Source organism: Methylobacterium sp. SD274 (assembly GCF_017355285.1).
Lineage (GTDB): Bacteria > Pseudomonadota > Alphaproteobacteria > Rhizobiales > Beijerinckiaceae > Methylobacterium.
The window spans coordinates 1-52,510 of sequence record NZ_JADIJP010000033.1; the positions used below are offsets into that span (position 1 = coordinate 1).

The 52,510-nt window shown below is 68.6% G+C and carries 43 protein-coding genes and 1 pseudogene; 25 read left to right on the top strand and 19 right to left on the bottom strand.

The genetic code is table 11. From position 1 onward, the window contains the following. Positions 1-1,561, bottom strand: a pseudogene (locus IPV08_RS21055) (DNA translocase FtsK); the annotation flags it as partial. Positions 1,562-1,928: 367 nt separating this feature from the next. Between IPV08_RS21055 and IPV08_RS21060 the strand changes: the two are divergent. The 3 genes from IPV08_RS21060 (at position 1,929) to IPV08_RS21070 (ending at position 4,768) form a co-directional block, all read left to right on the top strand. Next, positions 1,929-3,986 (top strand): NAD(+) synthase, encoded by a 2,058-nt coding sequence (locus IPV08_RS21060; RefSeq protein ID WP_207413442.1) that lies wholly within the window; start codon positions 1,929-1,931, stop codon positions 3,984-3,986. Between the two features lie 66 nt (positions 3,987-4,052). Beyond that, complete coding sequence (locus IPV08_RS21065; protein ID WP_207413444.1) at positions 4,053-4,280, top strand: hypothetical protein; 228 nt, start codon at positions 4,053-4,055, stop codon at positions 4,278-4,280. 92 nt (positions 4,281-4,372) lie between these two features. Then, a complete protein-coding gene (locus IPV08_RS21070) occupies positions 4,373-4,768 on the top strand; it encodes a PilZ domain-containing protein (protein ID WP_207413446.1) in 396 nt (131 codons plus the stop codon). 4 nt (positions 4,769-4,772) lie between these two features. On the opposite strand, the gene IPV08_RS21075 is transcribed toward IPV08_RS21070, so the two are convergent. Beyond that, positions 4,773-5,219 carry an HIT family protein gene (locus tag IPV08_RS21075; protein WP_207413447.1) on the bottom strand — a complete coding sequence of 149 codons (447 nt, stop codon included), beginning with the start codon at positions 5,217-5,219 and terminating at the stop codon, positions 4,773-4,775. A gap of 113 nt (positions 5,220-5,332) precedes the next feature. Here IPV08_RS21075 and IPV08_RS21080 point away from each other — a divergent pair, with 113 nt between their 5' ends. After that, positions 5,333-6,277, top strand: a complete 945-nt coding sequence (locus tag IPV08_RS21080; protein ID WP_207413450.1) for a cation diffusion facilitator family transporter — start codon at positions 5,333-5,335, stop codon at positions 6,275-6,277. A 3-nt stretch (positions 6,278-6,280) separates the two neighbouring features. Here IPV08_RS21080 and IPV08_RS21085 read toward each other — a convergent pair whose 3' ends face one another. The 5 genes from IPV08_RS21085 to IPV08_RS21105 form a co-directional block, all read right to left on the bottom strand. Continuing rightward, on the bottom strand, positions 6,281-6,766 hold the full coding sequence (locus tag IPV08_RS21085; protein ID WP_207413452.1) for a glutathione peroxidase: 486 nt from the start codon (positions 6,764-6,766) through the stop codon (positions 6,281-6,283). After that, positions 6,763-7,923, bottom strand: coding sequence for a M20 aminoacylase family protein (locus IPV08_RS21090; RefSeq protein WP_207413454.1), 1,161 nt, complete (start codon positions 7,921-7,923; stop codon positions 6,763-6,765). The genes IPV08_RS21085 and IPV08_RS21090 overlap by 4 nt, the downstream gene beginning before the upstream one ends. Next, positions 7,920-9,179: a GNAT family N-acetyltransferase gene (locus IPV08_RS21095; RefSeq protein WP_207413456.1), complete on the bottom strand. Its 1,260-nt coding sequence runs from the start codon at positions 9,177-9,179 to the stop codon at positions 7,920-7,922. Before IPV08_RS21095 ends, IPV08_RS21090 begins: the two co-directional genes overlap by 4 nt. A 110-nt stretch (positions 9,180-9,289) precedes the next feature. Then, a complete protein-coding gene (locus tag IPV08_RS21100) occupies positions 9,290-10,048 on the bottom strand; it encodes a glycerophosphodiester phosphodiesterase family protein (protein ID WP_207413457.1) in 759 nt (252 codons plus the stop codon). Then, positions 10,045-10,518 carry a RidA family protein gene (locus IPV08_RS21105; protein WP_056427607.1) on the bottom strand — a complete coding sequence of 158 codons (474 nt, stop codon included), beginning with the start codon at positions 10,516-10,518 and terminating at the stop codon, positions 10,045-10,047. The genes IPV08_RS21100 and IPV08_RS21105 overlap by 4 nt, the downstream gene beginning before the upstream one ends. A 409-nt stretch (positions 10,519-10,927) precedes the next feature. Between IPV08_RS21105 and IPV08_RS21110 the strand changes: the two genes are divergently transcribed. From IPV08_RS21110 to IPV08_RS21125, 4 genes are all read left to right on the top strand, one after another. After that, positions 10,928-12,121: an acetylornithine transaminase gene (locus IPV08_RS21110; protein WP_207413459.1), complete on the top strand. Its 1,194-nt coding sequence runs from the start codon at positions 10,928-10,930 to the stop codon at positions 12,119-12,121. A gap of 58 nt (positions 12,122-12,179) precedes the next feature. Then, positions 12,180-13,124 (top strand): ornithine carbamoyltransferase, encoded by a 945-nt coding sequence (gene argF, locus IPV08_RS21115; protein ID WP_207413461.1) that lies wholly within the window; start codon positions 12,180-12,182, stop codon positions 13,122-13,124. A gap of 393 nt (positions 13,125-13,517) precedes the next feature. Then, positions 13,518-14,522, top strand: a complete 1,005-nt coding sequence (locus tag IPV08_RS21120) for an Hsp33 family molecular chaperone (protein WP_207413463.1) — start codon at positions 13,518-13,520, stop codon at positions 14,520-14,522. A gap of 277 nt (positions 14,523-14,799) precedes the next feature. Then, the gene (locus IPV08_RS21125; protein WP_207413465.1) at positions 14,800-15,924 is read left to right on the top strand and encodes a hypothetical protein; all 1,125 of its coding nucleotides are present in this window, start codon (positions 14,800-14,802) and stop codon (positions 15,922-15,924) included. A gap of 99 nt (positions 15,925-16,023) precedes the next feature. Here the strand turns inward: IPV08_RS21125 and IPV08_RS21130 are convergent, their stop codons facing one another. Next, positions 16,024-17,169: a 2'-deoxycytidine 5'-triphosphate deaminase gene (locus tag IPV08_RS21130; protein ID WP_210348634.1), complete on the bottom strand. Its 1,146-nt coding sequence runs from the start codon at positions 17,167-17,169 to the stop codon at positions 16,024-16,026. Positions 17,170-17,270: 101 nt separating this feature from the next. Next, positions 17,271-17,687 (bottom strand): hypothetical protein, encoded by a 417-nt coding sequence (locus tag IPV08_RS21135; protein ID WP_056427618.1) that lies wholly within the window; start codon positions 17,685-17,687, stop codon positions 17,271-17,273. A 131-nt stretch (positions 17,688-17,818) separates the two neighbouring features. Between IPV08_RS21135 and apaG the strand changes: the two genes are divergently transcribed. From apaG to speG, 3 genes are all read left to right on the top strand, one after another. Continuing rightward, complete coding sequence (gene apaG / locus IPV08_RS21140) at positions 17,819-18,211, top strand: Co2+/Mg2+ efflux protein ApaG (protein ID WP_018044100.1); 393 nt, start codon at positions 17,819-17,821, stop codon at positions 18,209-18,211. 107 nt (positions 18,212-18,318) lie between these two features. Next, positions 18,319-19,494: an acetylornithine deacetylase gene (gene argE, locus IPV08_RS21145; protein ID WP_207413467.1), complete on the top strand. Its 1,176-nt coding sequence runs from the start codon at positions 18,319-18,321 to the stop codon at positions 19,492-19,494. Further along, positions 19,491-20,075 (top strand): spermidine N1-acetyltransferase, encoded by a 585-nt coding sequence (speG, locus tag IPV08_RS21150; RefSeq protein WP_207413469.1) that lies wholly within the window; start codon positions 19,491-19,493, stop codon positions 20,073-20,075. Before argE ends, speG begins: the two co-directional genes overlap by 4 nt. Positions 20,076-20,135: 60 nt before the next feature. On the opposite strand, the gene IPV08_RS21155 is transcribed toward speG, so the two are convergent. From IPV08_RS21155 to IPV08_RS21190, 8 genes are all read right to left on the bottom strand, one after another. Then, positions 20,136-20,459, bottom strand: coding sequence for a type II toxin-antitoxin system PemK/MazF family toxin (locus IPV08_RS21155; RefSeq protein ID WP_207413471.1), 324 nt, complete (start codon positions 20,457-20,459; stop codon positions 20,136-20,138). Beyond that, positions 20,456-20,680 carry an antitoxin MazE family protein gene (locus IPV08_RS21160; RefSeq protein ID WP_056427629.1) on the bottom strand — a complete coding sequence of 75 codons (225 nt, stop codon included), beginning with the start codon at positions 20,678-20,680 and terminating at the stop codon, positions 20,456-20,458. The genes IPV08_RS21155 and IPV08_RS21160 overlap by 4 nt, the downstream gene beginning before the upstream one ends. A 94-nt stretch (positions 20,681-20,774) precedes the next feature. Next, the gene (gene pgl, locus IPV08_RS21165; protein ID WP_207413474.1) at positions 20,775-21,506 is read right to left on the bottom strand and encodes a 6-phosphogluconolactonase; all 732 of its coding nucleotides are present in this window, start codon (positions 21,504-21,506) and stop codon (positions 20,775-20,777) included. 48 nt (positions 21,507-21,554) lie between these two features. Further along, the gene (gene gnd, locus IPV08_RS21170; protein ID WP_207413476.1) at positions 21,555-22,529 is read right to left on the bottom strand and encodes a phosphogluconate dehydrogenase (NAD(+)-dependent, decarboxylating); all 975 of its coding nucleotides are present in this window, start codon (positions 22,527-22,529) and stop codon (positions 21,555-21,557) included. A 142-nt stretch (positions 22,530-22,671) separates the two neighbouring features. Then, positions 22,672-25,524 (bottom strand): bifunctional transaldolase/phosoglucose isomerase, encoded by a 2,853-nt coding sequence (locus IPV08_RS21175; protein WP_207413478.1) that lies wholly within the window; start codon positions 25,522-25,524, stop codon positions 22,672-22,674. Between the two features lie 228 nt (positions 25,525-25,752). Next, positions 25,753-27,828 (bottom strand): transketolase, encoded by a 2,076-nt coding sequence (gene tkt, locus IPV08_RS21180; RefSeq protein WP_207413480.1) that lies wholly within the window; start codon positions 27,826-27,828, stop codon positions 25,753-25,755. Positions 27,829-27,864: 36 nt separating this feature from the next. Next, a complete protein-coding gene (locus IPV08_RS21185) occupies positions 27,865-29,787 on the bottom strand; it encodes a glycoside hydrolase family 15 protein (RefSeq protein WP_246748112.1) in 1,923 nt (640 codons plus the stop codon). Positions 29,788-29,947: 160 nt separating this feature from the next. Further along, positions 29,948-30,607 (bottom strand): hypothetical protein, encoded by a 660-nt coding sequence (locus IPV08_RS21190; RefSeq protein WP_207413482.1) that lies wholly within the window; start codon positions 30,605-30,607, stop codon positions 29,948-29,950. A gap of 235 nt (positions 30,608-30,842) precedes the next feature. Here IPV08_RS21190 and IPV08_RS21195 point away from each other — a divergent pair, with 235 nt between their 5' ends. From IPV08_RS21195 to IPV08_RS21250, 12 genes are all read left to right on the top strand, one after another. Then, complete coding sequence (locus IPV08_RS21195) at positions 30,843-31,430, top strand: ANTAR domain-containing protein (RefSeq protein WP_018044090.1); 588 nt, start codon at positions 30,843-30,845, stop codon at positions 31,428-31,430. After that, entirely contained in the window at positions 31,427-32,443 is a 1,017-nt protein-coding gene (locus IPV08_RS21200) for a CmpA/NrtA family ABC transporter substrate-binding protein (protein ID WP_207413484.1), read from the top strand. The genes IPV08_RS21195 and IPV08_RS21200 overlap by 4 nt, the downstream gene beginning before the upstream one ends. A 321-nt stretch (positions 32,444-32,764) precedes the next feature. Continuing rightward, positions 32,765-34,054: a CmpA/NrtA family ABC transporter substrate-binding protein gene (locus tag IPV08_RS21205; protein ID WP_056427653.1), complete on the top strand. Its 1,290-nt coding sequence runs from the start codon at positions 32,765-32,767 to the stop codon at positions 34,052-34,054. Then, positions 34,054-34,920 (top strand): nitrate ABC transporter permease, encoded by an 867-nt coding sequence (gene ntrB / locus IPV08_RS21210; RefSeq protein ID WP_207413486.1) that lies wholly within the window; start codon positions 34,054-34,056, stop codon positions 34,918-34,920. Before IPV08_RS21205 ends, ntrB begins: the two co-directional genes overlap by 1 nt. 76 nt (positions 34,921-34,996) lie before the next feature. After that, positions 34,997-35,791 carry an ABC transporter ATP-binding protein gene (locus IPV08_RS21215; protein WP_207413488.1) on the top strand — a complete coding sequence of 265 codons (795 nt, stop codon included), beginning with the start codon at positions 34,997-34,999 and terminating at the stop codon, positions 35,789-35,791. A gap of 16 nt (positions 35,792-35,807) precedes the next feature. Further along, entirely contained in the window at positions 35,808-37,031 is a 1,224-nt protein-coding gene (locus IPV08_RS21220; RefSeq protein WP_207413490.1) for an FAD-dependent oxidoreductase, read from the top strand. Between the two features lie 11 nt (positions 37,032-37,042). Beyond that, a complete protein-coding gene (locus IPV08_RS21225) occupies positions 37,043-38,830 on the top strand; it encodes a NirA family protein (protein ID WP_207413492.1) in 1,788 nt (595 codons plus the stop codon). Then, positions 38,827-40,425 (top strand): sulfite reductase subunit alpha, encoded by a 1,599-nt coding sequence (locus IPV08_RS21230; protein ID WP_207413493.1) that lies wholly within the window; start codon positions 38,827-38,829, stop codon positions 40,423-40,425. Before IPV08_RS21225 ends, IPV08_RS21230 begins: the two co-directional genes overlap by 4 nt. A 268-nt stretch (positions 40,426-40,693) precedes the next feature. Then, entirely contained in the window at positions 40,694-43,369 is a 2,676-nt protein-coding gene (locus IPV08_RS21235; protein ID WP_207413496.1) for a nitrate reductase, read from the top strand. Positions 43,370-43,384: 15 nt separating this feature from the next. Continuing rightward, positions 43,385-44,878 carry a siroheme synthase CysG gene (cysG, locus tag IPV08_RS21240; RefSeq protein ID WP_207413498.1) on the top strand — a complete coding sequence of 498 codons (1,494 nt, stop codon included), beginning with the start codon at positions 43,385-43,387 and terminating at the stop codon, positions 44,876-44,878. Between the two features lie 281 nt (positions 44,879-45,159). After that, positions 45,160-46,275: a D-alanyl-D-alanine-carboxypeptidase/endopeptidase AmpH gene (gene ampH / locus IPV08_RS21245; RefSeq protein ID WP_207413500.1), complete on the top strand. Its 1,116-nt coding sequence runs from the start codon at positions 45,160-45,162 to the stop codon at positions 46,273-46,275. Between the two features lie 116 nt (positions 46,276-46,391). Further along, positions 46,392-46,970 carry an SCO family protein gene (locus tag IPV08_RS21250; RefSeq protein WP_056429330.1) on the top strand — a complete coding sequence of 193 codons (579 nt, stop codon included), beginning with the start codon at positions 46,392-46,394 and terminating at the stop codon, positions 46,968-46,970. Positions 46,971-46,992: 22 nt separating this feature from the next. Here the strand turns inward: IPV08_RS21250 and IPV08_RS21255 are convergent, their stop codons facing one another. After that, positions 46,993-48,768: a glycosyltransferase family 2 protein gene (locus IPV08_RS21255; protein WP_207413508.1), complete on the bottom strand. Its 1,776-nt coding sequence runs from the start codon at positions 48,766-48,768 to the stop codon at positions 46,993-46,995. 228 nt (positions 48,769-48,996) lie between these two features. Here IPV08_RS21255 and IPV08_RS21260 point away from each other — a divergent pair, with 228 nt between their 5' ends. Continuing rightward, positions 48,997-49,818: a transporter substrate-binding domain-containing protein gene (locus IPV08_RS21260; RefSeq protein ID WP_311275491.1), complete on the top strand. Its 822-nt coding sequence runs from the start codon at positions 48,997-48,999 to the stop codon at positions 49,816-49,818. A gap of 31 nt (positions 49,819-49,849) precedes the next feature. On the opposite strand, the gene IPV08_RS21265 is transcribed toward IPV08_RS21260, so the two are convergent. Then, the gene (locus IPV08_RS21265; protein WP_207413502.1) at positions 49,850-50,920 is read right to left on the bottom strand and encodes a nitronate monooxygenase family protein; all 1,071 of its coding nucleotides are present in this window, start codon (positions 50,918-50,920) and stop codon (positions 49,850-49,852) included. A 247-nt stretch (positions 50,921-51,167) separates the two neighbouring features. On the opposite strand from IPV08_RS21265, the gene IPV08_RS21270 reads away from it, so the two are divergent. Further along, a partial coding sequence (locus IPV08_RS21270) for an MFS transporter (protein ID WP_207413504.1) occupies positions 51,168-52,510 on the top strand: 1,343 nt, incomplete at its 3' end.

The following is a 52,510-nucleotide window of genomic DNA, read 5'->3' on the forward strand; positions in this document are numbered from 1 at the left end:
CGGCCGGCGCTTCCGCCACCTGCGGCTCGGGCTCCGGAGCCGGGGCGGCGGCCTTAGGGTTGCGCAGCAGGACCGGGCGCGGCGGCAGCGGCGTGAAGACCGGAGCGGCCCTGGCAGGGGAGGGGGCCTGCATCGGAGTGGCTTGCGCGACGGAGGCGTCCATCACGGGAGCTTCCGCGACGGGGGGCTGAATCACGGGAGCTTGCATCACGGGAGCCTGCGCCACCGGGGCGGCGGGCATGCGGGCCGGGCGGATCGCCGCGCGGGCGGCCATGGCCGAGACGACAACCGAACGCTGGGGGGCCGGCCCGGTCTGCTCGATGACGAGAGCCAGGGTGGCCGCCTCGGCGACTTCGGCGACGCGGTCCTCGTGGCTCGGCTCGTCCCTGACGGGCGCGGACTGGCCATTATGTTGGCCGTTATCCTGGCCGTTGGCAGGCAGGGGCGCGCCGCCGCGGTCGAACCGCATCAGCCGGTCGAGGACGTAGACGGGGCTGGGCGGCAGCGGGCGCAGGAGCGAGATGTCCACGGGCGGCGAGACCATGAAGGGTGAGGTCTCGTCCTCCTGCGCGCTGACCGGGGCGAGATCCGGCACCGGAGACATCTCCGGCACGGGAGAAACTTCCGGCACGGCCGGAGCCACAGCCTCGGCGGAATCGGCCTGGATCGCCGACCATGTCTCCACAGCGGTCGAATCCTCACCGTCGAACCAGGCGCGCATGGCGGCCCAATCCGGAACTTCGGTCCAATCGCGGTCGACGGGCAGCGCGGCCGGCTCGGCGGCGACGATCGGCTCGCTCACCGATGCGGGGATCGGAAGGGGCTCATCGACGATGGCGGCGAGGACGGCCTGCGGGCGACGATCGGGCGAGCGGAAGAAGCGCACGCCGGGCGGCGGGGTATAGGGCTGGCGCCACAGGGGCTGCGGCGGCTCGGGGGGGATCGCGGCGAGAAGCGCGGCCTCGGCCGCCTCCTGGGCGGCACGTTCCGCTTCCGCGGCGGCGAGGGCGGCGCGTTCGGCGGCCTGCCGTGCCTCGTCCTCGGCCTGCCGCGCGGCGCGGACCTGCTCCTCCTGCGCCAGGCGCTCGGCATCGAGCGCCCGCTGGCGACGCTCCTGCAGCACCGGATCCGGGGTGCGGGTGTAGCGCACCGCCGGGGCGTCCGGCTCGGGCGCGGAATGGGCCGGCGCGTCGTAGCCCTCCGGGGTGATGGAGGCGGGACGACGCGGCGAGCGGATCAGCACGCGCGGGCTCGATGCGCCGTGGTCGATCCGGCTCTCGCCGGTCGAGTCCATGGCCGCGATGCCCGAGGAACGGGCGAGATCGGTTGTGGCGCGGTCGTCGAAGACGTGGTCCGGCCAGGCCTGCGCCTCGGCCCACTTGCGCTGCTCCAACCAAGGCTGGGCGTGGGGAGCGGGGGCGTCGTGCACCATGTCCCGGGGGGCCGTGAGCCAGGATTGCGCCGGGCGCGGCGAGACCAGGCTCGGGCGCTGGGGCGGTCCGGCGAGGCGCCGGGTCAGGCTTGCGCGCAGGCTGATCAGCCTGTGCGCGAGGGCGCCCAAGGTCAGGCCGGGGCGGTCACCACCGCGTCCGGGCCGAGAGGGATCACGATGAGAATAGGGAGGCCGTCCCGATGCGCGCATGATGCTCTGAATTGACTCGTAGGGTACCGGTCCGCGTCCTCGACAGGAGCGGTTCTTCCCCAAGCTAGGGCCAACGTCGTTAACAGACGCTTGCCCGTATCCCGCGAAGTGTCGGATTGCCGAGGGAACGCGACGCCGCCTCCCCCTGGAGCCCCGGCGCGTAACCGGTTAGGTTAGGGAACCCAATGAAGCGCTTCGGATCACACGGGTTTCCTTCGGCGATCCTGCCGGTCCGTCCCCGCGCCATGCAGATAGTGCGTCACACTCGCTAGAGGCCCCCTGCCCCTTGGCCGAAACGACACGAAGAACCGCCTTCAAGTCCCTCTATCGTCACGGTTTCGCCCGTGTGGCGGCCTGTGCCGGGCGTAGCCATCCGGCCGACCCGGAGAGCAATGCCGATGGAATTCTGTCGCTCGCCGAGGAATGCCATCGACAGGGAGCGGTCCTCGCCGTGTTCCCGGAACTCTGCGTCTCGGCCTATTCTATCGAGGACCTGCTGCTTCAGGCCACCCTGCTCGACGCAGTGGAGACGGCACTCATTCGCATCACCGCCGCCTCGGCCGAGCTGACCCCCATCCTCGTCGTCGGCGCGCCCCTGCGCTGGCGCCACCGGATCTACAATTGCGCGGTCGCCATCCACCGGGGCCGGGTGCTCGGCGTCGTGCCCAAGAGCTACCTCCCGAATTACCGGGAATTCTACGAGAAGCGCCATTTCGCCTCCGGCGCCGGCCTCCTCGGCGAATCGATCACCCTCGGGGGCAGTGTCGTCCCCTTCGGTCCGGACCTGCTCTTTTCGGCCGAGGACCTGCCCGGCTTCACCCTCGGCATCGAGGTCTGCGAGGACCTCTGGGTGCCCGCCTCCCCCGGCACGGATGCGGCCCTGGCCGGCGCCACCGTGCTCGCCAACCTGTCGGGTAGCCCGATCACCGTGGGGCGCGCGGAATCACGGGCCATGCTCACGCGGTCGGCCTCGATGCGCTGCTCCTGCGCCTATGTCTACGCGGCGGCGGGCCTCGGCGAATCCACCACCGACCTGTCCTGGGACGGCCAGACCAGCATCGACGAGGTCGGCATCCGCCTCGCCGAGGGCGAGCGTTTCGCCGCCGGTCCGGTGGCGACGCTGGCCGATATCGACCTCGACCTCCTGGCCCAGGAGCGGCTCCAGACCGGAAGCTTCGACGACAATGCGCGCGGGCGCGGGCTGTCCTACCGCACGATCCGCCTCCGGCTCGATCCGCCCTCGGGCGATCTCGGCCTGAGGCGCCGGGTGGAGCGCTTCCCCTTCGTGCCGGCCGATATCGGCCGCCTCGCCCAGGATTGCTACGAGGCCTACAACATCCAGGTGGCGGGCCTCGCCCAGCGGCTCGCCGCCACCGGCACGAAGAAAGCAGTCATCGGTATTTCGGGCGGCCTCGATTCGACTCATGCCCTCATCGTCGTGGCCAAGGCCTTCGACAGGCTCGGCCTCCCACGGACGGACATCCTCGCCTACACCCTGCCGGGCTTCGCCACGTCGAACGCCACCAAGGCCAATGCCCACGCGCTGATGGCAGCCCTCGGCACCACGGCGGGGGAGATCGATATCCGGCCAGCGGCGCGGCAGATGCTCGCCGATATGGGCCACCCGTTCGGGCAGGGGGAGCCGGTCTACGACGTTACCTTCGAGAACGTGCAGGCGGGGCTGCGGACCGATTACCTGTTCCGGCTGGCCAACCAGAACGGCGGCATCGTCATCGGCACGGGCGACCTGTCGGAACTGGCGCTCGGCTGGTGCACCTACGGCGTCGGCGACCAGATGAGCCATTACGGCGTCAATTCCGGCGTGCCCAAGACCCTGATCCAGCACCTGATCCGTTGGGTCATCGCCAGCGGCCAGATCGGCGAGGGCGCCAACGCCACCCTGCAGGCGATCCTCGCCACCGAGATCTCGCCCGAACTCGTACCCACGGAGGAGGGCGGCTCGCCCCAGAGCACGGAGGCCAAGATCGGCCCTTACGCGCTGCAGGATTTCAACCTGTTCTATACCCTGCGCTACGGTTTCAAACCGTCGAGGATCGCCTTCCTCTCCCTCCATGCCTGGGGGGATGCGGAGCGCGGCGCATGGCCACCGGACTTTCCCGAGGGCAAGCGTCGGGCCTATGGGCTGCCGGAGATCCGCGCCTGGCTCGGCGTGTTCCTGCAGCGCTTCTTCGGCTTCAGCCAGTTCAAGCGCTCGGCCATGCCCAACGGCCCGAAAGTCGCGGCCGGGGGCTCGCTCTCGCCGCGCGGCGACTGGCGCGCACCCTCCGACGGCAATGCCCGGATCTGGCTCGACGAGCTCGCCCGCAACGTCCCCGAAAACTGATCGACATAGTCCGGTCCGATTATGGCACTATCGGCTGAGTCGGGGTGGCCAGTCGGAGACCGACCGATGCAAAGCTACAACGTGTTCTGCCTGAAGTCCGTCAGCGGCCTGTGCTGCGCGGTACCGGAGTGCCGTGCCGTTCCGAGCTTTCTGAGCGCACGGAACTGGGCGTTCAGCGGACGGCTGAGCGACGAAGCCGAGGCGCCGGCCGATTTCGACGAGCGGGCCGCGACCACGGCGGTGCGCTTCAACGGCTTCTACCTGTTCGAGACCATGGACCGGCGCTTCAACTGAGCGGGCGCGCCCTCACCGCGGCGATCATTCCTTAAGGGGCCCCATGCGAGGGTCCCGCCGGTCGCACCAAGCGGAGCCGGAGACCGGCCGTCATGTCGGACAATCGCAAGGAAGCGCGGCAGAGGACGTTCCTCAAGGGCCGCATCATCTTCAACAACGGCGCGTCGAGCATGGATTGCCTCGTCCGCGATATGTCCGCGACCGGTGCGCGCCTCGCGCTGACGGAGACCGCGACCCTTCCGGAGATGTTCGACCTCTTCATCCCCCAGAAAGAGCGGACCTATAAGGCGAATCTGCGCTGGCGCCGCGCCGACGGCATCGGCGTCGCCTTCGCGGACGAGACCACAGCCGCCGCTCCGGTTCCGCCGTCCCAGGCCGATCCGGCCGCGATGCTGGCCCTGATCCGTCGCATCGCCGAACTCGAAGCCGAGAACGCCGCCTTGCGCCGGCTGATCGCCGCGACGCCGGCGCCTGCCAGCGTCGCCTGATCGTTCACGCCGCGTCGAGGGCCGCCCGGATCTGCGCCGCGTGGATGCCGAGAAGATCGCTGTCGGCCATCCCCCCCGTATGCCGGCCCAGCGCCACGCCGTCGAAGCGCGGCACGATGTGGATGTGGAGGTGGAACACCGTCTGTCCGCCGGCGGGCTCGTTGTACTGGAAGACAGTCAGGCCGTCGGCCGCGAAGGCCGTCTTCACCGCGCGGGCGACGCGCTGCACAGTTCTGACGGTGGCGGCAAGGGAATCCGGGTCGGCATCGAGCAGTCCGCGCGCCGGGGCCTTGGGGATGACCAGGGTATGGCCCGGCCCCTGGGGCATCACATCCATGAAGGCGAGGGTGTGCTCGTCCTCGTAGACCTTGTGGGCGGGAATCTCGCCCCGCAGGATCTTCGCGAAGACGTTGTCGGGATCATACTGCGCAGCTTCGACGTTTGAGGGCATGGGCCGGTCTCCATCGCGGATGTGCGTCTGCGGTTTTCCGGCCGGACCTTGCACAGACTGGCCCCCGGCGTCCACGGCGAGGGGATCGTCCCTTCGATGAGAGTTTCGCCGGCATGGCGCATGAGAGCAACGGCGCGATCTACACCGCCGCAGGGGCCAACCTCGCCATCGCGGCGGCCAAGTTCGTGGGCGCCTTCTTCACCGGTTCCTCGGCCATGCTGGCGGAGGGCGTGCATTCGCTGGTGGACACCGCCAACCAGATCCTCCTCCTCGTCGGCCTGTCGCGGGCCAAGAAGCCGGCCGATGCGCGCTTTCCCTTCGGCTATGGGCGCGAGGTCTATTTCTACGCCTTCATCGTCGCCCTGTTCATCTTCCTCGGCGGCGGCGCCTTCGCGGTCTACGAGGGCATCCACAAGATCCACTACCCGGAGGCCTCCGCCGACGCGGTGATCTTCGGCCGCACCATTCCGGGCTTCTGGGTCAACCTCTCGATCCTCGGCTTCGCGGTGCTGGCCGAGGGCTATTCCTGCGCCGTCGCCCTCAAGGCGTTCTGGGCCGAGAAGGGCGACCGCGAGGCGATCACCGCGATCCGCCGGAGCAAGGATCCGGCCCTGTTCACCGTGCTGATCGAAGATGTCGCCGCTCTTCTCGGTCTGACGGTCGCGCTGGCAGGCGTGATCCTCGCCGAATGGCTGCAGATGCCCGCCCTCGACGGCTGGTCGTCCATCGGCATCGGCGCGATCCTGATCGGGATGGCGCTGTTCCTGATGATCGAGACGCACGGCCTCCTCGTCGGCGAGGCGGCCGCCCCCGAGACCGTGGCGGCGATCGAGGAAACGGTGCGGACGGAGCCCGGCGTCCGCCACGTCAACGCGGTACTGACCCAGCATCTCGGCCCCTCCGACATCCTGGTGAATGTCAGCCTCGACATGGAGGACGACCTCAAGGCCGGCGAGGTCGAGGCGATGGTCGGCCGCCTCGATGCCCGGCTGAAGGCACGCAACCCGGCGGTGAAGCGCGTCTTCATCGAGATCCAGGCGAAGGAACCCGCCGCCTGAGGGTCAGGCGGCCAGGGCCTTCGCGATATCGCCTTCGAGATCCGCGGGCTTGGCGGTTGGCGGGTAGCGGCCGATGACCTTGCCGTCGCGGCCGACGAGGAACTTGGTGAAGTTCCATTTGATGCCCTTGGTGCCGAGGAGACCGGGCTTCTCCTGCTTCAGATGGGCGAAGACCGGGTCGGTGCCGGCCCCGTTCACCTCCACCTTGGCCAGGACAGGGAAACTGACATCGTAGGTCAGGCTGCAGAACTGAGCGATCTCCCCGGCATCGCCCGGCTCCTGGGCGCCGAATTGGTTGCAGGGGAAGCCGAGCACCACGAGCCCCTCCTCGCGGTGCTTGCGCCAGAGCGCCTCCAGCCCCTCGTATTGCGGGGTGAAGCCGCATTTCGAGGCGGTGTTGACCACGAGCACGACCTGCCCCCGGTGCTGGTCGAGGGGATAGGGCGTGCCGTCGGCGGCCTTGGGGGCGAAATCGAACAGGCTGGTCATGCGGCAGTGCGCTTCTCGACGAGGCGGGCGAGGTAGGAGCTGCCCAGGGGGATGATGCTGTCGTCGAAATCGAAGGCCGCGTTATGCAGGCCGGGCCCCGGCGTCCCGCCGATCCATGCATAGGCCCCCGGCACCACCATCAGCATGTCGGCGAAATCCTCGCTGCCCATACGCGGCACTGCGTCGTCGTCGACGCTCGCGGCCCCGAAGATCTCGCGGGCGATTTCGGCCGCCGCGGCGGCATGGGCGGCGCTGTTCTCCAGAACCGAGAACGTGTCGCGGATCTCCACCCCGATCTCGACGCCGTGGGCGAGGGCGATGCCCTGCGCGACCTCGCGGATGCGGCGCGAGACGAGCGCGCGCACGCCGGCATCGAAGGTCCGCACCGTGCCGGCGAGATGGGCGCCCTCGGGAATGACGTTATAGGCCGCCCCCGCATGGATCTGGGTCACCGAGAGCACGGCGCTCTTCAGCGGGTCGGCATTGCGTGAGACGATGGATTGCAGCGCCTGGACCAGGGCAGAGGCCGCCACGATGGAATCGAGACCGCGATGCGGTTCCGCCGCGTGGGCGCCGCGGCCGGTGATGCGGATATCGAAGAAGTCCGCCGCCGCCATCATCGGGCCGGGCTTGATCTTGAGCTTGCCGTACGGGCCGCTGGGGGTGTTGTGGAGCCCGTAGATCTCGTCACAGGGGAAGCGCTCGAACAGCCCGTCGGCCAGCATGGCGCGGGCGCCGCCGAGCCCTTCCTCCGCCGGCTGGAACACGAACAGGGCGGTGCCGTCGAAATCGCGCGTCTCGGCGAGGTAGCGAGCCGCGCCGAGCAGCATGGTGGTGTGACCGTCATGGCCGCAGGCGTGCATCTTGCCCGGAATCGTGGAGCGGTGAGGGAGGTTGGTCTCCTCCTCGATCGGCAGCGCATCCATCTCCGCCCGCAACCCGATACGGCGCCCCTTGGCCGAGCGCCCCTGCAGCACGCCAACCACGCCGGTACCGCCGAGCCCGCGATGGACCTCGATGCCGTAGCTCTGCAGCTGCTCGGCCACGAGGTTCGAGGTCCGCACCTCCTCGAAGCCGATCTCGGGATGGGCGTGGATGTCCCGGCGGATCGCCGTGAGGTCGTCGGCGAAGGATCGGATACGGTCGATCGGGCTCATCGGGTCTCCTCGTGATCGGACGGCTCGGGAGCGGGATTCGTGCCGTCCCGGCGGAAGGGGGTCATCTCGCCGAGAACCGAGGCCGCCTCGACGACATGCTCGCGCTCGCGGCGGAGATAGTCGGCGATGGCCCGGCGCAGGGCGGGATCGGCGATGTCGTGCGCCGAATGCATCAGCACCGGGGCGTAGCCACGGGCAAGCTTGTGCTCTCCCTGCGCACCGGCCTCGACGCGCTTGAGGCCGCGCCGGATCGCGAAATCGATGGCCTGATAGTAGCAGACCTCGAAATGCAGGAACGGGTGGTCCTCGTTGCAGCCCCAGTTCCGGCCATAGAGCGCGACGTCGCCGATGAGGTTGATCGCACCGGCGATGTAGCGTCCCTCGCGCTTGGCCATCACCAGCAGGACGCGCTCCGGCATGCGCTCGCCGAGCAGGCCGAAGAACGTGCGGTTGAGATAGGGCCGGCCCCATTTGCGCGCGCCGGTATCCGAGTAGAACTCGTAGAACGCATCCCAATGGGCCGGGGTCAGGTCGGCCCCGGTGACGTGCTCGATGGTGATGCCCTGGCTCAGGGCGTCGCGCCGCTCGCGCCGGATCGCCTTGCGCTTGCGCGAGGCCAGGGCACCGAGGAAATCCTCGAACCCTGCATAGCCCTCGTTGGACCAGTGGAACTGCTGGTCGACCCGCTGGAGCATCCCGACCTCCCCGGCCTGCTCCCACTCGCGCTCGCGCATGAAGGTGACGTGGATCGAGGAGGCCTTGGTCTCCGCCCGGAGGGCACGCAATCCGGCGATGAGGGCGGAGGCGGCCTCGTCCACGTCCTGACCCGGGGCGATCAGGAAGCGCGGGCCGGTGACGGGTGTGAACGGTACGCTGACCTGGAGCTTGGGATAATAGGCGCCGCCGGCCCGCTCATAGGCGTCGGCCCAGCCATGGTCGAACACGTACTCGCCCTGGCTGTGGGATTTCAGGTAGCAGGGCGCAAGGCCGACGAGTTGCCCCTCGCGCTCCACGGCCACATGGAGCGGCAGCCAGCCGGTCTTGCGCGAGACGCAGCCGGAATCCTCGAGCGCCGAGAGGAAGGCATGGGAGACGAAGGGATTGTGGGTCTCGTCGCCCGCCGACAGGGTCTCGGGCGACGTGGCGCAGGCATCCCATTGCGCAGCGGGAATCTGGGCGAGGCCCGTGATGGCGCGAACCTGCAGCATCGGCGCAGGGTCCAGCGCATCCTCTGATGCCGGTCCGGTCTTTTCCATCACCGCAATCTAACCCTGCCGGGCGAGGGGACAAGCGCGAGTGACGAGCACGGCCGTCGCAGGCCAGCGGTTTCGGCGGGCCGACGACGATCCATCGCCGTCCCGGGCGATTACGGCCTGAACCCCTCGAACACCATCTGGTCGGCATGCTCGTGCGCACGCTGGCGCTGGTCGGGGTTGCGCACAGTCCAGGTCATCACCGGCATCCGGCCGAGATGGCGGCTGAGGAAGGTGGCAGCGCAGGGCAGGTCATCCACCCGCCAGGACAGGAAGTCGGGGCGGCTCGCCTCGAGATGGAGCAGGTTGGCGAGCGAATGCCGCAGGCCCTCCGTCATCAGCGCATAGGCCGGATCGTCCTGGCTGGTCTCGCCCACGATCCCGCGCGGGATCCGCGGCGCGAGGCCGGCGAAAGCCTCGATCAGGGCCGGGTCGAAGGACTTCACCGCCACCGGCCCGTCATACTCCGCCACGATGGCGGCCACGCGCTCGACCAAGCGAAGGTCGCCGGTAAAGCGCGACTTGACCTCGACCACGAGGGGCACCCGGCCGGCGATGGCCGCGAGGGTGTCGGGCAGGGTGGGGATCGTCTCGGAGGAGCCGGCAACCGCCAGGGACCGGAGGGCGTCCGTCCGCGTCTCGGCCACGAGGGCGACGGCGCCGGTGAGGCGCCCCAACGCCTCGTCGTGGAACACTATCGCCTCGCCATCGGCGCTGATCTGCACGTCGCATTCGATCGCGTAGCCTCCGGCGATGGCGGCCCGCGCCGCCGCCAGGGTGTTCTCGGGGATGCCCGCCGCGCGGTCATGCAAACCCCGATGGGCGATCGGCCTGGCCGTCAGCCAGGCAGGGGCGTTCGACCCCACCGTCATTTCACCTCGAACATCGCCTCGACCTCGACGGCGGCGTCGAGGGGGAGTTCGGCGACGCCCACGGTCGCGCGGGTGTGCCGGCCGCGATCACCGAGGATCTCCACCATCAGGTCGGAGGCTCCGTTCATGATCCCGGCAAGGCCCGCGAAGGTCGGAACGGCGTTGATGAAGCCGCCGAGCCTGAGGCACTGAACGACGCCGTGGTCGAGATCGCCGATGGCGGCTTGCAGCTGAGCCAGCACGTTCAGGCCGCAAAGCCGGGCCGCTGCGATGCCCTGTTCGGGCGAGACCTCGCCGCCGAGCTTGCCCTTGTGGGCATCGGCGAGCTTTCCGTCCGCGCCGAAGCAGATCTGGCCGGAAATGATGACGAGGTTGCCGGTGCGGATGAACGGCACGTAGTTCGCAACGGGGGAGGCCGCCTTGGGCAGGACCAGACCGAGGGTTTCCAGGCGTTCCTTGACCGTGCTCATCCGTCGTCTTTCCTCAAAGCTGGCCGGGATATCGCCGTGAAAGGCGATGGGCGCTCCCGAATGCATGCGGCGGGACTGAGCATGATCGCGCCATCTCGCGCAACCCGCTGGCGTCCGGCCGAGTGGTCGACCAAACGGGCAGCCAAGTGCCAAGCTCGCAAGTGCCAAGCTCGAGCACCGGGCCAAGCGCCCCGGACATGGACCGGACCCGATCGAACGCGTCGTTCCCGGCGCCCGCCTGTACAGCCTAACCACAAGGCGTGTCGGTCCTATGAACACCCCACATCATTGACATAACGGGGCAATTCTCTAGTAATCGCAGCCGTGCCGCCCGGATTCGAGGCGGCACTTTCATTTGGTGCGGTGGCGCTCCTCGCGTGCCCGCTTTGACGAACGGGAAGTCGGGATCGTGACATCCGCTCTTCTGCCGACCTATGCCCGGGCTCCGATCGCTTTCGAGCGTGGAGAGGGTGCTTGGCTCGTAGCGCATGACGGCAAGCGATATCTCGATTTCGGCGCCGGCATCGCGGTCAACGCCCTCGGCCATGCCCATCCGCATCTCGTGGAGGCCCTGACCACGCAGGCGCAGAAGCTGTGGCACACCTCGAACCTGTTCGAGATTCCCGGGGGCGAACGCCTCGGCCGGCGGCTGGTGGACGCGACCTTCGCCGACGTGGCCTTCTTCGCCAATTCCGGTGCCGAGGCCAACGAGGCCGCCATCAAGATGGCGCGCAAGTACCATGCGGCCGGCGGCCATCCCGAGCGGTTCCGCATCGTCACCTTCGAGGGCGCGTTCCACGGACGGACGCTGGCGACCATCGCGGCCGGCGGCCAGCAGAAATACATCGACGGGTTCGGCCCGAAGGTGGACGGGTTCGACCAGGTGCCCTTCGGCGACCGCGAGGCCCTGCTCGCCGCCATCGGCCCCGAGACCGCAGCCCTGATGATCGAGCCGATCCAGGGGGAGGGCGGCATCCGCACGGTGCCGCCGGAGATGCTGCGCGACCTGCGGGCGCTCTGCGACGAGCACGGCCTCCTCCTCATCATGGACGAGGTTCAGACCGGCGTCGGCCGCACCGGCCGGCTGTTCGCCCATGAATGGTCGGGGGTGACCCCCGACATCATGAGCGCGGCCAAGGGCATCGGCGGCGGCTTCCCGCTCGGCGTCTGCCTCGCCACGTCGGAGGCCGCGCGCGGCATGACGGCGGGCAGCCACGGCACCACCTTCGGCGGCAACCCCCTCGCCATGGCCGTGGGCAACGCCGTGCTCGACGTGGTCCTGGCGGAGGGCTTCCTCGACCATGTCCAGCGCATGGGCCTGCTGCTGAAGCAGCAGCTCGCCTCGGTCATGGACCGCCATCCCGGGGTTATCACCGAGATTCGCGGAACCGCGCTGATCCTCGGCCTCAAGCTCGACGTGCCCAACACCGCCTTCACGGCGGCCGCGCGCGACGAACACCTGCTGGTGATCCCCGCCGGCGACAATGTGGTCCGGCTCTTGCCGCCGCTCATCATCTCCGAGGCGGATGTGGCCGAGGCGGTGAAGCGAATCGACGCCACGGCGGGTCGTCTCCAGGTCCAGATGCGCGGCGCCGCCGAGTAACCGACAGGCCGTCCATCCCGCACGAGATGTCCCGACGCACGATACGAAGAACGGACCTATGAATTCCCACACCAACGGGGCCGCAACCGGGCCCCGCCACTTCCTCGACCTCAAGGATTTCTCCGGCGAGGCCCTGCGCTCCGTCCTGGATTCCGCGGCTGCGATGAAGGCACGCCGCCGCAAGGGAGAGGTCGCGGCCGATCGTCCGCTGACGGGCAAGATGCTGGCGATGGTGTTCGACCGGCCCTCGACCCGCACCCGGGTCTCGTTCGACGTCGCCATGCGTGAACTCGGCGGTGAAACACTGATGCTGACGGGCAGCGAGATGCAGCTCGGCCGGGGCGAGACCGTGGGCGATACCGCCCGTGTGCTGTCGCGCTACATCGACGCGATCATGATCCGCATTCTCGACCACGACCTGATGCTGGAATTGGCCGAATATGCCGACGTCCCGGTGATCAATGCCCTCACCAAGGTCTCGCATCCCTGCCAGATCATGGCCGACGTGCTGACTTTCGAGGAGCATCGCGGGCCGATCCAGGGGCGCACCATCGCCTGGTCGGGCGACGCCAACAACGTGCTGGCCTCCTGGGTCCACGCGGCGGCGCGGTTCGACTTCACCCTCAACATCGCCGCCCCCCTCGAACTCTCGACGCCACCCGCCCTGCTCGCCTGGGCGAAGCAGGAGGGCGCGCGCATCAACGTCACCACCGACGCCTTCGAGGCGGTGGACGGTGCCGATGCCGTCGTCACCGATTGCTGGGTCTCGATGGGGGACGACGACGAGCATTACCGCCACAACCTGCTCTCGCCCTACCAGGTGAATGCCAAGCTGATGGCGGCGGCCAAGGACGACGCGATCTTCATGCATTGCCTCCCCGCCCATCGCGGCGAGGAAGTGACGGCCGAGATCATGGACGGCCCCCGCTCGGTGGTGTTCGACGAAGCCGAGAACCGCCTGCATGCGCAGAAGGGTATTTTGGCGTGGTGCCTGGGGGCGTGAGACACTGAGCGGGCGACTTGCCCATATCGTTTGACGACGGTCCCGGTCGAGAATTCCCAATCGCGCCGGTGACGGATGTGGTGTTCGCGCGCGGCTGAAGGCCGTGTGAAACGGCGGGCTCATCCCTATATTCGGTCTTGGACGCACGGTCGGCGGTTGCGTGCCATACTCGACGATGCAGACAGTCGCGATCCGCACAGCGTTGCTCATCCCCAGCGCGACCTCATCCTGAGGTGCCGCGAAGCGGCCTCGAAGGAGGTTTCCAGTGTTCGTCGCCCGAACTGGAGGCCTCCTTCGAGGCCTTCGCTTTGCTACGGCGCCTCAGGATGAGATCGAGAATCGAGCCATTCCGTTCGGTCCGCGAACCGGATGGACAAGAGACATGGAGAGGCCATGACCTCCGGACACGAGATTTCCCCGACCGTCATCGAGGGCGCGGACGACGTCGCCCTGCCGTTCTCGGTGGAGGCACTGGACGTGCGCGGCCGCGTCGTGCGGCTCGGGCCCAGCGTCGACACCATCCTGCGCCGCCATGGCTATCCCGACCCGGTGGCGCGGCTGCTGGGTGAGGCAGCGGCGCTCACCGTGCTTCTGGGCTCGTCCCTGAAATTCGAGGGCCGTTTCCAGTTCCAGACCAAGAGCGACGGCCCGGTCGAAATGATCGTGGTCGATTTCGAGGCGCCCGACCGGCTGCGCGCGACGGCGCGGTTCGACGCGGAGCGGGTGAAGGCGCTGGGGACCACTCCGCTCAAGAGCGCGGACCTGATCGGGCAGGGCCATCTCGCGATGACCATCGACCAGGGCAACGATTTCAGCCGTTACCAGGGCGTGGTCGCGCTCGAAGGGCAGAGCCTCGAAGAGGCGGCGCACCAGTATTTCCGGCAATCCGAGCAGATCCCGACCCAGGTTCGCCTCGCCGTGGCCGAGCAATTCGCCAACGGCACCAACAGCTACCGCGCCGGCGGACTGCTGGTTCAGTTCCTGCCCCAATCCATCGACCGCGCGCGGTTGGCCGACCTCCCCCCGGGCGACATACCCGAGGGCCATGCCCATCTCGGCGAGGGCGAGGTCCGGGAGGACGATGCCTGGGTGGAGGCGCGCAGCCTCGTCAACACGGTGGAGGACCACGAGCTGGTCGATCCGGAGGTTTCCTCCGAGAGGCTGCTTTACCGGCTCTTCCACGAGCGCGGCGTGCGGGTGTTCGAGGCGCAGGGCATCCACGAGCGCTGCCGGTGCTCACCGGAGCGCGTCCTCGGCATGATCCGCTCCTTCGCCCCGCAGGAACGCCGCGACATGGTCGCGGAAGATGGCCGCATCGGCATCACCTGCGAGTTCTGCTCGCGGCGCTACGACATCGACCCGGCCGAGGTCGAGGCCGGGATCGACGATCCCGCCTGAGGCACCCGCCGACGGGGGCGGCTCCCCGGCTCATCACTGGACGGCAAGCCGGGACTGTGCGCAGCCCGGCAGCCAAACACGAACCTTCGCCATAGCAAAGCTTGGGCGCATTCCGGAGATCATCAATATTCGCCGGCCGATCTCAATCATGCGCTCGTGAAATCATCGGTTGCAGAGGGGGTAAACCACGCAAGGCGCTCGATCACTCGCTAAACCGAGTGAACGGTTTTGCCACGTTCGACGTTTCGATGGCTCGAAAGCTATGGGAGAAACGTCCATGACGAAATTCGGACTGGGTCTTGCAGCATTACTGTTCTCGACATCTGTCTTCGCGCAAGGCGCGGCAGTCGGGGGATCGACCGGTACAGGCGCGGGATCGGCAGGCGCCGGCGCGCGCGAAAGCGTCGAGAGCGGGCAGGGCGGTCGTGGCGGGGCCGCGAATGCCGAACGGGGCGGGGCGCAGCGCGCAACGGAAAGCCGCGACGCGAACTCGGCACGACAGGAATCCTCCAGCCGCGATTCGGCCGGACGCGAATCACGGAACCAGGACATGCCCCGTCAGGGCGGGCGGGATGGCGGAGACCGTCAGGGCATGCGCGACGAGGGCCGGTCGATGCGGACCGAGTCCGAGGGACGCATGAGCCGCGACCGGAACGAGGTGAGAGAGAGCCGCAGCATCGAGCGGAACACGACCCGCGTCAGCGGCCGCTTCGACGGGGGCCAGCGTTCCGGGCGGTACGTGACGATTCGCGGGCAGAGGGTCGTCTACGGATCGCCGCAATATCGTCGGCTCGTGGTCGTCGAGCGCCGGGGCGGCGATCGTTATGTCCAGAACGGCCGCCGGCGCTTCGTGACGATCCGGGGTCAGCGCGTCGTCTACGGCTCGCCGGAATACCGGCGCCTCGTCACGATTCACCAGACGGGTCCGCGGCGCTCAGGCAGCCGCTACGTCGTCATCCGCGGCCAGCGCGTTGTCTACGGCTCGCCCGAATATCGGCGTCTCACCGTCACCACCGCGCGGAGCGGTCGTGACAGCGTTTCGGTGAGCGGCCGCACCACCGAGCGCTACCGTGGCGGCGAGGAGCGGGTGTCCGGCCGCGCGACGGTGCGTAGCGAAGGCGGCATGCGTCGCGACGGCAATCGTGGCGGCGAGGCCGATCGTACGGTCGGCATGCAGCGGAACGAGACCGAGCGCGGCGGCATGCGCAATGCCGGTCGCGAAGGTGGCCAGGCGGGCGGCCAGGAGGGCGGCATCCGTAACGCGGCCGAGCGCGGCGACAACGGTGCCATGAAGCCGGCCGGCATGAACGGCCGGAGCGGTGGCGCGGAGCGCGGCGGAGGCGAGGGCGGCAGAAGCGAGGGGGGCAGAAGCGAGGGTGGCATGCCGGGCGGACGCAACTGATCCGCACGCGCCTCCGACGATAGTATGACGGCGATGGGGAGGGGTCACATCGTGACGCCTCCCCTTTCCTCGTGACCGGCTTTCGGGCCGGTGGCCGTCTCAGACGAAGTGCTTCGACAGTTTTAGCCCCTGGGCCTGATAGTTCGACCCGGCATCCGTGCCGTAGAGGGTGGCGGGCCGCTCGGCCATGCGCTCGTAGACGAGGCGGCCGACGATCTGGCCGTCTTCCAGCAGGAAGGGCACATCGCGCGAGCGCACTTCGAGCACGGCCCGCGCCCCGGCGCCGCCCGCGGCGGCAAAGCCGAAGCCGGGGTCGAAGAAGCCGGCGTAATGGACCCGGAATTCACCCACCAGCGGATCGAACGGCACCATTTCGGCGGCGAAATCCGGCGGCACCTGCACGGCCTCCTTCGAGGCCAGGATGTAGAACTGACCGGGATCGAGGATCAGCGCGCCCGAGCCGTCGGCGGGAAGAGGCTCCCAGAATTCCGCGATGGCGTGCCGGCCCGGCGCGTCCACATCGACGAGGCCGGTATGGCGCTTGGCGCGATAACCGATGAGCCCTTCGAATCCGGCGAGGTCCACCGAGACGGCGATACCACCCTGGAAGGACGGGTTGGCCGAAGCGACCAGAGGGGTCGCCGTATGCAGCGCGGCGAGTTCGGCATCGGTCAGGCGCGGCTCACCGCGACGGAAGCGGATCTGCGACAGGCGTGAGCCGGTGCGCACACGGACCGGGAAGGTGCGGGGCGAGATTTCGGCATAGAGCCGGCCCTGGTAGCCCGCCTCGACCTGATCGAAAGCCTGGCCCCGGTCGGTGATGACGCGGGTGAACACATCGATGCGGCCGGTGGAGCTCTTCGGATTGGCGCTGGCCGCCACATCGGCCGGAAGCGCCAGCGTCTCCTGCAATTCGGCGATGTAGACGCACCCGGTCTCCAGCACCGCACCCCGCGTCAGGTCGATCTCGTGAAGGGCGAAGGCCTCGATACAGGCCGAGACCGGCCGGCTACCGGGCAGGAAACTCGTGCGGACCCGGAAAGCGCGAGAGCCCAGGCGCAGGTCGAGGCTGGCCGGCTGGACCTGATCCACCGCGAAAGGGGTTTCGGGGAGAATGGCACCGGCCGCATGCAAAGCCTGGATGCCCTGCGCGGCCAGGATGCCGCCGGAGCGCGGGCTTATAGAAGGCGGGCTTGCAGAAGGAGAGGGGCCCGGTCGTGCCGTGTCCTGCTTGGTATCCGGCATGGTCTCGCGTCGCCCGCTCCGAACTGGGCCACCGCCCCCGGCTGGGGATCGCGACTGCCGCATGGTTTCGCACAGTCTCTCGCGTATCCTCTAAGGGTCCCTTAACCCTCCTCGTCCCTGCCGATCCGCAACACGATCCAGGCGACCACCAGACGGGCGATGGCCCCCATGGCGATCAGGCCCGCCAGCGCGCTGGCCAACGGCGGAAAACCTGCGGGCCACAGTAGGAGCGCGACGGCGAAGAGCACGGCGCCGAGGCCTGCCGCCGGGCCGAAGGCGAGAACCACGGACGGCAAGCCGGCGATTCGGGGCGCGGGGCCGCGTCGGGCCAGGAGCGCGCCTGCCAGCAGGGCGAGACCGTCGAGCAGGAGCGCGCCGCCCAGGGCCAGGGCCGGCCAGCCGTTCCGCTCCGGCATGGTGAAGGCGAAGGCACCGGCGAGACCCGCGATCGCGAGGCTGGCGAGAACCGCACGGCCTGGAGACGGCGCCGGCCGGTGCGAGAGGGTCTCCTCGACCACGGGACACGACCTTCCGATTGGAGCGGGCTATCCCGCATTCAGCACGATTGACGCAATTTCGCCCGGGACGTACCACGGCGAAAAGGCTATGTCGCTTCGGGTGGGCGACGGTACGGGAGGCTTTGAAGGCGATGTACAAGGCCCAGACGCGCGGCATCAGCGTGACCGTCCAGCCCCGCTTCGTCGAGGAGGAATCCTCCCCCGACGAAAGCCGGTATTTCTTCGCCTACACCGTCGAGATCGTGAATAACGGCTCCGAGCAGGTCCAGCTGCGTTCGCGCCACTGGCGCATCGTCGATGGGCGCGGCGAGACCCAGGAGGTGCGCGGCGCCGGCGTCGTCGGCAAGCAGCCCGTGCTCGGCCCCGGCGAGTCGTTCAGCTATACCAGCGGTTGCCCGCTCACCACGCCCGACGGCCTGATGGCCGGCAGCTACACCATGTCGACCACCGCCGGTGAGAGCTTCGAAGCCGAGATCCCTGCCTTCTCCCTCGATTCGCCCCACGTCCGCCGCAGCGTCCACTAAGCAGGTTCACGTTGGCAGGCCAACGCTTCACCCTGCTTAGGTTTTTGCCCTGACGCAGGTTTTTGCCGCAAAACCGGGGGCCACTTTTGCGAAACCTGCTTAGGCCGATGTCGGGTGGCGGAGAACGGTTGAGCACGCTCGACCTGCTGGCGCGCCTCGTCGCCTTCGACACGGAGAGTTCGCGCTCCAATCTCGCGCTCATCGACAGCGTCTGCGCCTATCTCGACGGCTGGGGCGTGAGTTATGTGCGCATCCCCAATGAAGCGGGCGACAAGGCGGCGATCTTCGCCACGATCGGCCCGAAGATGGATGGCGGCATCGTCCTGTCCGGCCATACCGACGTGGTGCCGGTGACGGGACAGGCCTGGACCACCGATCCTTTCACCCTGCGGGTCGCCGATGGGCGTGCCTACGGGCGCGGCTCCGTGGACATGAAGGGCTTCTGCGCCCTGGCGCTGGCCGCGGTGCCTGACATGCTCGCCGCCGACCTCAAGCGGCCGATCCACATCCTGCTTTCCTACGACGAGGAGACCACGTGCCTCGGCGTCGCCGACACCATCGCCCGGTTCGGCGAGGATCTCCCCCGGCCGGGGGCGGTGATCGTGGGCGAGCCCACCGATCTCGACGTAGCCGATGCCCATAAGAGCATCGTCACCTATTTCACCACCGTCCACGGCCACGAGGCGCATTCCGCCAAGCCCATGCTCGGCGCCAATGCGGTGATGGCGGCGGCCGAGCTCGTCTCCGAATTGAACCGCATCGCCGACGCGATGATCGAGCGCGGCGACGTATCGGGACGCTTCGACCCGCCTTCCACCACCGTGCATGTGGGCACGATCTCCGGCGGCACGGCGCGCAACATCCTGCCCAAGGTCTGCACCTTCCACTGGGAGTTCCGCGGCCTGCCCGATCTCGACATGGCCGAGATCCCGGCCCTGTTCGCGGCCAAGGTCGAGACGGTGCTGAAGGACCGGCTCAACCGCTACGGCGATTACGGACGGATCGAGACCATCGAAGAGGTGGCGGTGCCGGGCCTCGCCCCCGAGCCGGGCTCGGAGGCCGAGCGGCTGGCCTTGCGGGTGGCGGGTCGCAACCACACCATCTCCGTCTCCTACGCCACCGAGGCGGGACGCTTCCAGAAGGCGGGCATACCCACCGTCGTCTGCGGCCCCGGCTCCATCGACCAGGCCCACCAGCCGGACGAGTACATCACCCTTGCCGCCCTCGAGGCCGGCGAGGCGTTCATGCGCCGTCTCATCTCGGAATGCGTCGTAACTCCATGAGCAAGTTCGCTCCCCGTACCATCGCGGCCGACGGCCCGGTGAAGCTCCGCCCGCTGGAGCGCGAAGACCTGATGTTCGTGCATCAGCTCAACAACAACGACAGCATCATGCGCTACTGGTTCGAGGAGGCCTACGAGTCCTTCGCCGAACTGGCGCAGCTCTACGAACGCAACATCCATAACCAGACCGAGCGGCGCTTCATCATCGCCAATTCGGAGGGCGCGCCGGCAGGCCTCGTGGAGCTCGTGGAGATCAACCACCTGCACCGGCGCTGCGAATTCCAGATCGCGATCCATCCGGCCTTCCAGGGCCAGGGCTACGCCCCGCGCGCCACCCGCATCGCCATGGATTACGCCTTCAGCGTCCTCAACATCCACAAGCTTTACCTGCACGTGGACAAGGACAATGCCCGCGCCGTCCGCATCTACGAGCGTTGCGGCTTCGTGCCCGAAGGCATCCTGAAGGACGAGTTCTTCGTCAACGGCAAGTATCGCGACGCGGTACGGATGTGCCTGTTCCAGCCCGCCTACCTCGCCCGACGCGGCAGCGGCGATATTTCGGAGCCGGTGCTGAAGTCGTAGCCGTCGATCCCGGAAGGTCTCTTATCGGCCTCGTGCGATCGCCTCGGCAGCGATCCGCGCTCAGGCAATGGCGAAGAACACGGCCAGCGCCCGCGTCACCGCCAGCATCGTCTCGGCATCGAGATACCCGATCCGTGCGCCGATCTTCTCACGCTTCACCGACATGGTCTTGTCCACCATGACCTGTGAGCGCTTCTTCAAGCCATTGGCCTCAGTCGGCTCGATGGTCGTGCGGATCAGGGGAGCCTCGGCCAGCGTGCCGGATATCAGCAGGACCGTGACCGTGCCGGTCTCAGCGAACGCGTCCGATTGGATGATGAGGGCTGGACGAGGTTTGCCGAAATCGCCGGGCATGGCGATGGTGACGAGATCGCCCCGCTTCATGCCTCGCGCTCAGGGAGCATATCGACGAGCGCGGCCTCCATGAAGGCATCCAGTTCCCGATCGGCCGCATCTGTCGCCGCGACGACCCGAGCCTGTCGCGCGCATTCTTCGGCAAAGCCCGCCCTTCGGGTGTCGGGCACCCAGATCTGGATGGGCCGGAGGCCAGCCGCCCGGAGCGCATCACGACGCTTGCTGACACGCTGACCGACAGTTGCCGACATGACGAGGCCTTTCCCGAGTCGTTACATGTAACGTAGGCTCCGCATGCGACCATGCCAAGGGGCCAGGACAGTGACGGACCGCCGGTCGCCGGTCTCAGCCGAAATCAGCGGCCGCGCGGTCGAGCAGCCATGTCAAGTTGCCGATGCTCGAGATGTAGCGCGCGGGCAGATCCTCTCCCTTGGCGATCCGGGCGAGGGGATCGCGCTTGCCGACCCCCGTCACCAGGACGAGAAGCTGGCGTGAGGAGGCGAGGACCGGGAAGGTGAGGGTGATGCGCGGCACGAACGGCGCGAGCCCGGCCTCCGGGACCGGCGCCACCCAGGCCTGACGCTCAGCGAGCGCGGGCTTGCCCGGGAACAGCGACGCGGTGTGCCCGTCCTCGCCGATCCCAAGGAGGACGAGATCGAAGAGCGGGCGCGCCGGGTCGAGTTCGTCGGCGCCGTAGAAGCCCTTCAAGGTCTCGGCATAGGCGGAAGCCGCCGAGTCCAGCGTCCCGTCGGTGGGAATACCGTGGAGATGGCCCTCGGGGATCGGGGCGTCCCCGAACGCCGCGCGGGCCATGTGCATGTTGCTGGCCTCATCGGTCCAGGGCACGAACCGGTCGTCGCCGAAGAACCAGTGCAGCCGGTCCCAGGGGAGGGCACCGACATAGTCGGGCCCGCCCAGCAGGGTGTAGAGCCGCTTCGGCGTGGACCCACCGGAGAGGCAGATGACGATCCGCTCCTGCTTGCTCTCGGCGCAGAGAGTGACGAGGCGGTCCGCCGCCGCGCGGGCGACGCTCTCGCCATCAGGAAAGATTTCCGCGTTGTTCGGTAGCGGGATCATGCGGCGACGCTTCCTCCTGGTTTGGTCCTTTATCGCCCGTCCGGCAGGCTATTTCGGTTCGACGTGGCCGCCGAAGCCCTTGCGCATGGCCGACAGCAGCTTGTCCGCGTAGGAGGCGTCCTCGCGGGAGCGGAAGCGGGCATAGAGGGCGGCGGAGAGCACATTGGCCGGCACCGATTCCTCGATGGCCGCGTTCAGGGTCCAGCGCCCCTCGCCGGAATCGGCGACGAAGCCGGAGAAGCCGTCCAGGGACTCGTTGCCCGCCAGCGCCCCCGCCGTGAGGTCGAGGAGCCAGGACGAGACCACGCTGCCGCGCCGCCACACTTCGGCGATGTCGCCGATATTGAGGTCGAAGCGCTGGTCCTCGGCCAGATCCTGCGAATTGGCGTGTTTCAGGATGTCGAATCCCTCGGCATAGGCCTGCATCAGCCCGTACTCGATGCCGTTATGGACCATCTTGACGAAATGCCCGGCGCCGCTCGGCCCGGCATGGATGTAGCCTTCCTCGGCGCGGGCGTCGCGGCCCTCGCGACCCGGCGTCTTCGGGATCGTGCCGACGCCCGGTGCCAGGGTCTTGAAGATCGGGTCGAGCCTGTCGAGGGCGTCGTTGCTCCCCCCGATCATCATGCAATAGCCGCGTTCCAGGCCCCAGACGCCGCCCGACGTGCCGACATCGACGTAGTGGATGCCCTTCGGCTTCAGGGTGGCCGCCCGCCGGATGTCGTCCTTGTAGAAGGAATTGCCGCCGTCGATGATGACGTCGTCCGGCTGCATCAGGTCGCCGAGCTGCGCCACCGTGGCCTCGGTGATCGCGCCCGCCGGTAGCATCACCCAGGCCGCGCGCGGCACGTCGAGTTTGGAGACGAACTCCTCCAGGCTCGCTGCCCCGGTGGCGCCCTCGGCGACCAGGGCCGCCACGGCCTCCGGGTTCTGATCGAAGACCACGGCCGTGTGCCCGTCCCGCAGGAGGCGGCGGACGATGTTGCCGCCCATCCGGCCGAGGCCGATCATGCCGAGTTGCATTGGGGATCTCCGTTGCTTTCCCCTCGCCCTTGTGGGGAGGGGTCAGGGGTGGGGGTCGTGCCGCTTGCCTCAGGAGAAAGAGGGTCACCCAACCACCCCCACCTCCGGCTCCTCCCCACAAGGGGGAGGAGAGGGCCTCAGATCACGCGACAGCCGCCTTGATCGCCGCCGCGATGCGCTTCAACCCGGCGTCCACATCGCCGCCCTTGATGTGGACGCGCAGGGCCCGGCGGCCGCGCTCGGCCAGGACCGCGAAATCGCCCCGCGCCTGGGCCGCCACCACGGTGCCGAAGCCCAGCGCCCGGCCGGGGATCGCGAGATCCTCCGACGGGTCGGCGGTGATCTGCAGGAACACGCCGGTATCCGGCCCGCCCTTGTAGGCCTGTCCCGTGGAGTGGAGGAAGCGCGGCCCGAATTCGAGGCAGGTCGCGATCTTGCGCTTGTCGCGCAGAGCGATGCGCGCCTCCTGCAGGATGGCGTGGTGCGCCTCGTTACGGGCGACGTAAGCCAGCAGCGCGGCGTAGTCGCCGTCCTTAATCCGCGCGAGATGAGCCTTCAGTGCCGCCTCGAACCCCTCTCCAGTCTGCGGCAGGGCCCCGGCATTGGCCGGGTCGGCGTAGAGGGCGATGGTCTCGTCTTCGAAGAGCGGCGTCTCGGAGGGCAGCGAACCGCTTTTCTCGGCGGCGTCGAACAGCTTCTTCGTCTCGATCTTGCTCGCTTCCACGTCCGGCTGGTCGAACGGGTTGATGCCGAGCAATGCGCCCGCGACGGCGGTCGCCATCTCGAAGCGGAAGAATTCCTGCGGCAGCTGCTCTTCGTTGGCCATGGTGATGTGGGCGACGGGGTGGCCCTCGCGCTCCAGGCTGCGCACGGCCTCGTCCTGCTGGGCATCCGCCCGGTTGTCGAGACGCAGATAGACGAAGAAGCGGTCGCGGCCATAAACCGCCGGCACGCCGACCGGCTCGCCGTCGACGGGGATGAGGCCCTTGCCGTCCTTGCCGGTGGATTCGGCGATGAGCTGCTCGGCCCAGGCCCCGAACGTGTCGATGCCCGGCGAGGCGATGAACGTCACCTTGTCGCGGCCATCGTGTAGGGCAGCCGCCGCCATGGCGGTGCCCAGAAGGACACCGGGGTTCTGGGCCGGCGGCACGGCCGGGCCGCAGGAGCGGACCATGGTCCGCGCCGTGTCGAGGAAGTCCTTCACGTCGATGCCGGACGCCGCAGCAGGCACCAGTCCGAAGGCGGAGAGCACCGAATAGCGCCCGCCGATCTGCTTCACACCGTAGAAGATCCGGCGGAAATTGTCGGCCTTGGCCGCCGCCTCCATGGCCGAGCCGGGATCGGTGACGGCCACGAAATGCGCTCCGGCCCGCTCACCGACCAGAGCCTTCATCCGGCCGAGGAAGTAATCGCGGAACACGTTGGGCTCGAGGGTGGAGCCGGATTTCGAGGCGACGATGAACAAAGTCGTCTCGAGATTCACCGCGCTTTCCACGGCGCGGACCTGATCGGGATCGGTGGAATCGAGGATGCGCAGCGTCGGGAAACCGTCACGGCTGCCATAGGTCTCGGCCAGCACTTCCGGTCCGAGGCTCGACCCGCCCATGCCAAGGACGACGACGTCGGAGAAGCCGGTCTGGCGGACATCCTCGGCGAAGGCCTGGTATTCGGAGACTCGGGCGAGTTCGTCCTCGACGATGCGAAGCCAGCCGAGCCACTGGTCCTCGTCGGCATTCGACCAGACCGTCTTGTCATGCGCCCAGAGCCGGCGGATCGAGCCCGAGGCGCGCCAGGATTCGACCGCCTTCTTCGCCTCGGCGCCGATGGCATCGCCGAGGATGAGGGTCTGGCCGTCGAGCTTGGCGCCGAGGAAATCGGCACGCTTGCCCGCCACCGCGCCGAGGAGCTTGTCGGCGGCGTCGATGAAGAGCTGAACGCCTTCCTCCACGAGCTGCTTGGCCACCGCCCCGATATCGATGCCGGCCTTGGCCAGACGGGCCATCACGGCCTCGGCGTCACCGACATTCTCCTCGATGGCGGACTTGACCGTGCCGTGGTCGCGGAACGCATCCATCGTGGCCGGCGGCATGGTGTTGACGGTATCCGGCCCGATCAGCTCCTCGACATAGAGCACATCGGAATAGGCCTTGTTCTTGACGCCGGTGGAGGCCCAGAGCAGGCGCTGCGCCTTGGCGCCCTTCTGCGCGAGCGCCTGCCATTTCGGCTCGGCGAAGATGCGCTTGTAGCGCTGGTAGGCGAGCTTGGCGTTGGCGATGGCCACCTTGCCCTTGAGGGCTTCCAGTTCCGCCTTCTCGTCCGGATCGTTGGCTTCCGCGATCTTGGCGTCGAGGGCCTTGTCCACGGTGACGTCGATACGGCTGATGAAGAAACTCGCCACGCTGGCGACCCTGGAGACGTCGCCGCCCTTGGCGCCGAATTCCTCCAGGCCGGCGATGAAGGCGCGTGCCACCTCCTCGTAGGAATCCTGGCCGAAGAGCAGCGTGACGTTGATGCTGATCCCGTCGGCGGTGAGGGCCCGGATCGCCGGGATGCCGGCCGGGGTGGCGGGCACCTTCACCATCAGGTTGTCGCGGGCCACGGTCTTGTGCAGACGGCGGGCCTCGTCGAGGGTCTCCTCGGTATCGAGGGCGAGGTAGGGCGAGACTTCGAGGCTGACATAGCCGTCGGCGCCGTCGCTCTCCTCGTAGACCGGGCGCAGCACGTCGGCCGCCGCCTGGATGTCGGCGATGGCACAGCCTTCGTAGAGATCGATGACGCGGGCATCGCCCGCATCCATGACCTCCTTCAGCGCGCCGTCATATTCCGTGGAATCGCCGATCGCCTTCTCGAAGATCGAGGGGTTCGAGGTCACGCCCCGCAGGCCGTCCTCGTCCACCAGCTTCTTGAGGCGTCCATCGGCGATGAAACCGCGGGCCACGAAATCCAGCCACACGGCCTGGCCCTGTTCAGGGAAGAGAGCCTTGAGCGGGTTCATGCAAAAACTCCTCGTCGTCGGTCGTCGTGAGTAGCGCGCGAAAGGCAGCGTCGTTCAGCACTCGTTGTCAGGATGCGCGCCTCTCCTCCCCCTTGTGGGGAGGAGCCGGAGGTGGGGATGGCTCCGCTGGCCTCCGCGGCCCGCGGGTCACCCAACCACCCCCACCCCTGACCCTCCCCACAAGGGGGAGGGGGACGTGCGTTCCGTCCTTCAGGGAACCCGCGAGACCTACTTCTTGTGCCGCGCGATCTGGTCGCGGGCGGCCTGCAGCACCTTCTCCGGCGTGAAGCCGAACTTGGTCTGCAGATCCTTGATCGGGGCCGAGGACCCGAACGTATGCATGCCGATGATCGCGCCGGCGGAGCCCGCATAGCGGTCCCAGCCGATCACCGAGCCCTGCTCGACGGCGACGCGAGCGAGCACCTCCGGCGTCAGCACCGCGTTGCGGTAGGCTTCGTCCTGACGCTCGAACAGGTCCCAGGACGGCATCGAGACCACGCGGGCCTTGATGCCTTCCGCCGTCAGCGCCTCGTAGGCCGAGACGCAGAGCTGCACCTCGCTGCCCGTGCCGATGAGGATGACCTCCGGCGTACCGTCGCAATCGGCCAGCACGTAGCCGCCCTTCGCGACGCCGGCGGCGCTGCCGTACTTGGTCCGGTCGAAGGTCGGCAGCGGCTGGCGGCTGAGGGCCAGCACCGCCGGCTGATCCTTCAACCCCATGATGACCCGGTAGGCTTCCGCCACCTCGTTGGCATCCGCCGGACGCAGGGTGACGAGGCCGGGGATGGCGCGGAGCGTCAGGAGCTGCTCCACCGGCTGGTGGGTGGGGCCGTCCTCGCCGACGCCGATCGAATCGTGCGTGAAGACGTGGAAGACCGGCAGCTCCATCAGCGAGGCGAGGCGGATCGGCGGGCGCATATAATCGGCGAAGACCAGGAAGGTCGCGCCGTAGGCCCGCAGGCCGACGAGGCCGAGGCCGTTGACGATCGACCCCATGGCGTGTTCGCGGACGCCGAAATGGATGTTGCGTCCACCCGGCTCGAAGGGCGACAGGGTACCGGCCCCCTCGAATTCGAGCTTGGTCTTGTTGGAGGGCGCCAGATCCGCCGAGCCGCCGAGCAGGTGGGGCACGTTCTTGGCGATGGCGTTGAGCACCTTGCCGGAGGATTCGCGGGTGGCCATGCCCTTGGCGTCGGCCGGGAAGACCGGGATGTCCTTGTCCCAGCCCTCTGGCAGGCGGCCCGTGAGGAGGGCGTCGATCTCTTCGGCCAGGGCCGGATCGGAGGCCTTGGCCTCGGCCATGAAGCCTTCCCAGGTGACGAACAGCTCGGCGCCGCGCTGGCCGATGCCGCTACGGAAGTTCTCGATGACGCCGTCCGGCACCAGGAACTGGGAATCCTCGGGCCAGCCATAGGCCCGCTTGGCGCCCTTCACCTCTTCTTCGCCCAGGGCGTCGGAATGGGCCTTCGAGGTGTTCTGCTTCTTGGGCGCGCCGAAGCCGATGATCGAGTTGACGACGATGAGCGTCGGCCGGTCGCTGGATTGGAGGAAGGTCTCCAGGGCGGCGGAAATGGCATGGACATCGTTGGCGTCGGCCACCCGCAGGACCTGCCAGCCATAGCTGAGGAAGCGGGTCGCCACCTCTTCAGAGAAGGCGAGCTCGGTGTGCCCCTCGATGGTGATCGTGTTGTTGTCGTAGATCCAGCACAGGTTCGACAGGCGCAGATGCCCGGCGATGGAGGCGGCCTCGGCGGCCACGCCCTCCATCAGGTCGCCATCCGAGCAGATCGCGTAGACGTTGAAGTCGAACAGCGGCAGGTCGGGGCGGTTCAGGGTCTCACCGAGGAAGCGGCCGCCCATCGCCATGCCGACGGAATTCGCCACACCCTGGCCGAGCGGCCCGGTCGTGGTCTCGACGCCGGTGGTGAAATGGTATTCCGGGTGCCCCGGCGTCTTGCTGTCGAGCTGGCGGAAGTTCTTGATGTCCTCGATGGTGATGGCCGGCTCGTTGCCGCCATCGGTCTGGGCGACACCGGCGAGGTGCAGCAACCCGTAGAGCAGCATCGAGGCGTGGCCCGCCGAGAGCACGAACCGGTCGCGGTTGGGCCAGTGCGGATGCGCCGGGTCGTAGCGCAGGTAGCGGTTCCACAGGGTGTAGGCGACGGGCGCCAGGGCCATCGGCGCGCCGGCATGGCCGGAACTCGCCTTCTGCACCGCATCGATCGCCAGGGTACGCAGGGTGTCGATGGAGAGCTTGTCGATCTCGCTCAGTTCACCCTTCGGCTTGGTCTCGGCTCCGCTCATGGTCTCGTCTTCCTACTCTTTACGGGGCTGCGGCGATCAGCTGTGCTGGGCCGCGGCGCCTTCTAGATTTGCGCCACCCTGGCTGGGAGAGCTCGCCTGGCTGGGAGAGTTCGGCTGGCTGGGAGAACCCGCCCGGTTCGGCGATGTGGCCCGGGCGAGGGCAGATTTCTCGCTGCGCTCCCGCGCCGGCCCGCTGGCACGGCTATAGTTCAAAATCGTGTTCACCAACGTGACGTGACTGAACGCCTGGGGGAAATTGCCGACAAGGCGCTTGGCTCCCACGTCGTATTCCTCGGCCACGAGCCCGACATCGTTGCAAACGCCAATGAGGCGTTCGATCAACTCCCGCGCCTCGTGGCAGCGGTCGAGACCGATCAGATTGTCGGCGTACCAGAAGCTGCAGGGCAGGAAAGCCCCCTCGCCGCCGGGCAGACCATCGGTATTGTCATCCTCGGTGTCGTAGCGCAGCACGAACCCATCGCGCATCAGGTGTTTGCCGATGGCCTCCACCGTGCCGACGACGCGCGGGTCGTCCTGGGGCAGGAAGCCCATATGGGCGATGAGGAGCAGGCTCGCATCGAGGGTCTTGGCCCCGTAATACTGGACGAAGCTGTTCAGCTCCTTGTCGAACCCCTTCTCGCAGACCTCCTCGTGGATATGGTCGCGGATCGCGCGCCAGCGATCCACGGGGGCGGGCGGCCCCTCGCCCATCTCGAAGGAGCGGATGGCCCGGTCGAAGGCGACCCAGGCCATGACCTTGGAATGGACGAAGTGACGGCGCCCGCCGCGCACCTCCCAGATGCCTTCGTCGGGCTCGCTCCAGACCTTCTCCAGATGCTCCAGCAGGGCGAGGCCCACGCGCCAGCCATCGGCATCGCCGAGCAGGCCACGCTGGCGGGCCTGGTAGAGCGCGTCGAAGATCTCGCCGTAGACGTCGAGCTGGAACTGGTTGACCGCGGCATTGCCGATCCGCACCGGCTTCGACCCCTCGTAGCCGGGAAGCCAGTCGAGCTCGATTTCGGGCAGGAGACGCTCCCCGGCGATGCCGTAGAGGATGTGGGCCTGTTCCGGATTGCCGGCCACCGCGCGGATCAGCCAGTCGCGCCAGGCCCGCGCCTCGTCGAGAAAGCCGCCATCCATCAGTGCGATGAGGGTGAAGGTCGAATCCCGCAGCCAGCAGAACCGGTAATCCCAGTTGCGTACGCCGCCGAGCTCCTCGGGCAGGGAGGTGGTGGGCGCGGCCACGATCCCGCCCGTCGGCGTGTAGATCAGGGCCTTGAGCGTCAGCAGCGAGCGCTTGAGGATCGCGTCCCAGGGCGTGCCGGACGCGCAGCGGCTCGACCAGTCGCGCCAGTAGCGGTCGGTCTGGAACAGCACCTTGCGCGGCTCGATCGGAGGCGGATCGTCCTCGTGCGAAAGGCCGTAGCTGAGGCAGAACGACTGGCTCTCGCCCTTCGCCACGGTGAAGTCCGAGACGGTGGTCTGGCCGACCCCGTCGAGGGGCGCGCGGGTGCGCAGGACCACCTTATGCGGGCCGGAAATCGCCCGCAGGTCGCCGAGCTCGTTATGGGAGACCCACGGCACCGCGAGCCCGTAATCGAAGCGCACCGCCAGGACCATGCGCATGTCGATCGAGCCGGAGAGGCCTTCGACGATGCGCACCATGTGCGACCCGTCATTGGCCGGCATGTAGTCGATCACCCTGGCCTCGCCCGCGGAGGTCACATAGCGCGTCTCGAGGACGAGGCTGCCTTCGCGGTAGCGGCGCGTGACCGTGGCCTCGCCATCCACCGGGGACAGTTTCCAGAACCCGTGTTCCTCGGTGCCGAGGAGGGAAGCGAAACAGGCGGCGGAATCGAAACGGGGCCAGCAGAGCCAGTCGATGCTGCCGTCGCGCCCGATGAGCGCAGCGGTGCGGCCATCGCCGACCAGCGCGTAATCCTCGATCCGTCCCGCCATGCCTATCCTTGCCGCCGGGCCCCCGCGGCAATGCGGTCGTCGCGCCCGTCTCGTCGACGAAGGCTCACCTAGTCCCCGACAGGGGGAGAATCCAGCGGCAAAGCTCTGAAAGAAAGGCCGGACCGGCCCGAAACCGCGCGTGACCCGCAGCGCGGTGCGATCAGGGCCGCAACGGCAGGCGGTCGACGAGCCCGGTCACGACATTGCCGAGGGCCATGGCCTCGGCGCCCACCGCCGCGCTCTGGGTGCCGACGAAGCTGCCGGCACGGGTGATCGCGGAGATGGCCGGCGCGAAGGGCAGGGCGAGATGCGGAATGAGTTCCTCGTCCGCCTCGGCCTCTACCCGGAACGGCTCGGGCGAGATGGCGGCCTTCGCGGCGACGACCGACGGGACCCGATTGGCGTCCGGTCTCGTCGCTTCGGTCTTCGCCATTTCGGACCGCGCGGAATCGGGCCGGCGTTGAGACGGCTTTACGGCGGCGGTGCGGGATGTCGCGCGACGCGGCGCGATGCTGGCGGTCGTGGTCACGAGGTCGCGCAGCGGAAACTGATCACGGAAAGCGAAAGCGGCCGGGACGAAGGCCGTGCCCAGATCGGCGGTCTCGATCGGCCTCGCCTGCGCCGTCCGGCTCTCCATCTCGACGATCCGCGTGCTGGCGGGCGTCTCGGGAATGGGCGCGGAGGGCGTCTGGCAGAGGAAGGAGGCGGCGGAGACGATCACCGCGACGACGATCGTCGGCAGCAGGGGAAGCGCCATGCCGGTCCCCGCCTCGGAGGCGAGGGCGTTCTCGACAGGCTGCGATATGCGGCACTCCACCATCCGAACACCTCACCCCGACCTTCGACATCGCCATAAGCGCCCGCGTTTGCGGCGGAAGCTGGGCCATTTCCTTTCCCGAACGTATCGAAAGGTACCTGAGCCGACGATTTGGCCACGGACTTTTTCGGCGATGCCGATTTTCGGGTAGATCCGTGCGGTCGCGCGCTGTGTTAGGTACGCCTCTTGCCCGTTCCCGCCGGCACGAACCGGCCGTCCCGCCCCCCATTGGGCTCCGATGACAGAACCTTCCTTCACCGTCGCCGTGATCGATCCGAGCCGGGCCCGCGCCGCGATCCTCGAAGAGGGCCTGCGCGCCGCCGGAATCGCGGATGTGGTCATCATCCCCGACACCGCCGACCTGCCGGCACAGGTGGCCGCCCTGAACCCGGACGTGGTGGTGATCCACCTGGAGAGCCCCAGCCGGGACATCCTCGAACAGATGTCGGGCCTGTCCCGCCATGTGGAGCGGCCGGTGGCGATGTTCGTCGACCGCTCGGACGCGCCGATGATGCAGGCGGCGGTGGATGCCGGAATCTCGGCCTATGTGGTGGACGGGCTGCACCCCCAGCGCATCCGGTCGATTCTCGACATCGCCATCCTGCGGTTCCAGGCCTTCGCCCGGCTGCAGCGGGAACTGGTGGAGGCGCGGGGCGAACTCGCCGACCGGAAGATCGTGGAGCGCGCCAAGGGCATCCTCATGGCCGCCCGCTCCCTGAGCGAGGAGGAGGCCTACAAGCTGATGCGGCGCAAGGCCATGAACGAGAAGAGCAAGATCGCCGACATCGCCCGCGCCATCGTCACCACGGCGGACCTGTTCGGATGAGGCTCGCGCTCGGATACGTCCCCCTCGTGGATGCCGCAAGCCTGATCGCGGCGGCGGAGCTCGGCTTCGCACGGGCCGAGGGGCTCACCCTCGACCTCGTGCGCGAGCCCTCCTGGGCGACCCTGCGCGACAAGCTGGCGGTGGGCCATCTCGACGGCGCGCATATGCTGGCGCCCCTCGCCATCGCCAGCGCGCTCGGGCTGAGCGGGCCGCAGACCCGGCTTTGCGTACCCATGGCACTCAACCTCAACGGCAACGCGATCACGGTGTCCCGCCCCCTGTGGGAGGCGATGGGGGCTGCGGACGACGAGGTGGAGACCGTGGCCGCCGCTTTCGCGCGCATCGCCCTGCGGCGGGAGCGGGAGGGGAGGCCGTTGACGCTGGGAACGGTGCATCCGTTCTCCAGCCACACCTACCAGCTCCGGATCTTCGCCGAGCGCGGCGGCCTCGACCTCGACACGCAGACGCGCCTCGTCGTGATCCCGCCTCCACAGATCGCCGAGGCGCTGCGGCGCGAACTGATCGACGGGTTCTGCGTCGGCAGCCCCTGGAACAGCGTCGCCGTGGCGGAGGGGTATGGCCGCATCGCGGTCCTCGGCAGTGAACTCCTGCCCGATTGCCCGGAAAAGGTTCTGGCCCTGCCGGAATCCGAGGCGTCGCGCTGCGCCCCCCTGGTGCGGGCCCTCGACCGCGCCGGGCGCTGGTGCGCCGATCCCGGCAACAGCGCCGAACTCGCCTCCCTCCTTTCGCGCGATGGCTACCTGAATGTACCGGCGCCGATTCTCGAACGGGCGCTCACGGGGGACGTGGTGGTCGATACCGACGGACGCCGGCGGCGGGACCCGCATTTCAGCCTGTTCGGCGAGCGGGCGCACCGGCCCGACCCCGCCCATGCGGATTGGTTCATCGGTGAGGCAGAGCGCGCCGGACAGCTTGTCGCCTCCGACGAGCTTCGCTCCGCAGCCCGCGCGATCTACCGCCCGGACCTGTTCGATGCCGCTCTGAGCGGCTGATCGGGGCCGGACGCCGCTTTTGGCGGCACGACAAGCCTCTCGATTGTGCAACGCACGCCCCGCCATCCCAGCCGGGCCGTACGCCTCCTCGCGCCCTCCGAACCGCCTTCGGCCTTAGAGCCGTTACAGGCTGAACGGCGTTTGGCACGGAACCTGCTGTGCCTATCCCGCTCGTCAACGGCGACGGGCACGAATGTCGGCAGAGCCGCTGACCCAAGTAACCCGTTGGCGCGCTTACGCGGCTGCCTTCGGTTGCGTTTGGGCGGCGGTTTTTTTTCGTCTTCGGGTCGACTGCTTAAGCTTCGAGGGATCGAGTTTTCCATGACTGACGGGTTTCAGAACAGCCGCCGCAGCCTCTTGAAGGGCGCCGCCGCGACCTTGTCGCTGGCAGCCCTGGCGCGCACTGCGCTGCCCGGCGGTGCCTTCGCGCAGGGGGCGGGCCCCGAGGTGAAGGGCGCCAAGCTCGGCTTCATCGCGCTCACCGATGCCGGCCCGCTCTTCGTCGCCAAGGAAAAGGGCTTCTTCGCCAAGCACGGCATGCCCGACGTCGAGGTGCTGAAACAGGCGAGCTGGGGCACCACCCGCGACAACCTCGTGCTCGGCTCCGAGGGCAACGGCATCGACGGTGCGCACATCCTGACGCCGATGCCCTACCTCATCAGCGCCGGCCGCGTGACGCAGAACAACGTCCCCGTGCCGATGCAGATCCTGGCCCGGCTCAACACCAACGGCCAGTGCGTCTCGGTGGCCAAGGAGTATCTGGACGCCAAGGTCGCGCTCGATTCCAAGGTGTTCAAGGCCGCGATCGACAAGAAGAAAGCCGCCGGCAAGTCGGTGAAGGCGGCCATGACCTTCCCCGGCGGCACCCACGACCTCTGGATCCGCTACTGGCTCGCCGCCGGCGGGATCGACCCCGACAAGGACATCGAGACCATCGTCGTGCCGCCGCCCCAGATGGTGGCGAACATGAAGGTCGGCACGATGGATTGCTTCTGCGTGGGCGAGCCGTGGAACGCGCAGCTCGTGCAGCAGGGCCTCGGCTACACCGCGCTGACCACCGGCGAATTGTGGAAGGATCACCCGGAGAAGGCGTTCGCCATGCGCGCCTCCTGGGTCGAGAAGAACCCCATCGCCGCCAAGGCCCTGACCATGGCCGTGCTGGAAGCGCAGATGTGGTGCGACAAGCCCGAGAACCGGGATGAGTTCGCCGCCATCGTCGCCAAGCGCCAGTGGATCAACATCCCCGTCGGCGATGTCGCCGGCCGCATGAAGGGCACCATCGATTACGGCGACGGCCGCGTGGTCGAGAACAGCCCCTACGTCATGAAGTTCTTCGCCGACAACGCCTCCTACCCCTACCAGAGCCACGACCTCTGGTTCCTCACCGAGGACATCCGCTGGGGCAAGTTCGACGCGCAGACGGACACCAAGGCGCTCATCGCCAAGGTGAACCGCGAGGATATCTGGCGCGACGCCGCGAAGGCGCTGGGCGTCACCGCGATCCCGAGCTCCACGTCGCGCGGCAAGGAAACCTTCTTCGACGGGAAGGTCTTCGATCCCGCCGATCCCGCCGCCTACCTGTCCAGCCTCGGCATCAAGAGGATCGCGTGATGGCCAACACCTCCACCATCGCCGTGACGGGGGCCGCCGCGAAGCCGGCGGCCAAGGCCCCGCGCAAGCCCTTCGTGACCCTGGCGACGTTCCGCCAGATCGCCGTCAACCTGATCCCGCCGATCGTGGTGCTGATCGCCTTCCTGGTGATCTGGGAGCTGCTGTGCTCGCGGCCCACCGCCGGCCTGCCGCCGCCTTCGCGCGTCGTCACCGAGGCGTGGGACATCATCGCCCACCCGTTCTACGACAATGGCGGCACCGACAAGGGCCTGTTCTGGCACATCTATGCCAGCATCCAGCGCGTCGCCTTCGGCTTCGCCCTGGCCACCGTCGTGGGCATCATGGTCGGCACCCTGATCGGCCAGTCGGACTGGGCCATGCGCGGCCTCGACCCGATCTTCCAGGTGCTGCGCACGATCCCGCCGCTGGCCTGGCTGCCGCTCTCCCTCGCGGCGTTCCGCGACGGCCAGCCCTCGGCCATCTTCGTGATCTTCATCACCTCGATCTGGCCGATCATCATCAACACGGCGGTGGGCATCCGCAACATCCCGCAGGATTACCGCAACGTGGCGGCGGTGCTGCGCCTCAACCCGCTCGAATTCTTCGTGAAGATCATGCTGCCCTCGGCGGCTCCCTACATCTTCACGGGGCTTCGCATCGGCGTCGGCCTGTCCTGGCTCGCCATCGTGGCGGCCGAGATGCTCATCGGCGGCGTCGGCATCGGCTTCTTCATCTGGGACGCCTGGAACTCGTCGCACATCTCCGAGATCATCGTCGCCCTCGTCTATGTCGGGGTGATCGGGTTCTTCCTCGACCGGTTCGTGGCCTTCATCGGCACCCTCGTCACCCGCGGCGCCACCGCCTGAACGCCTCCGCGCGGCGCGCCGGGGTCTTCCCGTCGCGCCGTGCCCCGACCGCCTCTCGCAGAGGGACACGAGACCCATGAGCTATCTCAGCATCGAGAATGTCGGCATCAGCTTCACCCGCGCCGGGCGCACCAACGAGGTGCTGCGCGACGTGAGCGTGAAGATCGACAAGGGCGAGTTCGTCTCGCTGATCGGCCATTCCGGCTGCGGCAAGTCGACGGTGCTCAACATCGTGGCCGGGCTGCTCAAGGCCTCCACCGGGGGCGTCCTCCTGGAAGAGAAGGAGGTGAACAGCCCCGGCCCGGACCGCGCCGTGGTGTTCCAGAACCATTCCCTGCTGCCCTGGCTGACCGTGCGCGAGAACGTGGCTTTGGCCGTCGAGAAGGTGCTGAAGGGCAAGAAGACCCGGGCCGAGCGGTCCGAATGGATCGACCACAACCTCGCCCTCGTGAACATGACCCATGCCGCAGACCGCCGCCCCAACGAGATCTCGGGCGGCATGAAGCAGCGCGTCGGCATCGCCCGGGCGCTGGCCATGGAGCCGAAGGTGCTCCTCCTCGACGAGCCGTTCGGGGCGCTGGACGCGCTCACCCGCGCCCACCTCCAGGACTCGCTCATGGACATCCATGCGCGGCTCAAGAACGCCGTCATCATGATCACCCACGATGTCGACGAGGCGGTGCTGCTCTCGGACCGGATCGTGATGATGACCAACGGCCCCTCGGCCACCGTCGGCGAGATCCTCAAGGTCGATCTCGAGCGTCCCCGCCGCCGCCTCGATCTGGTGGAGGACGCGACCTACACCCATGCCCGCGCCGCCGTGCTCGAGTTCCTCTATGCCCGCCACGCCAAGCCCGCCATGGCGGCGTGAGGATCGGACGCAGGTCATGAAGGAGCGTCTCGTGGTGATCGGCAACGGCATGGCGTCGTTGCGCTTTCTGGAGCGGCTGACCGAGCGCGCGCCCGGTCGCTACGACGTCACCGTCGTGGGTGCCGAGCCGCAGGCGGCCTATAACCGCGTGCTGCTCTCGTCGCTGCTGGGCGGCGAGGTCGACGAAGCGGCCTGCGCCTTTCGTGGTCTCGACTGGTACGAGGCGCACGGCATCCGCCTCATCACCGGCGCGCCGGTGACGCAGGTCGACCGGGAGAACGCCCTCGTCATCGTCGGCGAGACCCATGTCCTGCCCTTCGACAAGCTCGTCCTCGCGGTGGGTTCGCTGCCGATCCGGCTGCCGAAGCCCGGCATGGACCTGCCCGGCATCATCACGTTTCGCGATCTCGCCGATGTGGCGGCCATCCGGAAAGCGGCGGTCACCGGCGCGCGGGCCATCGTCATCGGCGGCGGCCTGCTCGGGCTGGAGGCCGCCGTCGGCCTCGCGCGGCTCGGGGTCGACACGACCCTGCTCCACGTCATGGACCGGCTGATGGAGCGCCAGCTCGACCACCACGCCGCCGGCCTGGTGAAGCGCGCCATGGAATCCCGCGGAATCCGCGTCCTCCTCAAGGCCGATACCGCCCATGTGGAGGGCGACGGCCGGGTCGAGCGCCTCGTCCTGTCGGACGGCACGGTGCTGCCGGCCGACCTCGTGGTGATGTCGGTGGGGGTACGCCCCAACGCCGTCCTCGCCCAGGGCGCCGGGCTCGAAGTCGGGCGCGGCATCAAGGTCGACGACAGGATGACGAGCTCCGATCCACGCATCTTCGCTCTCGGAGAATGTGCCGAGCATCGCGGCATGGTCTACGGCCTCGTCGAGCCCGCCTACGACCAGGCCGAAGTGCTGAGCCGCCACCTCGTCGGCGAGGACGCCGCCTATCTCGGCACCTCGCTGGCCACCAGCCTCAAGGTCTCGGGCCTGCCGGTCTTCTCGGCCGGGGAGATCGAAGCGCCCGAACATGCCGAGACGGTGGTGATGTCGGATCCCGGCCTCGGCCTCTACCGCAAGCTGATCATCGGCGACGGCAAGCTCCTCGGCGCCGTCTTCGTCGGCGACATCGCCGAACAGGGCTGGTGCAAGACGCTGATCCGCACCGGCGAACCCATCGCCGACCACCGTGACGACCTGATGTTCGGGCGCGTCCACGCCCCCGATTCCCAATCCCTGGCAGCATGATGGAGGCTTCCATGGCCGACGATTTCAACGCCGAGCAGAAGCGCTACCTCGAAGGCTTCGCCTCGGGCATCGCCGCCGCGCGCCTCACCGGCGGCCTCGCCCTCGGGCAGGGTGCCGCCGCGCCCTCCGAGCCGACCGGCCCGGACGCGATCCACATCAAGGCCCAGGACGCCACGGTGAAGGCCGGCGGCAAGCTCTGCGACCAGGAGAAGTGGAAGCGGGCGGAGAACCCGTTCGACGGCCATAACCGCCTGATCGCCGAGGCCGCCACCGGCAAGGCCCCGAAGCCGGAGGACAATTTCCGCTGGCGCTATCACGGCCTGTTCTGGCTCGCCCCGGCCAGCGGCGACTTCATGTGCCGCCTGCGCATCCCCAACGGCATCCTGCAGCATTGGCAGTTTGCCGGTATCGCGGATCTGGCCGATGCCCATGGCGGCGGCTACAGCCATGTCACCACCCGCGCCAACCTCCAGGTCCGCGAGATCACGGCGGAGTACGGCCAGCCCTTCCTCGACGGGCTGATCGACCTCGGCCTCACCGCGCGCGGCTCGGGCGCGGACAACATCCGCAACGTCACCGGCTCGCCGGTGGCCGGGATCGACGCCCAGGAACTCCTCGACACCCGGCCCCTGGCGAAATCCTGGCACAACTGGATCATCAACGACCGTTCGCTCTACGGCCTGCCGCGCAAGTTCAACGTCGCCTTCGACGGCGGCGGCGTGATGCCGGTGCTGGAAGAGACCAACGATATCGGCTTCCAGGCGGTGAAGGTTCTCGACGGCGCGGCCGTGGAGCCCGGAATCTGGATGCGCCTCGTGCTCGGTGGCATTTCCGGCCACCGCGATCTCGCCCGCGATACCGGCGTGGTGCTGAAGCCAGAGGCCTGCAACAAGGTCGCCGACGCGATCCTGCGGGTCTTCATCAAGAACGGCGACCGGACCAACCGCAACAAGAGCCGGATGAAATACGTCCTCGATGCCTGGGGCTTCGACAAGTACCTCGCCGCCGTCGAGGAGGAGCTCGGCTACACGCTCGACCGGGTCGACCCCGCCCATCTCGCCCCGCGCGGGCCCATGGACCGCTTCTCCCATGTGGGCGTCCACAAACAGGTCCAGCCGGGCCTGAACTGGATCGGCGTGATCCTGCCCGTGGGCAAGATCACCTCCGACCAGATGCGGGAATTGGCAAAGATCTCGTCGGAATGCGGCGACGGCGCCATCCGCATGACGGTGTGGCAGAACTTCCTGTTCTCCGGCGTGCCCGACGCCAAGGTGGCCGAGGTCCAGGCCCGCGTGGCAGCGCTCGGCCTCACCACGGAAGCCTCCAGCATCCGCGCCGGCCTCGTGGCCTGCACCGGCAACAAGGGCTGCAAGTTTGCCGCCTCGGACACGAAGGGCCACGCGCTCGTCATCGCCGATTACATGGAGGCCCACCTGCCGGAACTCGACGTGCCCGTGAACGTGCACGTCACCGGCTGCCACCATAGCTGCGCCCAGCATTACATCGGCGATATCGGCCTCATCGGCGCGAAGGTCGTCGTCTCGGAGGAGGGCGACACCGTCGAGGGCTACGACATCGTCGTCGGCGGCGGCTTCGGCGACAGTCCGAAGATCGGCACCGAGATCTGGAAGGCGGTGAAGGCGGAGGATTGTCCGTCCCGGATCGAGGCGCTGCTGCGCAGCTACCTCGCCCGCCGCGAGAGCCAGGCCGAGAGCTTCCAGGCCTTCACCGCACGCACCGGCCCGGAGAGCCTCCGCAGCCTCGCCGAAGATCAACCCGTCCTGAAGGCCGCAGCATGAGCGAGCACGTCATCCCCCCGCTCGTTCTCATCCCCGAGAACGCCCCGTTCAACCCGGACCAGCGTTCCTGGCTGTCCGGCTATTTCGCCGCCCTGCTCGGCCCCGCCGTGGAAGGCGCGACGGCCCTCGCGCCCGGCGATACGGGTGGCGGGCCGAAGCTCGCCGACAATGACGACGCGCCCTGGCACGATCCGTCGATGCCGCTGCCCGACCGGATGGAGCTCGCCAAGGAGCGGCCGGAGGCGCAGAAGCTCATGGCCGCCATGGCGCAGCAGGATTGCGGCCAATGCGGCTATAATTGCGCCGATTATGCCAACGCCCTGTTCCTGAAGAAGGAAGAGCGCCTCAACCTGTGCCAGCCGGGGGGCAAGGACACCCTCCGCATGCTCAAGAAGCTGGATGAGGAATTCGGCGCGGGCGGTGGCGCGAAGGCGGCCGAAGCGGGGGAGGGCGATGCCAAGGCGGAGGCGCCCCTCGGACCGCTCGGCTATTGCCGCGAGAACCCGGTGGAGGCCGTGTTCCTCTCCCGCACCCGCCTCAACGAGCCGGGCGGCGAGAAGGAGACCTGGCATGTCGAGATCGATCTCACGGGCACGCCCATCGAGTATGTGGTCGGCGATTCCCTCGGGCTCTTCCCCTCGAACCCGCCGGCCCTGGTGGATGCGATCATCGCCGAACTCGGCACCCGGCCCGAGCGCATGATCGGCGGCCAGACCCTGCGGAACCGGCTGATCAAGGATTACTCCCTGGGCGCCGCCCCGGACGGGCTCTACCAGCTCCTCTCCCTCCTCACGTCGGGGGAGGCCCGCAAGAAGGCGCGGGCGCTCTCGGCGGGCGAGGACCCGGACGGCGACGCCGCCTATCTCGACGTGCTCGGCGCGCTCCACAAGTTTCCCGGTGCCCGGCCCGACGCGGAGGTGTTCCTGGAAGCCCTCGACGAGCTGCAGCCGCGGCTCTACTCGATCTCCTCCTCGCCGAAGGCCGATCCGGGCCGGGTTTCGCTCACCGTCGACGCCGTGCGCTACAACCACCGCTCGCGGCTCCGTCTGGGCGTCGCCTCGACCCATCTCGGCGAACGCATTGCCGAGAAGACGACGGTCAAGGTCTACCTGCAGAAGGCGCACGGCTTCGCCCTGCCGGAGGATCTGTCGAAGGACGTCATCATGTGCGGGCCGGGCACAGGCATCGCGCCGTTCCGCGCCTTCCTGCGCGAGCGCGCCGCGACCCAGGCGCCGGGACGCAACTGGCTGTTCTATGGCCATCAGCGCCAGGCCAGCGACTTCTTCTACAAGGACGAGCTGAACGCGCTGAAGGACGGCAAGGTCCTCACCCGCCTGTCCCTCGCCTGGTCGCGGGACGGCACCGAGAAGACCTATGTGCAGGACCGCATGCGCGAGAACGGCGCTGACCTGTGGAAATGGCTCGAAGGCGGCGCTCATTTCTATGTCTGCGGCGATGCCAAGCGCATGGCCAAGGATGTGGAGCGGGCGATCATCGACGTCGCCGGTCAGTTCGGCGGCAAGAATCCCGACGAGGCCGTGGCCTACCTCGCCCATCTCAAGAAGACCGGGCGGTATCAGGCCGACGTGTATTAGCACACGCCGAACCATCCCCCACAGACCTCGGACTTGCCCGAGTTCTGCCTTTGACTGCCCAAGTCGGGCAGGCGCGACTTGGGGTGGGGGAGGGTGCCTGCGAAGCAGACGGGAGAGGGGCAGCGCGACCTCTCCGAATGGGGCAGTGCTCCCCTCTCCCGACCCGCATTAGCGGGCCACCCTCCCCCGCAGAGGGGGGAGGGAGATGCGCACAGCCGGCCCGACTTTTGCTGCCCTTCGAACTCTGGAACCCGCCGAGGATTTCGCCATGAACGCGCACGTCCAGGCACCCGCCGCCGTGAAGACCACCTGCCCGTATTGCGGCGTCGGCTGCGGCGTGATCGCCACGCCGGACGGGCAGGGCGGCGCGGGGATTGCCGGCGATACCGAGCACCCGGCCAATTTCGGCCGCCTCTGCTCCAAGGGCTCCGCCCTCGGCGAGACCCTGTCCCTCGACAACCGCCTGCTGCATCCCTTCGTCGATGGGGTACGGTCGAGCTGGGAATCGGCCCTCGGCACCGTGGCCGGCGGGCTACGGAAAGTCGCCGAGCAGCACGGCCCGGATTCGATCGCCTTCTACCTGTCCGGCCAGCTCCTCACCGAGGATTACTACGTCGCCAACAAGCTCGCGAAGGGCTTCCTCGGCACGCCGCATGTGGACACCAACTCGCGCCTTTGCATGTCGAGCGCGGTGGCGGCCCACCGCCGCGCCTTCGGTTCGGACACGGTGCCGGGCTGCTACGAGGATCTCGACGAGGCCGATCTCATCGTGCTGGTCGGCTCCAACACCGCCTGGTGCCATCCGATCCTGTTCCGCCGCATGGTCGATGCGCGCGCCAAGCGCGGCACCAAGCTCGTGGTGATCGACCCGCGCCGGACCCAGACGGGGGAGGAGGCAGACCTCTTCCTCGGTCTCAAGCCGGGCACCGACACCGCCCTGTTCTCAGGCCTCCTGGTCCATCTCGCGAGCGCAGGTGCTTTCGACTACCGCTTCGTCCTCGACCACACGACCGGCCTCGACGGGGCCCTGGAGCGCGCCCGTTCGATCGCCCCGGACATCGCCGCGACGGCCGCCGCAACCGGGTTGTCGGAGGCCGATGTCGGGCAATTCTTCACCCTGTTCGCGCGCACGAAGCGCGTCGTCACCGGCTTCTCGCAAGGGGTCAACCAGTCGGCTCAGGGGACCGACAAGGGCAATGCCATCATCAATTGCCACCTCGCCACCGGCCGCATCGGCCAGCCCGGCGCGGGGCCGCTCTCCCTCACCGGCCAGCCCAACGCCATGGGTGGCCGCGAGGTCGGCGGGCTCGCCAACATGCTCGCCGCCCACATGCATTTCGCGCCCGAGGAAGTGGACCGGGTCCGCCGGTTCTGGTCGGCTCCCAACATCATCACCGGCGAGGGCATGAAGGCCGTCGCCCTGTTCGAGGCGGTGGAGCGCGGCAAGATCAAGGCCCTCTGGGTGATGGGCACCAACCCCGTCGTGTCGATGCCCCGTGCCGACGCGATCCGCGACGCGATCAAGGGGCTCGATCTCTACGTCGTCTCCGAGGCCGTGTCCGACAGCGACACCGCCATGGCGACGGGCCGGAAGACCGTGCTGCTGCCGGCCCAGGCCTGGGGCGAGAAGGACGGCACCGTCACCAATTCCGAGCGGCGCATCTCGCGCCAGCGCAGCTTCCTGAAGGCTCCCGGCGAGGCGCGGGCGGATTGGGCGATCATCAGCGACGTCGCCAAGCGCCTCGGCCACGGCGAAGCCTTCGCCTATCCGAACGCCGCCGCGATCTTCCGCGAACATGCCTCGCTCTCGACCTTCGAGAATAACGGCAGCCGCGACTTCGACATCGGCGCGGTGAGCGACATCTCCGATACCGCCTATGCCGGGGCGGCGCCCGTGCAATGGCCCCTGACGAAGCGTGGGGGAAAGCAGGGCCGGCAGAGGCTCTTCGCCGACGGGCAGTTCTTCACCTTCGACAAGCGCGCCCGTTTCGTCGCCGTGCAGCCCCCGGCGCTGGCCCAGGCCGTGAGCGCGGACTTCCCCTTCGTGCTCAATACCGGACGGGTCCGCGATCACTGGCACACGATGACGCGCACCGGGAAGAGCCAGCGCCTCTCGGCTCATCGCGACGTGCCCTTCGTCGAGATCCACCCCGATGACGCAACCGCGATGGGCGTGACCCATGGCGGCCTCGCCACGGTCTCCACCGCGCATGGCGCGGCGGTACTGGAGGTGATGGTGGGGGAGGGTATGCGCCGGGGCGACCTCTTCGCGGCCTTCCACTGGAGCGGGGCCACCGCGTCGGAGGGGCGGGTCGGCGCCCTCGCGCGCGGCATCCCCGATCCGGTCTCCGGGCAGCCCGAGTTGAAGGCGACGCCGTCCGCCATCGCGCCGGCCGTCTATCGCAGCCGCGGCTTCCTGCTGACCCGCGAGCAGCGGTCGCTTCCCGCCGGTTGGTGGTGGGCGCGTGCCACGATCCAGGGCGGATCCGGGCTGCACTTCGCCACCCAGGAGAGCTCGCGCGAAGTCGCGCTGATGCTGAGGGGGATGTTCCAGGGCCTCGAGATCGCCGAATATGCCGACCACGCCCGTGGCCGCTACCGTTTCGCCGCCTATGACGGGGAGCGTCTCGTCGCCTGTCTGGCCCTGACACCCGGCGACGCGAAGCCGGGCTGGGAATCGGAGAAGACGTATTTCGCCGCGCCCGATCTCGAACCCTCCGCCCGACGCGCGTTGCTCTCAGGCCGGGCCGAGACGGCGTCGGCCGGGCCAACCGTCTGCGCCTGCCACGGTATCGGCCTCGATGTCATCACCGCCACCATCGCGGCCGGCGCCCACAGCGTCGAGGCGGTGGGTGCCGCCTGCAAGGCGGGCACGAATTGCGGCTCATGCATCCCAGAGATCCGCAAGCTGCTGCCGCAGGCGCTTGCGCGCGACGCCGCATAAGCTCATTTTCATCGGATGAGCACGCCCCGCCAGCCCCGGGAAACCCGACCCGCCGGAATCGCCGCCCGTGAGGGCGCCGGACATGCCGGTCTCGAACCGCTGGCGGTCCTGCCGGTCTTCGTGCCGCTGCAGGGCAAGCGCGCGGTGCTGGCCGGGTCCAATGGCGGCGCGCCGTGGAAGGTGAAGCTGCTCGCCGCCGCCGGGGCCGATGTCGACGTCTACGCGCCCGAACCCAGCGACGAGTTGCGCGCAGTGCCGGGCGAGATCGTCGCCGGCAGCGTCACCCTGCACGAGCGCCAGTGGCAGCCCTCCGACCTCCAGGGCGCCGCCTTCTGCATCGGCGCCATGGAGGACGAGGCCGATTGCGTTGCCTTCGTGGCCGCGGCGCGGGCGACCGGCGCCATCGTCAACGCCGTCGACCGGCCGCATCTCTGCGACGTGAAGTTCGGCGCCATCGTCAACCGCTCGCCCATGGTGGTGGGCATCTCGACGGAGGGCGCGGCTCCGGTCTTCGGGCAGACGGTGCGTGCCCGGATCGAGGGCATGCTGCCGCGCGGGTTCAAGGCCTGGATCGGTGCCGCCCGCGACTGGCGCGAGGAGGTCACGAGCCGTTTCCACGCCTTCTCCGACCGCCGCGCCTTCTGGGAGCGATTCACGGATCGCGCCTTCGCCGAGCCGGATCGCGCCCCAACCGAGGCGGACCTCGCCGAGCTTCTCGGCCAGACGGACGCCGCACCGAAGGGTGGGGCGGTGACACTCGTCGGCTCGGGGCCGGGCGATGCCGAGCTCCTGACGCTGAAGGCCCTGCGGGCGCTCCGCAACGCCGACGTGATCCTCTACGACGATCTCGTGGCGCCCGAGATCCTCGATTATGCCCGCCGCGAAGCGCGCACCATGCTGGTCGGCAAGACCGGGCACGGCCCCTCCTGCCGCCAGGACGACATCAACGCGCTGATGGTGCAGCTCGCCAAATCCGGCAAGCAGGTGGTGCGCCTGAAATCCGGCGACCCCCTCGTCTTCGGCCGGGCCGGCGAGGAGATCGACGCCTGCCATCAGGCGGGAATCCCCGTGAGCGTGGTGCCGGGCATCTCGGCGGCACAGGGGGCGGCCGCATCGCTGGGCGTCTCGTTGACCAACCGCGACTCGGCGCGACGCCTGCAATTCGTCACCGGCCACGACCGGCGCGGTGCCCTGCCGGCGGACCTGAACTGGGGGGCGCTCGCCGATCCGAGCGTGACCACCGTGGTCTACATGCCGAAGAAGACCCTGCGCGAGCTTCTCGAACGCGCCGTCGCCGAGGGTCTGGCCCCGGCCACCCCCGCCCTCCTCGTCTTCAACGCCACCCGGCCCAACCAAGCCGTCGTGTCGGGTACAGCCGCCGACTTGGCGGACCGGGTGGAGGCATCGGGCTTCGATGGGCCGGCCCTGCTGATGGTGGGCGAGGCTTTACGCCTGCACAGGCTTGAAGCGGTCGCGGCAACGCCAGAGCCGGACAAGCTGGCGATCTGACCGTCGCGCGGCGTTCATTGGACAAGGCGCGGCTTCCATTTCACCGGGAGGATGCTGAAGTCTGCCCCGTCGGTGCCCCGCTCCGGCGCGAGAGCGCCTCCCTGGCCAGCGACCGTGGCAAGGGCGGCGAGGGCTGAAACAAAGGCTCCCGGATGCGCGAACGCCCCTGGGAACGGTGTCACGACCAAACATCTGTGAATCGACGCGGTGGCCCCCCACGCCCGATAGGCTTGCACCACGTGCGATGCGTGTAGAGTTCCGACCAGAATCGGAGCCACGCCGTGAACAAGCGATTCGTTGCCCTCGCCCTCGCCCTGTCGCTCGCGACGACGACACATGCAGCGAGCGCCGACGATTCGGTGATCGCGGCGGCGACGGACTTGACCGGTGACGTCCTGTTCCTCGAATCCGGGGCGCCCGGCATGATCCTGGTGGTCGTGCGCGGGGACGGGACCTTCATCCGCGGCTACGGCGAGACCGAGAAGGGCAATGGGATCACGCCCGATGGAACGAGTCTCGTACGGCTCAACTCCATCACCAAGGTCTTCACCACGGAGGTGCTGGCCTCTCTCGCCACGGAGAGGAAGCTCTCCCTCGCCGATCCGCTGCAGAGCTTCGCGCCGCAGATGAAGGTTCCGGCCTTCGAAGGGCGCCCCATCACCCTCCTCGACCTCGCGACATATTCGGGCGCCCTACCGCGCGAGATGGGACACGCTCCCGAAGGCACGAACCCTCGCGCCTGGCCGACCCGCGACGACCGCTGGTCCTGGCTCGGCGCCTACACGCTGCCTTGGGCCCCCGGCACCGTCACGTCCTATTCGAATGTGGGGTTCGACCTCCTGGCCGATGCGGTCGGGACGGCAGGCGGCGCGTCCTATGCGAACGTGCTGCGCGGCCACGTCACCGCGCCCCTCGGAATGTCGGATACGGTTCTCTCGCCAACACCGGAGCAATGCGCCCGGCTGATGATCGGTTCGGGCCTCGGCGGCCCGGCCACCTGTGTGGATACCCAGGCGACGGGGGGAAGCGGCGGCCTCTACAGCACCGGCAACGACATGGCCCGCTGGCTCCGGCACAACGTCACCGCCACGAGCGGCGCGCTCGCCCTGAGCCACGCGGTCTACCGCCAGCGCCAATCGATGCCGGCGGCGATCGGCTTCGACGAAGCGTCGCCCATGGCGGGCCTCGCCCTCGGCTGGGTGGCCCTGGCGGCCAAGGGGAACGAACCGGCGATGCTGGCCAAGAGCGGGGGAGGCGCCGGCTTCATGAGCTACCTCGCCTTCGCGCCGGGGCGCGATGTCGGGGTTTTCGTCGTCATCAACAGCATCGATTTCGCGGCCTTCGCCACCTTGACCAGCACCGCCCACAAGCTGATCGCCGCCCTCGCGACCCGCTGACCGGGGTGGAGAAGCCGGGTCCACGGAGCCCACCGGCGACACATTGACGGTTGCCCGCATCCCCGGCCCATGCTCTTGCCGCAGCGTCTCCCCAGGAACCGGCTTGAAGGCTCCCCATGCGTCGCGCCCTTCCCCTCATCCTCTTCGCCCTCGGCCTCGTGGCGCTCGGCGTCGCGGCCACCGTGATGCTCGTGCCGAAGGCGGGGCAGGTGGCGACCAGCAGCGTCGGCGGCCCCTTCACCCTCACCGACCAGGACGGACGGCGCGTCACCGAGCGGGATTTCGCCGGGGCGACCCATCTCGTCTTCTTCGGATTCACGCATTGCCCCGATGTCTGCCCGACGACGCTGCAGCAGATCGGCGACGTGCTCCAGGCGCTCGGGCCCAAGGGCAAGGACACGAAGGCGCTGTTCATCGCGGTCGATCCCGAGCGCGACACGCCCGAGGCCCTGAAGACCTACCTCGCCAGTTTCGATCCCCGCATCGTCGGCCTCACCGGCTCGCAGGAGGAGGTCAACGCGGCCGTGAAGGCCTACCGCGCCTATGTCCGCAAGGTGCCGACCAAGGGGGACGACTACACGATGGAGCACACGGCTTTGGTCTACATCATGGATGGCCGGAACCGCTTCGTGAACGCCCTCAACCTGACGAAACCCGCCGACCAGACGGCGGCGGAACTCGCCAAGGCGCTGTAACGCGTCATGGTGCCGTGCCCCGTCATCGCGGTGGGTGCGGTGTCAGCGCCCCGCTGCGCGAGGTGCGGGACAGGCCGTGCTCAGTCTTGTTCCAGCGGTCGGGTGCGAGGATCAGCTCGATCACCCCGCGCCAGGCGGCGAGGCTGACGAGCAGGAAATAGGCCGGCAGCAGGGGCACGAAGGGGACGAGATCGTGCCAGCCCCGTCGCCGGCAGCCGATATAGGCGGGCAGCAGCATCGCCACGAAGCCGGAGACGAGGACCGTGATCGCCGTGCCGGTGGGCAGATTCGCCCAGAAGTCGCTCCCCGCCTCGATCCGGCCCGGCCACAGGGAGACCACGGCCGGCAGCATCAGGAACGGGTAGGCCAGGGCCGAGACCACCGTACCGGGGATGAGGGCCAGCGCGCAGAGGCTCGCCAGCGGGCCGAGTTCGCGGAATGTCGCCATGGGGGTGCGGCCATGGGTGAGGCTGGTCTGGAGGAAGCCCTTCATCCAGCGGGTGCGCTGGTTGAGCCAGGCCTTGTAGCGGGCCGGCGCCTCCTCGATCGTGCTGCTCGGCAGATCACCCACATCGTAGCCGGCCCGCGCCAGCCGCAGACCGAGATCGGCATCCTCGGTGACGTTCCAGGCATCCCAGCCATGGACGGCGCGAAGGATGTGGGTCCGGAAATGGGTGGAGGTGCCGCCGAGCGGCGTCGGCAGCCGCCACGCCGCCAGTGCCGGGCCGAGCACGTCGAACAGGGCCGTGTATTCGAGGGCGAAGCACCGGGTGAGCCAGGAATCGCGGGCATTGTCGATGACGAGGCGGCCCTGCAGGCAGGCGGTGCGCGGGGAGGCGCGGGCGAAGGCCCCGGCCGCCGCCCGTAACTGGCCCGGATCGGGCACGTCTTCCGCGTCGTAGACCACGAGGCAGCTTCCCCTTGCCAGGGGCAGGGCGGCGTTGAGGGCGCGCGGCTTGGTCTTCGGCAGCCCCGGCGGCACGACGACGACCTCCACATGTGCCGGCAGGGCGAGGCAGGCGAGCGCCCCCGCCGTGGCGGCATCGTCGGCCTCGGTGAGGAGCTTGATGTCGAGCTTCGCCACCGGGTAATCGAAGCGCGTCAGCGCCTCCAGCAAGCGCGGCACCACCGCCGCCTCCCGGTAGAGCGCCACGAAGACCGTGTAGACCGGCAGGTCGCCATCCGGCAGCCCTGGTCCGGGCGGGTCTTCCGGCGCAGCCTCGCCGGTGTGTCCGATGGCGGCCACGCGAAAGGTGAGGAGGGCGAGGAACCCGACCTGCACCAGGACCCAGGCCGCCGTGACGAGGAGTGCCGGCAGGCTGGCCATGGCGAGAACGAGCGCCCCGAAGATGAGACCGGCCAGAGCGAGGAGCGGCGCCACGGGGGCGGCATTGTAGGCCCAGTCCGGCCTCCTCCTGAGAAGGTCGTCCGAGGCATGGGCGGCGATTCCCGCCGCGCGTTGGGCGAAGATCGCGTGGCGCAAGGCGGTCGGCGTGGTGATCGCCGGCATCAGACCCGTCGGGCTGCGCCCCTGCAGCAATTCGGCGATCGCGCGCCCCCGAGGGGCATAGACGAACGCGGCCCCCATTCCCGGTGCGAGGGGGGCGACGCCCGCGATCAGACTGTCGGGAAACCGCGCTCCGGCGCCGAGGGGCAGGGTCCCGCCGAGGAACCGCGCCCCGAGGGTGAGCGCGAGGGCGCGGTAGAAGCGCTCCTCTTCCATCAACCCGGCCTGGATCAGGGTGGTGGCGGCATCGGTGCCGCTCGCCCGGGCCAGGGCCGCGGCTTTCGCCAGCATCAGCGGGGACGCGGCGTGGCTGAGGAGAAACGCGATCTCCGGAGGCAGTGCCACCGTTTTGCCGCGCAGGTTCCTGAAACCGACGCTCGACACCGGAACCGGCTCCCCGAGGCCCGGGAACGTGATAGGGGGAGAGCCGTGAGCCAGACGATTCCCGCGCACAACCAGTGCGACACAGATACAACCAGGCCGTCAACCCGAGGCAGGCGGTCCGCCGCCGCTTTGCTGGTGACGGCGCTCCTCGCCGTTTCGCCGGCGTCGGCGCAGGAAGCCACCTCGCCGGGCGTGACGATCCCGAATTTCTGGAATCCGCGCAGCCGGCTCGAACGGATCGAGGCGCCGCAGACGGCGCGCGCCATCCGCTTCCTCACCGACGACGAGTTCCCGCCCCTGCATTTCGCCGGCCCTGACGGCGCGCCGACCGGCTTCGTGGTGGAACTCGTCCGGGCGGTCTGCGAACGCTTGACGCTCAGCTGCACCATCCAGGCGCGCCGGTTCGATACGCTGCTCGACGGGCTGGCCGACCGGCAGGGCGACGTGGTCGCCGCCGCCATCCCGCTGACGCCGACCCTGCGCAGCCGGTTCCTCGCGACCCGTCCGTATTTTCGCTGGCCGGCGCGCTTCGCCGCCCGCACCGACAAGGGCCTTCCCGCCCCATCGGCCAAGGCCCTGGCGGGCAAGTCCGTCGGAATCGTCGCGGCGAGCGCGCATGCGGCCTATCTCAAGGCGTTCTTTCCCCAGGCGGAGGCGCGGGAGTTCACCGACCTCGCCACCGCCGAAGGCGCGCTGCGGCGCGGCGACGTGGATTACGTCTTCGCCGACGGGCTCAACCTCGCCTTGTGGATCGGCGGCATCGATTCCTCGAATTGCTGCGCGCTGGTGGGCGGCGACTATCTCGAAAACCACTATTTCGGCGAAGGCATCGGCCTCGTCACCCGCCGAGAGGATACGGCCCTCTCCCGCGCCCTCGACGAAGCCCTGCAACGGCTCTGGGACGAGGGGAAATACGCAGAGCTGTACCTGCGGTTCTTCCCCGTCAGTCCGTTCTGAATCGCCAGCCCGTCCCCATCGGAAGGTGGGCCTATCCGCGAATCCTCAGCATCCTGCTCGCGTCATCCGCCAGCCTCGTAGTTAGGTCCGCAGCCCCCGTTTCCCGTGCCAGGGACGCCGCCTGACCGGACCAGAGCGGCGAGAAATCGCCCGAGCCTCCCGCCTCCGCGCGCTGGCGCAGGGGCTGGAGCGCCACGGCGGCGGAGGGAAAGGCCGGAGCGTCGGCGCTCACCGGGCCGAGCTCCGCCAAAGCACGGTTGACGAGCCCCCGGGCGGGACGGCCCGTGAACACGTTGGTGAGCGCCGTATCCTCGTCGCGGGCGGCCCGCAGGGCGGCGAGATGAACGGCGGAGATGCCGGCCTCCGGGCAGAGGAGGTAGGCCGTGCCGATCTGGACAGCGGACGCGCCGAGCATGAGCGCCGCGGCGATCCCGCGCGCATCGGCGATGCCGCCCGCCGCGATGACCGGGACGCGCACCGCGTCCACCACCTGCGGCACCAGAGAGAAGGTGCCGACCTGCGACTCCACCGCATCGGTGAGGAACATGCCGCGATGGCCCCCGGCATCGGCCCCTTGGGCGATGATCGCGTCCACGCCGCGCTCTTCGAGCCATCGCGCCTCACGCACCGTGGTGGCGGAGGAGACGACGAGGCAACCCGCATCCCTGACGCGGCGCAGGAGGGCGGCCTCGGGGAGCCCGAAATGGAAGCTGACCAACGCCGGGCGCAGATCCTCCACGACGGCGCACATCGCCTCGTCGAAGGGCGCACGGTTGGCCATGGCGACGGGTGCCGCCGGGTCGAGACCGAACTCGCGATAATAGGGTGTCACGCGCTGCAGCCAGGCGGCCTCGCGGGCCGGATCGGCGGCGGCCGGAGCGTGGCAGAAGAAATTCAGATTGAACGGACGATCCGTGTTCAGGCGGATCGCCGCGACCTCGCTGCGCACCTGTTCGGCGTTCAGGGCGGCGCAGGCCAGCGACCCGAGGGCGCCGGCGGTCGAGACGGCGGCCGCGAGCTGGCCCCGAGGCCCGACCATCGGGGCCTGGACGATGGGATGATCCAGACCGACGAGATCGAGGAAGCGTCTGTCGGGCCACATGGCATGGTCTCCTTGGCAAGGCGTCGATCACCGTCTGTCTACACCATCGAAGGCGAAGGTTTCCGGTTGGCTCCGCAGCCGTGAGGAACGCGATGAAAAGCCTCGCCCGGCGTGGATAACCTCGCTCGCAGGCGAGTTTCACGGCCCGGTCGGATGTCGGATCGCGCGGGAACATGGTCCAACTATTGCTAATGTTTCGGCGTGGTTTGCATCGGCGCCGATGGTGTGACGGACCCTGAGGCGATCCATGGCGAGCCGGTCATATCCAGTTTCCGATGCGTCATCGGCAGGACCTCGTCCGTCGCTCGACGCGGCCTACCGCCGGATTACCTGGCGCCTGCTGCCATTCCTGATGATGCTCTGGATCCTGTCCTGGATCGACCGCGTCAATATCGGCTTCGCCAAGCTGCAGATGCTGTCCGATCTCAAGTTCAGCGAGACGGTCTACGGCATCGGCGCGGGCATCTTCTTCATCGGGTATTTCCTGTGCGAGGTGCCGAGCAACCTGCTTCTGGAATATATCGGTGCCCGCAAGACCATCGCGCGGATCACGTTCCTCTGGGGCGCCTGCTGCGTGGCGATGATGTTCGTCACCACACCGGCCTTCTTCTACGTCCTGCGCTTCCTGCTCGGAGTGTTCGAGGCCGGCTTCTATCCGGGCGTGATCCTGTACCTCACCTACTGGTACCCGAGTGAGCGGCGGGCGAAGGTGTTCGGGCTGTTCATGTCGGCCTCGGCGATTGCCGGGGTGATCGGCGGGCCGCTGGCCGGGGCGATCCTCACCGGCATGGACGGCGTGAACGGCTGGGCAGGCTGGCAATGGGTGTTCCTGCTGGAGGGCATCCCGTCGATCCTCGCAGGGTTCGTGACGCTCCTCTACCTGACCGACCGTCCCGCCAAGGCCACATGGCTGACACCGGAACAGCGGGCGCTGGTCGAGGCGGACCTCGCCCGCGATGCCGAGGCTCTGGGTCCGCGCGAGCACCGCATCCTCGCTTCCCTGAAGGATGCCCGGGTCTGGCAGTGCATCGCGATCTTCTTCTGCATCATCATGGCGAACTCGGCCCTGACCTTCTTCGGGCCGAGCGTGGTGCGCGATGCCGGCTTCACCGATCCGCTCACCGTCGGCTGGATCATGTCGGCGGCCTATCTGTGCGGTGGCATCGGGATGATCCTCAACGGGCGCCATTCCGACCGGACCGGCGAGGCGCGCCTGCATTGCGGGATCCCGGCGACGATCGGGGCGCTGGCCATCGCCCTCGTCGGGTTCCTGGTCCCGTGGAGCCCAGTTCTGGCCATGCTGGCGCTCGCCGTGGCGATCGTCGGTACGATGAGCGCGATCCCCGTCTTCTGGCAGATCCCCGGGCGGTTCCTGGCGGGCTCGGCCGCCGCGGCCGGCATCGCCCTGATCAATTCGGTGGCCAACCTCGCAGGCTTCGGCGCCCCCGCCCTCATGGGTTACCTGCGCGAGCATACCGGCTCGGCCTCCGCCGGCCTGTGGCTGATCGCGGCCTTCGAGCTCGCGACGATCGTGCTGATCCTCGCCTTCGTCCCACCCGCCACCCCGGCGCTGGAGCGCCGGGGTGGCGG

Coding starts and splice junctions, on each gene's coding strand:
- IPV08_RS21255 (WP_207413508.1), bottom strand. CDS start 48,768: ATGCTGGCGAAAGCCGCGGCCCTGGCCCGGGCGAGCGGCACCGATGCC.
- IPV08_RS21120 (WP_207413463.1), top strand. CDS start 13,518: ATGACCTCCGGACACGAGATTTCCCCGACCGTCATCGAGGGCGCGGAC.
- IPV08_RS21205 (WP_056427653.1), top strand. CDS start 32,765: ATGACTGACGGGTTTCAGAACAGCCGCCGCAGCCTCTTGAAGGGCGCC.
- IPV08_RS21265 (WP_207413502.1), bottom strand. CDS start 50,920: ATGTGGCCCGACAGACGCTTCCTCGATCTCGTCGGTCTGGATCATCCC.
- IPV08_RS21185 (WP_246748112.1), bottom strand. CDS start 29,787: ATGGCGGGACGGATCGAGGATTACGCGCTGGTCGGCGATGGCCGCACC.
- IPV08_RS21100 (WP_207413457.1), bottom strand. CDS start 10,048: ATGACGGTGGGGTCGAACGCCCCTGCCTGGCTGACGGCCAGGCCGATC.
- IPV08_RS21095 (WP_207413456.1), bottom strand. CDS start 9,179: ATGGAAAAGACCGGACCGGCATCAGAGGATGCGCTGGACCCTGCGCCG.
- IPV08_RS21215 (WP_207413488.1), top strand. CDS start 34,997: ATGAGCTATCTCAGCATCGAGAATGTCGGCATCAGCTTCACCCGCGCC.
- argE (WP_207413467.1), top strand. CDS start 18,319: ATGTCGGGTGGCGGAGAACGGTTGAGCACGCTCGACCTGCTGGCGCGC.
- IPV08_RS21250 (WP_056429330.1), top strand. CDS start 46,392: ATGCGTCGCGCCCTTCCCCTCATCCTCTTCGCCCTCGGCCTCGTGGCG.
- IPV08_RS21090 (WP_207413454.1), bottom strand. CDS start 7,923: ATGAGCCCGATCGACCGTATCCGATCCTTCGCCGACGACCTCACGGCG.
- cysG (WP_207413498.1), top strand. CDS start 43,385: ATGAGCACGCCCCGCCAGCCCCGGGAAACCCGACCCGCCGGAATCGCC.
- IPV08_RS21125 (WP_207413465.1), top strand. CDS start 14,800: ATGACGAAATTCGGACTGGGTCTTGCAGCATTACTGTTCTCGACATCT.
- tkt (WP_207413480.1), bottom strand. CDS start 27,828: ATGAGCGGAGCCGAGACCAAGCCGAAGGGTGAACTGAGCGAGATCGAC.
- IPV08_RS21155 (WP_207413471.1), bottom strand. CDS start 20,459: ATGAAGCGGGGCGATCTCGTCACCATCGCCATGCCCGGCGATTTCGGC.
- speG (WP_207413469.1), top strand. CDS start 19,491: ATGAGCAAGTTCGCTCCCCGTACCATCGCGGCCGACGGCCCGGTGAAG.
- IPV08_RS21230 (WP_207413493.1), top strand. CDS start 38,827: ATGAGCGAGCACGTCATCCCCCCGCTCGTTCTCATCCCCGAGAACGCC.
- ntrB (WP_207413486.1), top strand. CDS start 34,054: ATGGCCAACACCTCCACCATCGCCGTGACGGGGGCCGCCGCGAAGCCG.
- apaG (WP_018044100.1), top strand. CDS start 17,819: ATGTACAAGGCCCAGACGCGCGGCATCAGCGTGACCGTCCAGCCCCGC.
- IPV08_RS21175 (WP_207413478.1), bottom strand. CDS start 25,524: ATGAACCCGCTCAAGGCTCTCTTCCCTGAACAGGGCCAGGCCGTGTGG.
- IPV08_RS21065 (WP_207413444.1), top strand. CDS start 4,053: ATGCAAAGCTACAACGTGTTCTGCCTGAAGTCCGTCAGCGGCCTGTGC.
- IPV08_RS21085 (WP_207413452.1), bottom strand. CDS start 6,766: ATGACCAGCCTGTTCGATTTCGCCCCCAAGGCCGCCGACGGCACGCCC.
- IPV08_RS21200 (WP_207413484.1), top strand. CDS start 31,427: ATGAGGCTCGCGCTCGGATACGTCCCCCTCGTGGATGCCGCAAGCCTG.
- IPV08_RS21105 (WP_056427607.1), bottom strand. CDS start 10,518: ATGAGCACGGTCAAGGAACGCCTGGAAACCCTCGGTCTGGTCCTGCCC.
- gnd (WP_207413476.1), bottom strand. CDS start 22,529: ATGCAACTCGGCATGATCGGCCTCGGCCGGATGGGCGGCAACATCGTC.
- pgl (WP_207413474.1), bottom strand. CDS start 21,506: ATGATCCCGCTACCGAACAACGCGGAAATCTTTCCTGATGGCGAGAGC.
- IPV08_RS21080 (WP_207413450.1), top strand. CDS start 5,333: ATGGCGCATGAGAGCAACGGCGCGATCTACACCGCCGCAGGGGCCAAC.
- IPV08_RS21225 (WP_207413492.1), top strand. CDS start 37,043: ATGGCCGACGATTTCAACGCCGAGCAGAAGCGCTACCTCGAAGGCTTC.
- IPV08_RS21190 (WP_207413482.1), bottom strand. CDS start 30,607: ATGGTGGAGTGCCGCATATCGCAGCCTGTCGAGAACGCCCTCGCCTCC.
- IPV08_RS21070 (WP_207413446.1), top strand. CDS start 4,373: ATGTCGGACAATCGCAAGGAAGCGCGGCAGAGGACGTTCCTCAAGGGC.
- IPV08_RS21195 (WP_018044090.1), top strand. CDS start 30,843: ATGACAGAACCTTCCTTCACCGTCGCCGTGATCGATCCGAGCCGGGCC.
- IPV08_RS21075 (WP_207413447.1), bottom strand. CDS start 5,219: ATGCCCTCAAACGTCGAAGCTGCGCAGTATGATCCCGACAACGTCTTC.
- IPV08_RS21160 (WP_056427629.1), bottom strand. CDS start 20,680: ATGTCGGCAACTGTCGGTCAGCGTGTCAGCAAGCGTCGTGATGCGCTC.
- IPV08_RS21220 (WP_207413490.1), top strand. CDS start 35,808: ATGAAGGAGCGTCTCGTGGTGATCGGCAACGGCATGGCGTCGTTGCGC.
- IPV08_RS21130 (WP_210348634.1), bottom strand. CDS start 17,169: ATGCCGGATACCAAGCAGGACACGGCACGACCGGGCCCCTCTCCTTCT.
- IPV08_RS21235 (WP_207413496.1), top strand. CDS start 40,694: ATGAACGCGCACGTCCAGGCACCCGCCGCCGTGAAGACCACCTGCCCG.
- argF (WP_207413461.1), top strand. CDS start 12,180: ATGAATTCCCACACCAACGGGGCCGCAACCGGGCCCCGCCACTTCCTC.